The 57671-nt window shown below is 36.5% G+C and carries 49 protein-coding genes and 4 tRNA genes (2 of these 53 only partly in view); 24 read left to right on the top strand and 29 right to left on the bottom strand.

Annotated elements, in window-relative coordinates; all coding sequences use genetic code 11:
• The 4 genes in view from KYG33_RS16695 to KYG33_RS16710 are tightly spaced (at most 28 nt apart) and all read left to right on the top strand, a layout consistent with a single transcriptional unit that may run on beyond the window.
• Window positions 1-1736: the 3' portion of a TonB-dependent receptor plug domain-containing protein gene (locus KYG33_RS16695; RefSeq protein ID WP_219072100.1), read on the top strand. 298 nt of this gene lie to the left of the window's left edge; only the last 1736 of its 2034 coding nucleotides appear in the window; its start codon lies off the left edge, out of view; it ends in the stop codon at window positions 1734-1736.
• Window positions 1733-2866 (top strand): YncE family protein, encoded by a 1134-nt coding sequence (locus KYG33_RS16700; RefSeq protein WP_180565033.1) that lies wholly within the window; start codon window positions 1733-1735, stop codon window positions 2864-2866. Before KYG33_RS16695 ends, KYG33_RS16700 begins: the two co-directional genes overlap by 4 nt.
• Before the next feature lie 14 nt (window positions 2867-2880).
• Complete coding sequence (locus tag KYG33_RS16705; RefSeq protein WP_219072101.1) at window positions 2881-4074, top strand: cell surface protein; 1194 nt, start codon at window positions 2881-2883, stop codon at window positions 4072-4074.
• A 28-nt stretch (window positions 4075-4102) separates the two neighbouring features.
• Window positions 4103-6361 (top strand): DUF5074 domain-containing protein, encoded by a 2259-nt coding sequence (locus tag KYG33_RS16710; RefSeq protein ID WP_219072102.1) that lies wholly within the window; start codon window positions 4103-4105, stop codon window positions 6359-6361.
• 169 nt (window positions 6362-6530) lie between these two features.
• Here KYG33_RS16710 and KYG33_RS16715 read toward each other — a convergent pair whose 3' ends face one another.
• From KYG33_RS16715 to KYG33_RS16755, 9 genes are all read right to left on the bottom strand, one after another.
• Entirely contained in the window at window positions 6531-7319 is a 789-nt protein-coding gene (locus KYG33_RS16715) for a T9SS type A sorting domain-containing protein (protein ID WP_077413559.1), read from the bottom strand.
• A 220-nt stretch (window positions 7320-7539) separates the two neighbouring features.
• Complete coding sequence (locus tag KYG33_RS16720; RefSeq protein WP_219072103.1) at window positions 7540-8313, bottom strand: T9SS type A sorting domain-containing protein; 774 nt, start codon at window positions 8311-8313, stop codon at window positions 7540-7542.
• Between the two features lie 337 nt (window positions 8314-8650).
• Window positions 8651-8722 (bottom strand) — tRNA-Glu (locus tag KYG33_RS16725).
• Between the two features lie 66 nt (window positions 8723-8788).
• Window positions 8789-8860, bottom strand: a tRNA-Glu gene (locus KYG33_RS16730).
• Window positions 8861-8942: 82 nt separating this feature from the next.
• A tRNA-Glu gene (locus KYG33_RS16735) sits at window positions 8943-9014 on the bottom strand.
• 10 nt (window positions 9015-9024) lie between these two features.
• The gene (gene rpsT, locus KYG33_RS16740; RefSeq protein WP_002983073.1) at window positions 9025-9279 is read right to left on the bottom strand and encodes a 30S ribosomal protein S20; all 255 of its coding nucleotides are present in this window, start codon (window positions 9277-9279) and stop codon (window positions 9025-9027) included.
• Window positions 9280-9345: 66 nt separating this feature from the next.
• A complete protein-coding gene (locus KYG33_RS16745; protein WP_047380487.1) occupies window positions 9346-9666 on the bottom strand; it encodes a hypothetical protein in 321 nt (106 codons plus the stop codon).
• Window positions 9667-10040: 374 nt separating this feature from the next.
• Window positions 10041-10112, bottom strand: a tRNA-Glu gene (locus KYG33_RS16750).
• 59 nt (window positions 10113-10171) lie between these two features.
• Window positions 10172-11458 (bottom strand): N-acetylmuramoyl-L-alanine amidase, encoded by a 1287-nt coding sequence (locus KYG33_RS16755; protein WP_175627180.1) that lies wholly within the window; start codon window positions 11456-11458, stop codon window positions 10172-10174.
• Between the two features lie 53 nt (window positions 11459-11511).
• Between KYG33_RS16755 and KYG33_RS16760 the strand changes: the two genes are divergently transcribed.
• The 3 genes from KYG33_RS16760 (at window position 11512) to KYG33_RS16770 (ending at window position 15066) form a co-directional block, all read left to right on the top strand.
• Window positions 11512-14097 carry a putative LPS assembly protein LptD gene (locus KYG33_RS16760; RefSeq protein ID WP_077413561.1) on the top strand — a complete coding sequence of 862 codons (2586 nt, stop codon included), beginning with the start codon at window positions 11512-11514 and terminating at the stop codon, window positions 14095-14097.
• Window positions 14098-14230: 133 nt separating this feature from the next.
• A complete protein-coding gene (locus tag KYG33_RS16765; RefSeq protein ID WP_034694591.1) occupies window positions 14231-14611 on the top strand; it encodes a RidA family protein in 381 nt (126 codons plus the stop codon).
• Complete coding sequence (locus tag KYG33_RS16770) at window positions 14611-15066, top strand: hypothetical protein (RefSeq protein WP_047376540.1); 456 nt, start codon at window positions 14611-14613, stop codon at window positions 15064-15066. Before KYG33_RS16765 ends, KYG33_RS16770 begins: the two co-directional genes overlap by 1 nt.
• Window positions 15067-15134: 68 nt before the next feature.
• On the opposite strand, the gene KYG33_RS16775 is transcribed toward KYG33_RS16770, so the two are convergent.
• A complete protein-coding gene (locus KYG33_RS16775) occupies window positions 15135-16670 on the bottom strand; it encodes a trypsin-like peptidase domain-containing protein (RefSeq protein WP_180565036.1) in 1536 nt (511 codons plus the stop codon).
• 363 nt (window positions 16671-17033) lie between these two features.
• Between KYG33_RS16775 and KYG33_RS16780 the strand changes: the two genes are divergently transcribed.
• Both KYG33_RS16780 and KYG33_RS16785 read left to right on the top strand, forming a co-directional pair.
• Window positions 17034-18395, top strand: a complete 1362-nt coding sequence (locus tag KYG33_RS16780) for a rhodanese-related sulfurtransferase (RefSeq protein WP_077413563.1) — start codon at window positions 17034-17036, stop codon at window positions 18393-18395.
• A 71-nt stretch (window positions 18396-18466) separates the two neighbouring features.
• A complete protein-coding gene (locus KYG33_RS16785; protein WP_219072104.1) occupies window positions 18467-19042 on the top strand; it encodes a 5-formyltetrahydrofolate cyclo-ligase in 576 nt (191 codons plus the stop codon).
• Here KYG33_RS16785 and KYG33_RS16790 read toward each other — a convergent pair.
• Both KYG33_RS16790 and KYG33_RS16795 read right to left on the bottom strand, forming a co-directional pair.
• The gene (locus tag KYG33_RS16790; RefSeq protein ID WP_219072105.1) at window positions 18991-19572 is read right to left on the bottom strand and encodes a hypothetical protein; all 582 of its coding nucleotides are present in this window, start codon (window positions 19570-19572) and stop codon (window positions 18991-18993) included. The two genes, KYG33_RS16785 and KYG33_RS16790, sit on opposite strands and share 52 nt — an antisense overlap.
• The gene (locus KYG33_RS16795; protein ID WP_077413566.1) at window positions 19556-20737 is read right to left on the bottom strand and encodes a hypothetical protein; all 1182 of its coding nucleotides are present in this window, start codon (window positions 20735-20737) and stop codon (window positions 19556-19558) included. Before KYG33_RS16795 ends, KYG33_RS16790 begins: the two co-directional genes overlap by 17 nt.
• A gap of 183 nt (window positions 20738-20920) precedes the next feature.
• Here KYG33_RS16795 and KYG33_RS16800 point away from each other — a divergent pair, with 183 nt between their 5' ends.
• Complete coding sequence (locus KYG33_RS16800) at window positions 20921-21262, top strand: hypothetical protein (protein WP_047380511.1); 342 nt, start codon at window positions 20921-20923, stop codon at window positions 21260-21262.
• A 128-nt stretch (window positions 21263-21390) separates the two neighbouring features.
• On the opposite strand, the gene KYG33_RS16805 is transcribed toward KYG33_RS16800, so the two are convergent.
• The 4 genes from KYG33_RS16805 to rmuC form a co-directional block, all read right to left on the bottom strand.
• Window positions 21391-22158, bottom strand: coding sequence for a TrmH family RNA methyltransferase (locus KYG33_RS16805; protein WP_077413567.1), 768 nt, complete (start codon window positions 22156-22158; stop codon window positions 21391-21393).
• A gap of 20 nt (window positions 22159-22178) precedes the next feature.
• Window positions 22179-22970, bottom strand: a complete 792-nt coding sequence (locus KYG33_RS16810; RefSeq protein ID WP_077413568.1) for a CPBP family intramembrane glutamic endopeptidase — start codon at window positions 22968-22970, stop codon at window positions 22179-22181.
• A 91-nt stretch (window positions 22971-23061) separates the two neighbouring features.
• Window positions 23062-23901, bottom strand: coding sequence for a LytTR family DNA-binding domain-containing protein (locus KYG33_RS16815; RefSeq protein ID WP_180565038.1), 840 nt, complete (start codon window positions 23899-23901; stop codon window positions 23062-23064).
• 5 nt (window positions 23902-23906) lie between these two features.
• A complete protein-coding gene (gene rmuC / locus KYG33_RS16820) occupies window positions 23907-25412 on the bottom strand; it encodes a DNA recombination protein RmuC (protein ID WP_180565039.1) in 1506 nt (501 codons plus the stop codon).
• 183 nt (window positions 25413-25595) lie between these two features.
• On the opposite strand from rmuC, the gene KYG33_RS16825 reads away from it, so the two are divergent.
• The 5 genes from KYG33_RS16825 (at window position 25596) to KYG33_RS16845 (ending at window position 33263) form a co-directional block, all read left to right on the top strand.
• Window positions 25596-26270 (top strand): response regulator transcription factor, encoded by a 675-nt coding sequence (locus KYG33_RS16825; RefSeq protein ID WP_077413690.1) that lies wholly within the window; start codon window positions 25596-25598, stop codon window positions 26268-26270.
• A 2-nt stretch (window positions 26271-26272) separates the two neighbouring features.
• Complete coding sequence (locus tag KYG33_RS16830; protein WP_219072106.1) at window positions 26273-27634, top strand: sensor histidine kinase; 1362 nt, start codon at window positions 26273-26275, stop codon at window positions 27632-27634.
• 137 nt (window positions 27635-27771) lie between these two features.
• Window positions 27772-29046 (top strand): TolC family protein, encoded by a 1275-nt coding sequence (locus tag KYG33_RS16835; protein WP_180565041.1) that lies wholly within the window; start codon window positions 27772-27774, stop codon window positions 29044-29046.
• A gap of 3 nt (window positions 29047-29049) precedes the next feature.
• Window positions 29050-30165: an efflux RND transporter periplasmic adaptor subunit gene (locus tag KYG33_RS16840; protein ID WP_077413573.1), complete on the top strand. Its 1116-nt coding sequence runs from the start codon at window positions 29050-29052 to the stop codon at window positions 30163-30165.
• Window positions 30165-33263, top strand: a complete 3099-nt coding sequence (locus tag KYG33_RS16845) for an efflux RND transporter permease subunit (protein WP_077413574.1) — start codon at window positions 30165-30167, stop codon at window positions 33261-33263. Before KYG33_RS16840 ends, KYG33_RS16845 begins: the two co-directional genes overlap by 1 nt.
• 61 nt (window positions 33264-33324) lie before the next feature.
• Here KYG33_RS16845 and KYG33_RS16850 read toward each other — a convergent pair whose 3' ends face one another.
• Window positions 33325-34080, bottom strand: a complete 756-nt coding sequence (locus KYG33_RS16850; RefSeq protein ID WP_077413575.1) for a DUF5995 family protein — start codon at window positions 34078-34080, stop codon at window positions 33325-33327.
• Window positions 34081-34222: 142 nt separating this feature from the next.
• Here KYG33_RS16850 and KYG33_RS16855 point away from each other — a divergent pair, with 142 nt between their 5' ends.
• A complete protein-coding gene (locus KYG33_RS16855) occupies window positions 34223-35623 on the top strand; it encodes an MAC/perforin domain-containing protein (RefSeq protein ID WP_077413576.1) in 1401 nt (466 codons plus the stop codon).
• Window positions 35624-35687: 64 nt separating this feature from the next.
• Here KYG33_RS16855 and KYG33_RS16860 read toward each other — a convergent pair whose 3' ends face one another.
• The 5 genes from KYG33_RS16860 to KYG33_RS16880 all read right to left on the bottom strand — a co-directional run bounded on the left by KYG33_RS16860 (window position 35688) and on the right by KYG33_RS16880 (window position 39713).
• Window positions 35688-35921, bottom strand: coding sequence for a hypothetical protein (locus KYG33_RS16860; RefSeq protein WP_077413577.1), 234 nt, complete (start codon window positions 35919-35921; stop codon window positions 35688-35690).
• 235 nt (window positions 35922-36156) lie between these two features.
• On the bottom strand, window positions 36157-37131 hold the full coding sequence (locus tag KYG33_RS16865; protein ID WP_180565043.1) for a DUF6624 domain-containing protein: 975 nt from the start codon (window positions 37129-37131) through the stop codon (window positions 36157-36159).
• A 233-nt stretch (window positions 37132-37364) separates the two neighbouring features.
• A complete protein-coding gene (locus KYG33_RS16870; protein ID WP_219072107.1) occupies window positions 37365-37835 on the bottom strand; it encodes a YciI family protein in 471 nt (156 codons plus the stop codon).
• A gap of 127 nt (window positions 37836-37962) precedes the next feature.
• A complete protein-coding gene (pncB, locus tag KYG33_RS16875) occupies window positions 37963-39141 on the bottom strand; it encodes a nicotinate phosphoribosyltransferase (protein ID WP_077413579.1) in 1179 nt (392 codons plus the stop codon).
• A 95-nt stretch (window positions 39142-39236) separates the two neighbouring features.
• Window positions 39237-39713 (bottom strand): Dps family protein, encoded by a 477-nt coding sequence (locus tag KYG33_RS16880; protein WP_077413580.1) that lies wholly within the window; start codon window positions 39711-39713, stop codon window positions 39237-39239.
• Window positions 39714-40169: 456 nt separating this feature from the next.
• Here KYG33_RS16880 and rpsL point away from each other — a divergent pair, with 456 nt between their 5' ends.
• The 8 genes from rpsL to KYG33_RS16920 all read left to right on the top strand — a co-directional run bounded on the left by rpsL (window position 40170) and on the right by KYG33_RS16920 (window position 48786).
• The gene (rpsL, locus tag KYG33_RS16885; RefSeq protein ID WP_002983146.1) at window positions 40170-40583 is read left to right on the top strand and encodes a 30S ribosomal protein S12; all 414 of its coding nucleotides are present in this window, start codon (window positions 40170-40172) and stop codon (window positions 40581-40583) included.
• Window positions 40584-40606: 23 nt separating this feature from the next.
• The gene (gene rpsG, locus KYG33_RS16890) at window positions 40607-41083 is read left to right on the top strand and encodes a 30S ribosomal protein S7 (protein WP_034694654.1); all 477 of its coding nucleotides are present in this window, start codon (window positions 40607-40609) and stop codon (window positions 41081-41083) included.
• Between the two features lie 6 nt (window positions 41084-41089).
• Window positions 41090-43207 carry an elongation factor G gene (gene fusA, locus KYG33_RS16895; RefSeq protein WP_077413581.1) on the top strand — a complete coding sequence of 706 codons (2118 nt, stop codon included), beginning with the start codon at window positions 41090-41092 and terminating at the stop codon, window positions 43205-43207.
• Between the two features lie 16 nt (window positions 43208-43223).
• Window positions 43224-43529, top strand: a complete 306-nt coding sequence (gene rpsJ, locus KYG33_RS16900) for a 30S ribosomal protein S10 (protein WP_002661363.1) — start codon at window positions 43224-43226, stop codon at window positions 43527-43529.
• A gap of 305 nt (window positions 43530-43834) precedes the next feature.
• Window positions 43835-46090: a TonB-dependent siderophore receptor gene (locus KYG33_RS16905; protein WP_077413582.1), complete on the top strand. Its 2256-nt coding sequence runs from the start codon at window positions 43835-43837 to the stop codon at window positions 46088-46090.
• Between the two features lie 18 nt (window positions 46091-46108).
• On the top strand, window positions 46109-46726 hold the full coding sequence (locus KYG33_RS16910; RefSeq protein WP_077413583.1) for a hypothetical protein: 618 nt from the start codon (window positions 46109-46111) through the stop codon (window positions 46724-46726).
• Window positions 46727-46996: 270 nt separating this feature from the next.
• A complete protein-coding gene (locus KYG33_RS16915; protein ID WP_219072108.1) occupies window positions 46997-48193 on the top strand; it encodes a PepSY-associated TM helix domain-containing protein in 1197 nt (398 codons plus the stop codon).
• Window positions 48194-48285: 92 nt separating this feature from the next.
• Window positions 48286-48786, top strand: a complete 501-nt coding sequence (locus KYG33_RS16920; RefSeq protein WP_077413585.1) for a low affinity iron permease family protein — start codon at window positions 48286-48288, stop codon at window positions 48784-48786.
• A 97-nt stretch (window positions 48787-48883) separates the two neighbouring features.
• On the opposite strand, the gene KYG33_RS16925 is transcribed toward KYG33_RS16920, so the two are convergent.
• From KYG33_RS16925 to KYG33_RS16955, 7 genes are all read right to left on the bottom strand, one after another.
• The gene (locus KYG33_RS16925) at window positions 48884-51613 is read right to left on the bottom strand and encodes a hypothetical protein (RefSeq protein WP_077413586.1); all 2730 of its coding nucleotides are present in this window, start codon (window positions 51611-51613) and stop codon (window positions 48884-48886) included.
• A gap of 80 nt (window positions 51614-51693) precedes the next feature.
• On the bottom strand, window positions 51694-52671 hold the full coding sequence (locus tag KYG33_RS16930) for a hypothetical protein (RefSeq protein WP_180565046.1): 978 nt from the start codon (window positions 52669-52671) through the stop codon (window positions 51694-51696).
• A gap of 174 nt (window positions 52672-52845) precedes the next feature.
• Window positions 52846-53268 carry a hypothetical protein gene (locus tag KYG33_RS16935; RefSeq protein ID WP_180565047.1) on the bottom strand — a complete coding sequence of 141 codons (423 nt, stop codon included), beginning with the start codon at window positions 53266-53268 and terminating at the stop codon, window positions 52846-52848.
• Between the two features lie 177 nt (window positions 53269-53445).
• Window positions 53446-54219: a hypothetical protein gene (locus KYG33_RS16940; protein ID WP_411267051.1), complete on the bottom strand. Its 774-nt coding sequence runs from the start codon at window positions 54217-54219 to the stop codon at window positions 53446-53448.
• A gap of 43 nt (window positions 54220-54262) precedes the next feature.
• Window positions 54263-54994 carry an MIP/aquaporin family protein gene (locus KYG33_RS16945; protein ID WP_077413590.1) on the bottom strand — a complete coding sequence of 244 codons (732 nt, stop codon included), beginning with the start codon at window positions 54992-54994 and terminating at the stop codon, window positions 54263-54265.
• 23 nt (window positions 54995-55017) lie between these two features.
• Window positions 55018-56514, bottom strand: coding sequence for a glycerol kinase GlpK (gene glpK, locus KYG33_RS16950; protein WP_077413591.1), 1497 nt, complete (start codon window positions 56512-56514; stop codon window positions 55018-55020).
• A 10-nt stretch (window positions 56515-56524) separates the two neighbouring features.
• A protein-coding gene (locus tag KYG33_RS16955; protein ID WP_219072110.1) for a glycerol-3-phosphate dehydrogenase/oxidase crosses the window boundary here: on the bottom strand, window positions 56525-57671 show its 3' portion. Its footprint extends 452 nt past the window's final position; 1147 of the gene's 1599 nt are visible here — the last part of the coding sequence; the start codon falls outside the window, past its right edge; its stop codon occupies window positions 56525-56527.

Raw genomic sequence — 57671 nt, forward strand, 5'->3', positions numbered from 1 at the left:
GCCTCGGAAGTCAGCATGTAGGCGTTTTCTATGATGGAATTCAACTGGGAAATGCACAGAACGGACTGGTAGATCTGGGAAGATATTCTTTGGATGATCTGGAAGAAATATCATTGTATAACGGGCAGAAAAGCGAGATTTTTCAGCCGGCAAAAGATTTCGGTTCTTCGGGATCTATCTATTTACAGCCTAAAACGCCTGTATTTAAAGGAATAAAGAAAACCAATCTTGTGATAAGAGCAAAAAGTGCCTCCATAGACCTTTTTAATCCGTCATTCCGATTGGAACAGAAAATTTCAGACAGAACTTCTGCCAGCTTCAGTGGAGAATTTCTGCAAAGTGATGGGATTTACAGATTTCGGTATGCCAAGAAATATCCTGATGGACAGCAGGCTTATGATACAATTGCAAAGAGGCAGGACTCAGATATCAAAGCGAAACGTTTTGAAACTTCGTTAAACGGAACTTTAAATAACGGAAGCTGGAATGTAAGAGGCTATGGTTATATTTCAGACCGTGGAATGCCGGCTCCTATTGTGAATGGCCGTTTTGGAGGAAGAGGAGCAAGACTTTCTGATGAAAATTATTTCGTGCAGGCCAATCTTCGGAAAAAACTGTTTCCCAGATTTGAAACTCAGCTGAAAGCAAAGTTTGCCTACGATTACACTCATTTTATGGATACTGTTCGCTCGCAGTCTATTATTCATACCGATAACACCTATATCCAACGAGAGCTCTATCTTTCCTCATCCAATATCTATTCTATCACATCCAATTGGGATGTCAGTCTGAGCGGGGATTTTCAGTACAATAATCTGGATGCCAATCTGGATAACTTTTCTTATCCTACACGTTACACTACATTGGTTGCATTGGCAACAACGTATCAGTGGAACAGATTCAAGATCCTGGGCAGCCTTTTAGGAACTTTTACTTTTGAAGAAGTAAGAAAAAATAAAAGACCCGGAGACAGCAGAGAATGGACCCCAGCTGTATTTATGAGCTACCAGCCTGAAATAATTCCTGAACTTACTTTAAGAGCTTTCTATAAAAGGATTTTCCGACTGCCAACCTTCAATGATCTGTATTACACTAATATCGGAAATACTTACCTGAAGCCGGAATTTACCAATCAGTATGATGTAGGATTTACGTATCAGAAGAATTATAAAAACCGATTCTTTACATCCTTTTATGCTAAAGTAGACGGTTATTACAACAAAGTACAGGATAAGATTGTTGCAGCCCCTAACGGAAGTATGTTCCGCTGGCTGATGATGAACCTTGGACGGGTTGAAATCATAGGTGCTGACGTGAATGTTCAGGCAGAAATGCAGTTAGGAAAAGTAAAACTGAGACCCTTGCTTTCCTACACTTACCAAAGTGCAAGAGATATGACAGATCCGGAGGATACATTCTACCGAAATCAGATTCCTTACACACCATGGCATAGTGGCTCCTTCACCCTGATGGCGGACTATAAAGACTGGAGTTTCAATTACAGTGCGATGTATGTAGGAGAAAGGTATGATGTGAACCAGGACAACATTCAATACAATTATGTACAGCCTTGGTATACCCATGATCTGTCTGTTCAGAAAAAATTCAACTGGGCGAATCATCAATTTAAAGTAAGCCTTGAGATGAATAATATTTTCAACCAATATTATGATGTAGTGATCAATTATCCGATGCCGGGCAGAAACTTTAAACTTATTCTAAACTTTACCTTATGAGAAAACTAAACTTTTACTTTTTATTTCTTGTCTTAGCTTTTCTTAGTTCATGCCGTACGGATGATATTATTGTCCGCCAGGAAGTGGTAGAGGGACTTCCATCAGAAAATACAGCAATCAAAGGTTTCTACATGCTGAATGAAGGAAATATGGGAAGCAACAAATGTACCTTGGACTTTTTTGATTATACCAAAGGAACCTATTACAGGAACATCTACGCGGAGATTAATCCGAATGTTGTGAAAGAACTGGGAGATGTTGGAAATGATATTAAGATCTACGGAAGCAAGCTGTATATTGTTGTCAATGTTTCCAACAAGATTGAAGTGTTGGATGCCAAAACAGCCAAACGTATTACTTCTATTCCATTACAGAACTGCCGTTATTTAACCTTTAAAGGAGGGAAAGCTTATGCCAGCAGCTATGCAGGTCCGGTAGCGGTTAATCCAAAAGCACCCAAAGGAAAAATTGTGGAAATTGATACAGTTTCTCTTTCCATCCAGCGTGAAGTGGTAGTAGGGTATCAACCGGAAGAAATGGAAATTGTAGGGAATAAATTATTTGTGGCCAATTCCGGAGGATACAAAGCTCCTGATTACGACAATACCGTTTCTGTAATAGACCTGAACACTTTTACTGAAATCCAAAAATTAAATGTTGCGATTAATCTTCACCACATTAAAAAAGATAATTACGGTGATCTGTACGTGAGTTCAAGAGGAGATTATTATAACGTTCCTTCCAGCCTATACCTTATAGATGCAGCAACAGGAATTGTTAAAAAAGATTTCCACCTCGCAGTGAGTGAAATGACAATCGTTAATGATAAACTCTATTTCTACGGAAATGAATTCAATTACAACACACACAGCTATAAGAAGAGCTTTGGGATCATTGATGTAAAAACAGAACAAATTATTGCCAACAGCATTTTTGACAAAGAATACGAAACTGCGATTAAAACACCTTACGGAATTGCTGTAAACCCAATCACAGAAGATATCTATATGACAGATGCCAGAAATTATGTTTCTATGGGATTTGTCTATTGCTTTGATAAAAACGGACATTTTAAATGGAAAACAGAAGGCGGAAATATCCCTGCCCACTTTACCTTTTTATACAAATAACCAAACTTTAAGAAATGAAGAGAAATACCTTTACTTATTTAAAAATCGGAGTTTTATCATGTTTCCTGGCAGGTGTAATAGCCTGTAAGCACGATGATGAAGAGGAGTTTACCTTTAACGGTCTTGATGATTCTTATTCCATTGAACGTTTAAAGGTTTTGAGTATTCCAACCAATGCTTCAGGATCGGTTACGTGGAGTATCAATGATTCTATTATCTCTCAAAATTCAGAACTTGAATTTATCAGCCCAACAGCAGATGCTTATCCGCTGACTTTAAAAATTAATAACAAAGGAAACGAACAGGTTTATCATTCTAAAATCATTGTTACCAAAGAGAAAACACCTTACAGTAAATATATTGCTAAAGTATTGGAATTCCGTCCTGCTGTAGGACAGTTCATGAATGAAATTCCGGAATATATGCCTGGAAATACCGCTGCAAATATGCTTCAGAAAGCAAACGAATCGTTGGTGGGAGGTAATTCTACCATGATCAGTCTGGGCGGATATGGCGGATATGTGGTTTTCGGTTTTGATCATACCATTCCGAATTTGAACGGAAGAGATTTTAAAGTGTTAGGAAATGCATTCTTTGGAAATGATGCCAGTGATCAACGTTCAGGATCATGTGAGCCGGGAATTATTATGGTAGCCTACGACAGAAACAAAAACGGAAAACCTGATAATGATGAATGGTATGAAATTGCAGGCAGCGAATATTTTAAAAACGCAACAGTAAAAGAGTACAGTATAACGTACCATAAACCTGATGAAAATAAAACACCTGTAGCCGGAACCGAATTCTGGCAGACCGATGTAGAATATATCAAGTGGAATGATAATCTGGGGAATCAAGGTTTTAAAACAAAAAATACGTTCCATGTACAAAGCTATTATCCTTTATGGTTTACCGATAGTTCTTACGGCTTTTCGGGAACAAGACTGGCAAACAATTTTTACGATCAGAATGGTGACGGATCGTATTGGGTAGGAAAGTCATATGATTTCGGATACGCTGATAATGCTCCGAATAATGACGAAGCTTCCAATATTGATATTTCATGGGCTGTAGACAGAAACGGAAAATATGTGAAACTTCCCGGGGTAGATTTTATGAAAATATATACAGGAGTCAATCAGGAAGCTGGCTGGCTGGGAGAAGTTTCTACAGAAGTGGCAGGAGCCTACGATTTACATTTCAAATAATAATTCAATCTATTTAAATTAATAAAAAATGAAAAAGTTTTACCTTTTTATGATGCTTTTTCTGTTTGCATGTCTATCAAATGCACAGATAAAAGTTCAGGGCGTACCCAGAAATGATATTTCGGGGATCAGCAAGCTTAATACCACCACAATCAGTTTTTCTGATATTCAGTATTGGGTAGGATCAGGAGCTAACCAAGCTGCTTTTGTAGTGCAGTGGAACGACAGTAAAAACCCTGACGCTATGGTTTGGGGATTCAAATGGGACGGGAATGCTACAGGTGAAGATATGCTTAAAGCTATTGCTAAAGCAGATCACAGACTTTACACATTGCTGTATCAGGGAACACAATTTGGGTCAGCAGTAGGAGGAATAGGTTTTGACATAAACGGTCAAGGTACCAATGCACTGATCAAAAGCGGAAATGCCACTTATCCGTTATATCCGGTGAATGGTTTCGTTAATACAACAGCTTATGATTTTGACAGCTATACTATCGTAGATGCTGCCAACGATCACTGGCAGTCCGGATGGACGGTTAACGGGTATTGGTCTTATTGGGTAAAAAACCCTGCAGATGCTGATTTCGGATATTCCAGCGTAGGAGCTTCTTCACGTGTATTAGAAAACGGCTCATGGGATGTCTGGAACTTTAACGTAGGCTTTAATTCTACCCCAATTTCATCTACGCTTACCCCTGTTTCTCCTTATGTAGCATCCAATAACTTTACCAACGGATATTTCATGGTGAACGAAGAATGGTTTGGTCATACCAACGGTTCTGTGAACTTTATTGACAATAACGGTCAGATCAATTACCGTGTGTACAGTAATGCAAACAACAACCAGGCTTTCGGTGCAACTACACAATATGGAACCATCTATGGAGACAAATTCTATTTTGTATCAAAACAGGCTGCCGATGGAGGAGATACTCAATATACTCCGGGAGGAAGACTTGTTGTAGCTAATGCACAGACTATGCAGAAAATTGCCGGGTTTAATAACATTGGAGGCGGTGATGGAAGGTCATTTGTAGGAGTAAATGAGCACAAAGGATATATTGGTACTTCTACCGGAATTGTTCTTTTCAACATTGATAATTTACAGGTAGGTTCTTTAATTGCCGGAACTGGCGGCAGCGGACAGATTGGAAATATGATCCGTACTTCACAATATGTATTCGCAGTGAAGCAGGGAGTAGGAATTTTAGTAATTAATCCTAATACAGATACGGTAGTGAGTACCATTGCCGGAGGTTTCTATTCTGTTGCTCAGGCTAAAGACGGAAGCGTATGGGGAATTCAGGATCAGAAGCTGATCAGCATCAATCCCACTACTTTTGCCACACAGGTTTACAATATCCCAACAACGAAGTATATTGGAGATTGGGGAGCATGGAATGCTGGTAAATTTTCAGCAAGTAATAAAGAAAATGCCTTATACTGGATCAATTCAATCAGCAGCTGGAGTTCAGGAACACAGATTGTAAGATTTGACGTTACAACGAAAACATTTAACGAAAACTTTGCCGCAATTCCAGGGCAGACAGGACAATTTAAGCAGATTCCTTACGGTGCGGCTCTTCGTGTAAATCCTGTTACCGGTGAACTTGTTCTGAACACAACAGAAAGCGGATACGGAGCACACTATCAGAAAAACTGGATCCATACTTATAATATGGCCGGAGCTCTTATCAGTACAAAAACTTTGAATGATTACTATTGGTTCCCGGCATTAACGGTATTTACCAATAACTCAGCTCCTGTTGTGAGTAACGTTTTACCTTCACAGGTTACAGCAGGAAATACTACTGCGATTGATTTGAAATCAATAGTTTCTGATGCAGACAATATGACTGTTTCAGTTGTGAAGTCTATCAAATCAAACAGTAATCCTACAGTAGTTTCTGCAGTAATTAATGATAATGATGAGGTGGTTTTAACACCACTTGTTGCAGGTACATCTGATATCGTGATCAGGTTTAACTCAAATGGTAAGTTAGTAGAAAAAACACTCACAGTAAACAGTACGACTTCAACTTTGGCAACTGCTGAGGTGAAGAAACTTGAATTTGGTATTTATCCGAATCCGGTTACTGATATTCTTACCATCAAAACACAGGAGAAAATCCAGAATGTTTCTATGTATGATGCTTCAGGAAGAATGGTTAATGCGCAGCTGAACAACGGACAAATCAATGTAAGCGCGCTTCCAAAAGGTATTTATATTTTGAAAGCCATTACAGATAAAGCGGTATATCAGCAAAAAGTAATTAAAAACTAATACTATTTTAGATAGCAAGTCTTGTTAATATAACCCTGGCCAGTTTTGGTCAGGGTTTATTAATGAAGTGATAGAGATTTTTTTATCATGAAAAATAGTAACACATTATTCCTAATAAAAAACCCGGCAAACTTGAAAAGCCTGCCGGGTTTGATCTGTTGTGGATATTTTATTTGATGATTACCTTTTTAGAGTAAGTTTTTCCTTCTTTCGTAGTAAGGTTCATGATGTATACTCCTTGTGGCTGCTTTGTTTCAAATGTATTTGATGTTAGCTTGGAACGGAATACTTCTTTTCCTGAAGTATTGGTAAGACTAACCTCCGAACCTTGTGTAGAAATATTTTTGTCAAGAGTAAACTGTCCATTCTGACTGTGAGCCATGAAATTGATGAACGGATCTTTGTACTGATATCCATAGTATACTCTAAGCTCACCACCAATATTCAGTAATCCTGAATTCACATTGATTTTGATACGGTCAAAAGGAATGTTCATGGTAAGTTCAATCTCACCTTTGCTTGGGTCTCCAGCTCCAAGGTTGAGCAGGCTGGTACTAAGATTTTGGCGATCGTTGTTGGAAACATCTCCATTGAATGTCTCAATTGATACACCTCCCAATACCTGAGCAGATAGTGGAGTACCATTTGAACCAATTCCAATGACAAGCTTATTGGTGTTATTGGCGATATTGGTCGTTGGGAAGATCAATGTCTGTTCCGTTCTCGCCAAAAGGCCTACTGAAACCTGGATAGTAGAGTAGTCAGTTTCGTTACTTCCTACTGCATTTTGAGGATTCAATACTCCGCAGCCTAAGCATACTCCCAATACCTGGTTGGTTTGGCTGCTTACATAGGTTTTCACAATCTGTGCAAAAGACATTGTGCTTGTTAAAAATAGGAATGATGCCAAAACTGCAGCTTTCATGGTGCGTTGGCCAAGTAATAAATAAGTTTTCATATGTAGAAAAATTTTGGGTTTTAGTTTCGTGTAAATTTATAAATAAAATGATTATGTTGCTTATTTTATTTCATATTTATGTGATTTGTTAATAATTTATTGATATTTATAATTATGAATTTATTTTTACTTAATAATTTGTTTTTGTATTTCGCTGAAAATGAATGCAAAAAAATACGGTAGTTAAAAGTCTACCGCATGTATCATATCGCTTATTTTATTATTTAATTAAAATTTTTCTGGAATATGTTTTTCCTTCTTTAGTCTGCACATTCATTATATAAACTCCTTCAGGCTGTCTCGGTTCAAAAGTGTTTGATTGTAATGTAGAACGAAATACTTCTTTACCAGAAGTGTTGAATAATGTGACTTCTGAGCCTTCTGCCGGAACATTTCCTCCAAGTGTAACCTGTCCGTTTTGACTGTGGGCCATAATGCTGATCAATGGATCCTGATAAGCATAATAAATTCGGAATCCGCCGCCAAGACTCAGTACACCTCCCGTTAAGCCTATTCTTATTCCGTCATAAGGTTTTGCCGGCTTGAATTCTACTGTTCCTCTGTTTGGTATTGCTCCCAGTTTAAGAAGACTTACATCTATCGTTCTGCGGTCCTCATTAGAAGTGCCTCCATTCATAGTTTCAAGAGTTACTCCACTTAATAACTGTACAGATAATGGAATGTTGTCTGTACCAATTCCTACAACCAGTCTTGTGTCTGATCTTAGGTCAGGAAAAATCAGTGTTTGTTGAATTCCACCCAACAAAGCTGTTCCCAATACCATTGTTGAATAGTCATCTTCGTTATACCCAACTGCATTCAAAGGATTCTCGATGTGACATCCCAGGCAGGCTACACCAAATACACCTGAGCTTTGAGCGTGTGCATAAATTCTGTTTTGTGCAAAAGATAATGTGCTGGTTGAAAATAGAAATAAAGCCATTAATCCGGCCTTAAAAGAGAATCGGTTTCCCAGAAGTAAATTAATTTTCATGTTATTTATTTTTATTGTGAATAGTTTTAGCCAAATTTAAGGATTAATAGACCAAGTAAAAAATAATATTTCCATTATTGGTGATGTTTTTAATGAAATTTAATATGGTCTTGTTATCGGATGACAAAGACTATTGATTCTTTGGATTGTATAAGAGGAAGATGCAAAAATTGAAGAGTATCTTTTGTTGGGTATAATTCAATGGAGGATTCCCAAAATGATAGGGTAGTGTGGTAATTTAGGAGATCCGGTGATTAAATAAGTAAGATACTGCCGGGTAAAGATGGTCCGAATGTATGTATAAAACAAAAAAAGGACTTTCGAAAAAATCCTTTTGTAGCCCGTAGGGGAATCGAACCCCTCTTACCAGAATGAAAATCTGAGGTCCTAACCGATAGACGAACGGGCCCTCTATCTTCCATTACCGAAATAATGTGTTAGTTTTTGTTTTTATAAGTATCAACTCTTAATCTTGTAGCCCGTAGGGGAATCGAACCCCTCTTACCAGAATGAAAATCTGAGGTCCTAACCGATAGACGAACGGGCCGGTTAGATTTATTTTATATATAGCTTTTCTACTGTGATCTTTATAAAACCACCGTTATTACAGTGGTTTTATAAGATGTAAGTAGCCCGTAGGGGAATCGAACCCCTCTTACCAGAATGAAAATCTGAGGTCCTAACCGATAGACGAACGGGCCAGCTATATTTTTACGCTAATTTATTAACGTGCTTTGTCAATTTGCTTTTCAAGTTAGCCGCTTTGTTCTTGTGGATAATATTTTTCTTAGCTAATTTATCCAATAAAGCGATAACTTTTGGCAGTTGTTCTGTAGCAGCAGCTTTGTTCTCTTCATTTCTTAAAGCTTTTAAAGCTGTTCTAGCAGTCTTGTGGTAATATCTGTTACGAAGTCTTCTAGTTTCGTTTTGTCTGATTCTCTTTAGTGCTGATTTATGATTTGCCATATCGTTTAAATGTGAGTGCAAAACTATAAACTTTTTTTAAAACTACCAAATTTATTTTCAAAAATTTTAATTTTCTTCTGAAAGGTACTTTCTTAGTTTATTTATTGCTTGTTCTATTTTTAAATTTTCTTGTTCTTTTTCTAATTTTTTGATCGTATTTCCCAGCATGATCAATGCATTGTTCCATTCTCCAGTGGTGTTGGTGAAAGTGAGTCCATCAATTGTTACTTCAAAAGCAACCCTCTCTCCAGTCCTGTAAAGTCTGAAACTGATTTTATCATCTCTGCCTGTAATCCCGTCTTCATTGATTTGTAAATCGTAACTTTTTGGGTTAGAGTGGATTTTCTTAAAAAGCAATTTCGCTTCTTGTATTTTTAAATCCGGCATGATATAAAATTTGGTAGCCTGTAGTGAACTACAAACAATGATTTATAAATAATATTTTTCATCAATGCGACCATATTTGTGCGACCAATTATGGTTAAATTTTTGCAAATATAATGCTTTTGTGACATATAACATAAATGGAATGAATTTTTACAGTAAAAGTAAAGACTCTATATTATAATGATATTAATTTTCAGGTTGTTAGAATATTGCAATTCCTAATAAATTTTGCCAGAACATTGTAAAAATCTGGAGAATATTAATTTTAAAAAGAGTTCTCATAAAATATTCAAGCTGGTTTTGAAAGTAAAATACAGTATAAAATAAGCCATAAAAAAACCTTTAACGGATCCGTTAAAGGTTTGTAAGTTTAGTAGCCTATAGGGGAATCGAACCCCTGTTGCAAGAATGAAAATCTTGAGTCCTGACCACTAGACGAATAGGCCAAATTTTGAGGTTGCAAAAGTAATCATTAACTTTTTAACTTCAAAATTATTTTTTTTAATTATTTATAGACTTTCTGTATCACCGTGTTTTTGATACCTTTAGCTTCAAGCTCCTTTTGAAGTTTTGCTGCATCTTCCAACGTGTATACTTTTCCATAAGTGTAATAAAAAACGCCATTGTCTTTCTCTCTTTCCACATCTTTCAGGTTCTGAAGAATGTAAGAATTTCCATTCAGTTTATCACCCGAATATACTTCTATGGTGTAGTATCCCATATTAATCCTTTGATTAGGCATAAATCCTACTGCAAAAGCATTTCTAAAACCTGCATCCTTGGCTGTTTTAAGATTAATATCTTTTACAGAGGCCATATTGGTTACAGCATAGTAATACTTGTACTGTCCGTTTTCTTTAAGAGTAAGAATATAGTTCAGGCCTTTCAGAGCCGGATCATTTTCATTGTATTTCGTAGGAGAACTCATGAGTAGAATTCTGAAATCATTTTTCAAAGGAACTTCTGCAGGTTTTTCAGGCTCTGGTTTTCTGACTGCAATAGAACCTCCCGATTTTCTGTCAACTGCTTTTTTATAATCAATAATAGCATTGTAAATACTTTCTGCAATTTCAGTCTGCCCCTTATCCGAAGCAATATAATGGCTTTCCTCAGGATGGTTGATGAAGCCTGTTTCTATCAGTACAGATGGCATGGCATTCATACGGAGAACGTGAAGGTTCTTTTGGAAAACACCTCTTGAGGAACGCTTGTCTTTATTTACAAAGTTATCCTCTACCAATCCTCCCAAAAGAAGACTGGACTCCAGATATTTGTTCTGCTGAAGTTTTAAGGCAATTAATGACTCCGGAGAGTCAGGATTATAAGATCCGAAGGTCTGCTTATCTTTTTCATCCAGGAAGATCACGTCATTTTCCCTTTTGGCTACCTCAAGATTTTCGTTATTCTGGTTAGGTCCCTGTACATATGTTTCTGTACCATAAGCTGTAGGTCTTTGGGAGGAATTACAGTGGATAGATACAAAAAGATCTGCTTTGCTCCTGTTGGCCAGATTGGTTCTGTCAGATAGAGAAGGATACTCGTCAATTTTACGGGTATATATAACTTTGAAATCTCTGTTTTTCTCTAACATTGAGCCTACTTTTAACGTAATGGCAAGTGTAATGTCTTTTTCAGCGACTCTTCCAATATCGGAATAGGTCCTGTTGGCCCCATGATCACTTCCTCCGTGTCCCGCATCCAGAACGATAGTAAACTTCTTCTGAGAGAAAATAAAGTTGCTGGTCAGGATAAGGAGAAATGATAAAATTATTTTAAAATTTTGTTTGTGCATCTTACAGTTATAAAAATTATATTAATTTTGGGCCTTAATTATATATAATAAAATTGGCCAAAACCGTCCTCAAAAATATATTACAAATTTTAATTATCCTAATTTTTAACAATTTTTTAGCACAGAAAACTCCTGAAAAATTGCCTAAAAATGCGGTTAATGATACTATTTCCAAAAAGGATACCATAGTTGTAAAAAAAGAAACTTTGGATGATGTTCTTCGCACAAAAGCTGATGATCAGAGAAGAGATGTCCCTAAGAAGATGACTTTTCTGAACAAAAATGCGCAGGTGAAGTATCAGGATATGCAGATTGATGCAGACTATATTTCCATAGATGATAATAAAAATCTGATCTACGCCAGAGGAAAACAAGATTCTTTAGGAAAAATTATTGAACCTGTAATTACAACACAGGCCGGGAAAAAATACGAAACCAACGAATTCAGCTATAACACAAAAACCAAACAGGCAATTGCTTTCAATGCAAGAACAGAAGAAAGTGAAGGGGTAATTATAGCGCAGAAGACCAAAAAATATAACGACTCCGTATTCGCGATGAGAAAAGCGGATTATACCACGGATGATTATTTCATTAAGAAAAAAGATACCGCCGCGGATTATTTTATGAGAGCTTACAATATTAAGCTGATTAAAACCAAAACCAAATCCCAGATCGTTACCGGGCCTATCCAGATGTTTATTGAGCAGGTTCCTACACCTCTTTACCTTCCTTTTGCTATTTTACCGTTTTCAGATAAAAGGGCAGCAGGTATCCTGATTCCGAGTTTCGGGGAAAGGGAAGATGTAGGGTTTTTCCTTAACGGAATAGGGTATTACCAGCCAATTGGGGAACACTTTGACGTGAAGATTCTTGCTGATATTTATACCAAAGGAAGCTGGAATTTACGGCCTCAGGTAAATTATCAGAAGAAGTACCGTTATTCCGGAAACTTTACAGCGGATGTTGGAACCATGGTAAGAGGTATTAAAGGTTTAGATGATTATACAAAGAACAGTACTTATAGAATAAACTGGACGCACTCCCAGGATTCTAAAGCCAATCCTTTTCTTACATTCAGTGCTTCTGTGGATATCGTAAGTACAAAGTTTTATAATAATCCTCTTAACAACAACTATATTTTCAACCAGAATGTATTGAATACCCAGCAGAACTCTACGGTAACCCTTACCAAAAGATTTCTGAAACTTCCGGCAACAATTACAGGAACGGCTTCTTATTCACAAAACTTTGCAACGGGATTGGCAGACCTTCGTCTTCCACAGATGAACGTAGCGATTAACCAGTTTTATCTGTTTAAATCAAGAACGGGAATAAGACAGGGACTTCTTGAAAATATTACAGTGAATACAGGTTTCAACCTTACCAATTTCGTTAATACTCAGGAGAACGAACTGTTTAAAAAAGAAATGTGGGACAAAATGCAGACAGGTCTTAAAAACAATATTGCATTGGCTACCAATACCACAGTGGCAAAATATTTCACTTTCAGTTTAAGTGCGAATATCGACAATGCATTGACTACAAAAACATTGAACAGATTCTATGATCCGGTAAAGAATGTAACAGTAGATGAGATCAATAAGAACTTTACAGGATATTCTACATTCTCTACTTCTGCCAGTCTTCAGACCACCCTTTTCGGGATGATGAAATTTAAAAAAGGGTCTGCAGTAGAAGCAGTAAGACATATGATGACTCCAAGTGTAAGCTTCACCTATTCTCCGGATTTTTCAAGTCCTAATTTCGGATATTATAAAAATTATTACAATGCAACCGGAGCGTTGACTCCTTATTCTATTTTCGAAAAAGGGATCATAGGAAGCCCGTCAAGTGGAATGCAGGGTGCTTTAGGTTTCAATATCGGTAACAATATCGAGATGAAAGTAAAGTCTAAGAGTGATTCCACAGGAGTGAAAAAAATCAAGATATTTGAATCTTTAAACCTTTCAGGAAGCTATAATTTCGCTGCTAATGACCACCCTTGGTCTGTATTCTCAATCAACGGACAGTCTTCATTCTTCAATAATAAACTTACGGTAAATACCAGTCTTGCGCTGGAGCCTTATAAAATAGATTTCTCTTCTGGTCAGGATTCAGGGGTAAGAACAGAACAGTTCGGGCACTTCAGTGTACAGGGATTCAATGTTCAGTTATCTTATCCTTTAAGCAGTGAGATTTTTGGAGAGAAAACAGATTATGCTAAAAAATATTCTTCAAAAGGAGAGATCCGAAATGAAAATTATTATTTTGATGATGATCATTACGCCCATTTTGATCAGGCATGGACTTTAAACATCAGTGCTAATTATGCCTACTCAAAAGGACTGAGCAGATTTGCCAACAAAATTGCGTCCATAGGATTAGACGGGAGCCTTAAGTTGACTCCTTTCTGGAATATTACAGGAAGTACGCATTATGATATGGTAACAAAAGAATTGGCGTATACAAGAATTGGTTTCTCAAGAGATCAGCGAAGTTTTACCATCAATTTCAACTGGGTGCCTTTCGGACAGTATAAAGTGTATGACTTCTTTATTGGTATAAAAGCCAATATCTTAAGTGACGCACTGAAGTACAAAGACAGAAGCTTTACCCAGCCTAATGCACCTTTCTAATATCAGATTGGCATTTGAGAATATAAATTTTATATTTGCAATCAAAATAAACTCTAATGAAATCACTGCTGACAGGATTTTCTTACTGGCAAAAGTGATGGCATATGACCTTAGAAAAAAATAAATATCCGCTATGAAACAAATAATCAACACAGTTAATGCACCTGCAGCTATCGGTCCTTATTCACAAGCTAATATGGCAAACGGAGTTTTGTATATCTCCGGACAGATTCCTGTAGATCCTGCAACTGGTAAATTGGTAGAAGGAATTGAAAAAGAAACACACCAGGTAATGAAAAACCTTGAGGCAATTCTTACTGAAGCCGGAATGACTTTCAAAAACGTTGTAAAAGCTACCATCTTCCTTAAGAGCATGGATGATTTTGCTGTAATGAATGATATCTATGCTTCTTACTTAGATTCAGAAAGCTATCCTGCCCGTGAAACAGTACAGGTTTCTTGCCTGCCTAAAAATGTGGATATCGAAATTTCTATGATCGCACATCAGGATTAATGAATTTTATAAGAAATACAATTGCGGTTCTGGTAGGTCTTGGCATTGCAGGGCTTATTATTACTCTTGGTATAAGGGTTTTTCCGCAATGGGTTACTTTTGAGGCTTTTGCTCCGTTTGAGCACTGGCAGAGGTTTCTTTTCAGTATGAAAGATGATCAGGCGTTTTTTGGCTTCCTGTTGTTTATTTCCGGATTGGGAACTACTATTGGGGGCGTTGCAACAGCCATCATCGTTAAATATGCTAAAGTAGCTTATGCTATTCTGATTGGTTTTATTATGCTCTTTATTGCTATGCTGGATGTGATTATATTTCCTTACCATCCTACATTTTATAAGATCTCTATTTTCCTTACTTTTTTTCCGTTTTCCTGGATTGGAGGTAAGATTGTAGAAGTTATTTATGAGCGGAACAAGCAGAAAAGAATTGCTGAAAAAATGAATAAGCCTAAATAAATAATAAAAAACGCTGCAGATCTCTGCAGCGTTTTTTGTTGATATGAAAAACTAATTTTGTCTTCTGATTAAGGCATTTTGAATCCTCTCTGGTAATTTCTTCCGTAGTCGTCCATATATTTTATTTGTATAGTTCCTGTGAACTTATTCAATAAACTTTCCACATCTTTCTGTGAATTTACAGGTTTACCATTGATTTCTGTAATGATATAACCGTCTACAATTCCTGCTTTGGCCATTTCGCTTCCTTCTAAAACGTTTTTAGCAATCACTCCGCTAGTTAAGCCGTAATATGCTTTCGTTCTTTCGTCAATGCTTTGGAATTCAGCTCCGATTTTTTCAGTTACGCTAAGATCTGCTTTTGTTCTCGTGGAAGTACCTCCTTTCTGGTCTCTAAGCGTTACAGTAGCCGTACCGTCTTTACCATTTCTGGAATAGGTTACCTGAACTTTATCACCAGGACGCTTGCTTCCGATTGACATTGAAAGATCAGCAAAGTCTGTGATATCGTAGTTGTCTACTTTGGTAATAATATCTCCTTTTTTCAATCCTGCATCTTCAGCACCACTATTGTCACCAAATCCTGTAATATAAATTCCTGAACCTACTTTCAGACTCGTTTTAAACTGTTTGTTGTATGAAGTTACCAATTGGTCATTGGAAAGGTCCAGAGACTGAACGCCCAGGAATCCTCTCTGTACAATTCCGAATTTCTTGATATCCTCAACAATTTTTCTGGCTAAGTTAGAAGGAACAGCAAATCCGTATCCCTGATAATATCCTGTAGTAGACTGGATCGCAGAGTTGATTCCGATAAGCTCCCCGTTAGTATTCACCAAAGCTCCTCCTGAGTTACCCGGGTTGATTGCAGCATCCGTTTGAATGAAACTCTCAATAGGATTAGTTGCTTTTCCCTGGCCTCCTAAAATTCCGATACCTCTTCCTTTTGCAGAAACAATACCTGCTGTTACCGTAGAATTTAATCCAAGTGGATTTCCTACTGCAAGTACCCATTGTCCTACGTCAATATTATCAGAATTTGCAAAATTTAAGTAAGGAAGACCTTTTTCTTCAATCTTTAGTAGTGAGATATCCGTATTTGGGTCAGTTCCTACCAGAGTTGCGATATATGATTTTTTATTGCTTAATACTACTTCCAGCTTATTGGCACCTGCTACCACGTGATTATTGGAGATGATGTACCCATCCGGAGAGATGATGACACCTGAACCCATTCCTGATGGCATATTGTCCGGGGTCTGTTGCTGCTTCTGTCTCTGCTGGCCCTGGCCTCTTCCCCCGAAAGGGTCTCCGAAGAAAAAGTCGAACAAGTCTTGTTCTGAAGCTCTGCTTGCTGTTCTGCTTTGGTAATTTTTGATGGTAACTACAGCCGGAACGGTTGTTTTGGCTGCCTTTACAAAATCGTCACCTACTGCCCCCGTATTCATTCCTGCGAATGAGGTGTTAGGTGCTGACGTTGTGAAGTAAGATTGATCTCCATTGTTGGAGCTGTGTCCTAAATATTGTATGGCTCCAACGGTAGTAGCTCCGGAAATAACTCCTACTACTGCAAATGGTAATAGTTTTTTTAAAGTACTCTTCATTGTATATCTTTCTTGTTTATTAATTAATTTCTATTTTATGTTTTTGAGTAAACAAATTTAATGTTAAATAAGTAAGCAATTAGTATGCTATGTTTCAATTTTAACTAAAATTTAACGGCTATTATGTCATTTTATGTCTTATGTCATAATTGTTAATGTCAAGGTTAACAAAACTTAAAAAAATATTAAAGAAAAAATGTCAGTTTGTAGGGTGTAAAATACATTCTGTTTTCCATTATTTATTACTAATTATTCAATGCTGGCCGCTCATTATTCATTACCTGTGATTTGTGTCATAAAGATACTTAATTCAAAAATGATTATCTTTGCAAAAATTTTATTCTCACTTAAAACGTTTATAGCATGCAACTGTATAACACCTTAAGCGCAGAAGAAAGAGCTCAACTTATTGATGAAGCCGGTAAAGACCGTCTTACTTTGTCTTTCTATGCGTATGCCAAAATTGAAGATCCCAAAAAATTTCGCGACGAATTATTTATAGCCTGGAATGCCCTTGATGCACTTGGCCGTATTTATGTAGCAAAAGAAGGAATTAATGCTCAGATGAGTGTTCCTGCAGATCAGTTTGAGGCTTTTCGAAATACGCTTGAAGTTTATGATTTTATGAAAGGAATCCGTTTAAACGTCGCTGTTGATCAGGATAACTATTCTTTTTTAAAATTGACAATTAAGGTTAGAAATAAAATTGTTGCTGACGGTTTGAACGACGAAACTTTTGATGTTACCAATAAAGGAATTCACTTAAAAGCACAGGAGTTCAATAATTTACTTGAAGATCCTAATACAATCGTTGTAGACTTCAGAAATCACTATGAAAGTGAAGTAGGACACTTTGAAGGAGCTATTACTCCGGATGTGGAAAACTTCAGAGAAAGCTTACCGATTATCAATGAACAGTTACAGGATTTTAAAGAAGATAAAAACCTTTTGATGTACTGTACCGGAGGTATCCGTTGCGAAAAAGCCAGTGCTTACTTCAAACATCAGGGCTTTAAAAATGTCTACCAATTGGAAGGAGGAATCATTGAGTATACCCGCCAGATTAAAGAAGAAGGAATAGAGAGTAAATTTATAGGTAAAAACTTTGTATTTGACCACCGTTTAGGGGAAAGAATTACAGATGATATTATTTCACAGTGCCACCAGTGTGGAAAACCTTGTGATAACCATACCAACTGTGCTAATGATGCATGCCACCTTCTTTTTATCCAGTGTGATGAGTGTAAAGCAATAATGGAGAACTGCTGTTCTACAGAATGTCTGGATACTATACATCTGTCTTGGGACGAACAGGTGAAGCTAAGAAAAGGATTACAGGTTGGAAATAAAGTATTCAGAAAAGGGAAGTCTGATGCCTTGAAATTTAAAAATTCAGGTGATTTATCTGATAAACCTTTAGCAAAAGCAGAAACAAAGAATATACGCCAAAAAATTGCGGTTAAAAAAGAACTGATTGGAAAGGCAGAGCATTATTTCTCAAAATCAAAAATTGCACAGTTCTTAATTGAACATAAAGATTTGTCAGTTGGAGATAAAGTATTAATTTCAGGTCCAACAACTGGAGAACAGGAAATTACTATTACTGAAATTTATGCAAATGGAGGTCCTTGTGAAATAGCAAAAATTGGAGATCAGATCACTTTCGAACTTCCATTCAGAGTTCGTTTATCTGATAAACTGTACAGAATTGTGCAAAACGCATAGTCAGGAATAAACGATAAAGCTGTGAAAGCTTGTCCGGTAAAAATTATTTCAGTTCTAAAAACTTAATAATTATGCTAAAAGCTGAGCTTAGAAAAAAATATACCCAAAAAAGAAAAGCCTTGTCTCCTGATGAGGTTTTCTTGTTATCTGAAAAGATTTTTGAAAATTTTATTGATCACTTCAATCCTCAGGAAGGGGAAAAAGTACATGTTTTCATCCCAATTCCTGCAAGAAAAGAAATTGATACCCAAATCTTCATTCAGTATTTTTTGGCGAAGAATATACGTGTTTATGTTCCTAAAATTGTGGGTGATAGGCTTATTAGTATTGAAATCTTTGAAAATACTGTTTTTGAAACCAACAGCTGGGGTATTTCGGAGCCTGTTTCCAATGAAGATTCAGGTGAAAATAATTTTCAATATGTGATTACACCATTGCTGTACTGTGACAAAAATGGAAATAGAGTAGGATATGGGAAAGGTTTTTATGATGGATTATTCCAGCATATATCAGCATATACAAAAAAAATCGGAGTCAATTATTTTGACCCCGATGAATATGTGGATGATGTCTGGGAAAATGATCTTCCTGTAGACTATTTAGTTACTCCTACTGAAGTACTGTCTTTCTTAATCGGTGGGGAATAGAAATCTAAAAAGTAGAATTTAAACTCCTTTTTGAGCTTGGAAGTAGACAGCAGTATATATTGTGCATTTTTTTCAAAGCTTCCCAGAGATCTGTTTTTATTATCAAAATATTCCACATTAAACTTGGCATAGTCCAGTGTGTCTTTTTTATAGAATTCTTTATAAACATTCAGGTTGCTCACCTTTGCTGTTTTTACTTTCATGCTATCCAGTTCTTTCAGTAATCTTTTAAATGTCAAAGAATCCGGTTTATGGAAATAACTTTCCATTTGTGAATAAATAACGGTATCTATTTCTGTATTTCTGTTTCCGGACAGATAAAGAGTAGAAAGGTCAAAAAGTTCCTGAACTTTCTGTTTGGTAATAGAATTGATCGCCTGCATGCTGTCCATCTGTACTGCAGGATAACTCTTTTCATTGTTGCTGTTTCGTAGCTTATCGAGGTCGCTTACCTCTGAGGTTTTATTATTACAAGCAATAAATAATGTCAGAAGTACGGTGAAAATTAAAAAATTACTTATTCTTTTCATTTGTGGTAGCAATTTTAAATTTGATGGATACAATTTTACCTTTGTTATCCTTTTTCATTTCTATTACATTCAGATTTTTCAGTGAAGTTGTAGGAGTAGTGACCAGAGTGATGTATTTCTGTTTATCCAGTCTTTCTATTCCATAGGTGTCATTGTCATATACCTGATAAATTACAGCATTGCTGCTGATCAGGTTTTCCAGCTGATTTCTTTTCTGCTTGATAAGGGCAACCTGTTCATCCGGATTTCCTCCTTTGATGTCTTTTATCGAGAAATAGTACACGGCCATCTTGTAATCGTCCGGCTTTAGTTCTATTTTTTCCTCTTCAGGTGCATTCTCAAGGTTTCTGTTGACTTCCAGAGGCTCGTAGAAAGGAGCGCTGATACGCATTTTTAAATTTTTATCCTTAGTAGAATAATAAAAACACTCACCAGGTTTTATTTTATACATCAATGGAGATTCGTTTTCCTTCACCACCATTATTTCTAAAGTGTTGATTACAGAAACTCCTCTATCTTTATCGATAAAACAATATTTATAAGTTTTCGAAAAAAGAACATCTTTAAATCCCAAAAGACCGGTGATCGTAATTAAAACGGAAGTAACGAATGCCCAGGCGTTCTTTTTGAAGAAATTTTTCTTAGGTGGAACGGATGAAATTTCAATTTTCTGAGCGGTATTGTTATTTTGGTTAACTTGCTGGTTATCAGTATTTGATTTTTGTAAATCAATGTTTTCTTGGGTGGTGTTTTCGGTTTTTCTAGGCTGAAATTCAGTTTTTGGAATATCAGGAGCTGTAGAAACTGTTTTTTCAAGTTCACTAAGATCTTCTTCTTCAGAATTTTCATTTTCCTGTAGCAATTCACCCGCAAAAAGATGCAGCTTTTTGAACTCATACCAAGAGTCGTAACCTGCATAAATACTCAATAAATTGAGCATGTCTATCCTTGGTAATTTAGTAACCGGTGAACTTTTGAAATAGGTGTAAAATGACTTTTCACTGATGTTCCCTTTCGCTTTTTTACGCAGGTCTTCCTGAAAATATATAATATCAATACCCTTCCACTTGGATATATCATCCTGCGAAGGGGTATGTTCTTTTAAGTATTGACCCTGAACATCCTTTTTTAGCTGCTCAAAGTGTAATAGATCTAAATCTGTCAATTTTTCAAAAAATAATTAAATTGTTGATTATCAGCTATGTTTTTTTGTAAAACTATTTTACAAAGGTATTACAATTATTTTTCATAAACAAATTTTCTAACTGCTATACCTTTGTCTTGTTCAAATAACAGAACAGAAGAAAATTTTATAAAACAATATTAACAAAATTAAATTTAATTTATTATGAAAAAGTCATTATTCGTAGCTGCTATCGCTGCAATCTCTCTAGTTGCTTGTAAAAAAACTGAAGCTACTTCTACTGAAGGAACAACTGATTCTGCTGCTGCTACTGTAGCTGATTCTGCTGCTGTAGTTTCTGACTCTGCTGCTAAAGTTGTTGATTCTGCTGCAACTACTGCTGTAGAAGCTACTAAAGATGCTGCTGCTGCTACAACTGCTGCTGGTGCTGAAGTTGCTAAAGATGCTGCTAAAGGAGCTGGAGAAGCTGCTAAAGGAGCTGCTGATGCTGCTAAAGGAGCTGCTGACGCTGCTAAAGATGCTGCAAAAGACGCTGCTAAGAAATAATTCTAGCATACGCTTAACAATAAAAGAACCGTTTCACTCAGTGAGACGGTTTTTTTATGCTTAGTCTTTGCCGAGCCCAAGGCGAAGCAACCTCATTGAAAATAAAGCCCAGCTTTATCAGACGGTATTTATCCTTTCTTTTGTTTTAAAGATTCATAGCAGGTAATAGCTACTGCATTACTCAGATTTAAAGAATCAATACTTCCGGCCATAGGAATCAGTGTGTTTTTTCCTTTTCCAATCCAGAAATCACTCAATCCGGAATGTTCAGTACCGAATAATACGGCAGAACGCTGTCTGAAATCTCTCTTATAAAGGTCTTCAGCACTTTCATCCATAAGGGTAGTGTAAATATTGAAGCTGTTTTTTTGCAGAAATTCCAATGTTTCTTCATTTTCAGCCTGATATACTTCCATTCCAAAAAGACAGCCCACACTGGATCTGATCACATTAGGATTGTAGAAATCAGTTTTCCCGTCAGCAACAATCAGTGCATCTACTCCAAACGCTTCACAACTTCTTAAAATAGCGCCAAGGTTTCCTGGTTTTTCTACTCCTTCAACAATAATTACCGTAGAATTTTCTTTAGGAACAAATGATGAAAGAGGAGTTTCCTTTGCGTGGTAGATCCCGATAATTCCTTCAGAACTTCCTCTGTAAGCTATTTTTTCATATAATTTTTCACTTACATGATGGATTTTTCCCTCTGGAAGGCTTCCTTTAAAGATATTTTCACAGATAAAGAATTCCAGTGGTTCAAAATGATACTGCATAGCTCTTTCATTTTCCTGCTGGCCCTCTACTACAAAAACTTTTGATTTTTTACGAAACCTGTTGTCAGTAAGGAGCTTAGTGACATTTTTTATTTTTTCGTTTTGAAAACTTTCTATCAACATTCCGCAAAATTATGCAAAATTTATGATTGAACTTCTCTGGTTTTGATAAAAAGGTTTTTCCACGTGATCTCAAAGGGGAGTTTATTTTTTCTTTTTGCATAAATAACAATGACCGTTATAGCAACAATAGAAACTAATTTATATAGATTTCCATAAAAATTACCGGAAACATTTTCCGAAACAGTAAAGATTTCCCAGTACAGATTCATCAGGAAATGCAGAAATATAGCTGTCCATAGATTATATTCAGATTCAAAATACACCCAGGCAAAGAATAAAGATCCAAGAAATGTAATCGCGAATATTTCCATAAGTTCTGTTATATTCTGGCTCTGGTATAAATGTACCTGTGCAAACAGTAAAGATCCGAATAAGGCTGATGATAAAAAACCAAGTCTGGTAAACCGGTATATTGTGCCTATAAGAAAAGCCCGGAAGATGATTTCTTCAAAAAATGCTGAAGATAATGTATTGATAAACAGGGTTTCAAAATATATTTTATTAACTGCTTTAAAGTGAATCATATATCCAATAAGCATGGGGAGAGTTCCTGTAAAAGCTAATGTAAATCCTTTGAAAATGGGTTTGTTTAAAGAAAGAAGATCCAAAATATTTCTTTTGGGTAACAGAATTTTTAAAGTGATGATCAAAGGAATTAAAGTTATCAGATAAGCGGTTACATGTGCTACGGCTTTGCTGTGGCTTAGGTTTTTTGAAAATGTCTGAATGCTTTTAAAAAAGAAAGCATCAAAGAAATAATAGGCTGTAAATCCCAGAATAAAGATTAAAAAGAAGCGGATATTCTTACTCATGTTAGTTAAATTTTGAGCAAAAATGTGGTTTTAAATCTATGCTTTCAAGCTAATGTGATGAATAGCAAAGAATAGTGACGAATGACAAGATTTATGGATTCTGCTGCTGTAGTTGAGGAATAATTGAAGGAATAAAACTTCTTGAAACCGGGATTTCAAAATCAATTTCCGGGAGAATTAATTTATATCCCTGAGCATTTCCTTTAAGATTTTTGACCTTTGTAAGATTGACAATATAAGAACGGTGGCATTTTTTGACAGAACCGTTTTCGATTTGTTGTAGAGCACTGGATAAACTGATTCTGACCAACACTTTTTTTAAAATATTATTCTCTAAAAAGTAAAACGTACAATAGTTTTCCATTGACTGAACGCATAGGAAATTGCTTTCGCTGATGATAAGTTCTGAATTCTGTGCGGATATTTTCAATAGATTTTGCTGTAATTCCGGAATAGAAACCGGAAGGTGTTGAGAAATATTCCGGGCTGTATTTTCGTGAAGATTCTTTAAATAGATATATCGCGATAAAATATATATGATAGAAATTGGAATGCCAACGGCCAGAGAATAAAGGAACATATAAAAATAATTGCCCAAATCAAGTTTTACATGACTCAGAAATAATGAATTGTAAAAGTAGGATAGAATTGATCCAACGAATAGAATGAAAATTATTTTTAAAAGCTCTGCACCCATATTCCAGTTGCTAAAACGGGAAGTCATAAGATTGGCAATAAAAAATGCTGTTCCAAAAATAATGCAATAGGGGAAAAGTAGTAAAAACTTGTAGGGATGCAGAAAGTTTTCTGTACCAAAAGGCTGAAAAATAATCAGAAACAGGTATACAGAAACTCCTGCTCCCAAAGAAGAAACGAAAATTTCTTTGAAGGATTCGGATTTTGGGTAAGGATATGATGCAAACGAAAACATATCATTTAGCTTTCTGATGGTTCAATAAGGTTACTATTGTCTATAAGACTTTGAGGCAGATCTTTTTTATTTTTAATTCCTAATGACTTCAGCTTTTGAGTTTGAATCACAAGGTTGTCATTTCCGGTATGAAGCTGTTTGTAAGCATCATTGTATACATTTTTAGCCTGATCTAGGTTTCTGCCTACTTTTTCCAGATTATCCACAAAACCTACAAATTTATCATAAAGTCTGGCTCCGCGTTCTGCAATTTCTACGGAATTTCGGTTTTGATATTCACGTTTCCAAAGATCAGCAATCAGTTTAAGGGAAGTAATCAGGTTACTTGGATTAAGCAAAAGAATTCTTCTTTCATAGGCATAGTTCCAAAGGTTCTGATCTGCCTGCATGGCTGCAATATAAGCGGGTTCACTAGGAATAAACATCATCACGAAATCCAGTGATTTTCCGTAATCATCATATGCTTTCTGGCTTAGCTGTGTGATATGGTTTTTGATAGATCCAAGGTGTTGGCTAAGTTTTATAGCGTAAACATCAGCGTCGGTTTCATCTACCAATTCTGTAAAAGCAGTTAAAGATACTTTAGAATCAATGATGACATTTCTTTCATCCGGATATTTTACAACGGCATCAGGACGCATTTTCTTTCCTGAGAATTCTGAGAATAAAGCTTTATTGTCTTCATCCCGTAATTCATGTTCCAGAAAATATTCTCTTCCTTTTACCAATCCAGATTTTTCAAGGATACTTTCAAGAATCATTTCGCCCCAATTTCCCTGGGTTTTACTTTCCCCTTTCAGTGCACGGGTCAGTTTTTTGGCATCTTCGGAAATCTGCTGGTTCAGTTCTGCCAGTTCTTTCACTTTTTCAGCAAGGGAGAAGCGTTCTTTATTTTCCTTTTCATAGGCTTCGTTGACTTTGTTTTTTAAATCAGCAATTTTTTCCTGAAAAGGCTCAAGGATATTTTTTAAGTTATTTTGATTTAAAGTGGTAAACTTTTCTGTCTTTTCTTCTAAAATTTTATTGGCAAGGTTTTCAAACTGAAGTTTGGAGTCTTCCTGGATCTTAATAATTTCTTCTTTCTGGGTATCAAGCGATTGTTGAAGACCTTCATTTTTTGCAGAAAGTTCAGAATTTTTAGCAAAAAGAGTCTGCTTTTCAAGAATGTGGGTTTCTATCTGAGAATTCTGTCTTTGATTGATTTGCTTTAATTCCTGGAACTGAATGTTTAAAGAAGAATATTCGGCGGAGATTTTAGAAAATTCATTTTTCAGGTCATCCAGAAGATCCTGTTGCTGCATATTGGCTTCTTTCTCTTTGCTGATATTCTGATGAAGTTCCTGAATCTTCAGGTTTGAATTTTCAAGATCAGACTGCGTTTTTATAGATAAGGTGTTCAGCGAGTCATAAGAGCTTCTTGAAACCATTGACGATTTCAGTGCAAAATATAATATAACCGCGCCAAGTACACCACCGGCAATCAACCCAATAATTAAGTATATCATCTCCATCTTCCAAAATTATGAAAAAAGGCCGGAAGCTGTATGGACAATAATAGTTGTTTGTTCTACTATTTTTAAAGAGAAATAAAATGATTAGCTATTGTTTGATAGATGTTCATTACTTCACTCTTCTTTCTTCCCACTTTCTTTCTTAATAAGAATACCTATATTTATAGGAAATTTCAGAGAATTATGAATATTTTGTTGGTAGAAGATGATCAAAGAATCAGCAATTTCCTGATTAAAGGCCTTTCTGAGGCTGGGTACAATCTCACTCTTGCAGATTCCGGGGAAAAAGCGCGTGAACTTCTTCATACCTATGATTTTGATCTTATTTTAATGGACATCATGCTTCCAGGATTGGATGGGATGCAGCTTACACAAATTATTAGATTTAAAGGAAACTATACTCCGATTCTTGTTTTAAGTGCATTGAACAGCCCGGATGATAAGATCAAAATGCTGGATATGGGCGCTGATGATTATTTATCGAAACCTTTTCATTTCGAAGAACTGATTTCAAGAATTAAAGCTTTAACCAGAAGGAATAAACTAAGCTATCAGAAAGAAGATCAATATTTGTCATGTGGAAATATCGTCATTGATACAGATCTTCACAAAGTAACACAGAACGATAAGGAAATAGAATTTTCGCCTACAGAATACAAGCTTTTTACTTTCCTGATGGAGAATAAAAATAAGGTGCTGAGCAGAACCCAGATTTTACATAAGGTATGGGGAATTGATTTTGATAATACAACGAATGTGGTAGATGTTTATATTTCCTATGTCCGTAACAAGATTGATGAAACAGAACAAAAAATTATTCATACAGTAAAAGGAACAGGATATTTGATCAAAGACTGAAAATGACTCTCAGAAACAGATTTACCCTTATTTCAAGCCTTTCATTCGGCATTGTTTCTATCATCACATCTGCGGTGATATTTTTTGCCTATTATGACAGTACTAAAATTTTTTATTTTGAAAAGCTTAGAAATACAGCTCTTATTTCTGCCATTTATTATCTTGAAAAAGATGAGCTTCCAAAAGATAGACATGCCCAAATAAAAAAAGAATACAATCATCTTATCCAGAATAACAGGGTGGCGGTCTACAATCAGAATAACGAAGTTACTTTTGGCCATAATGTGAACGATAAGAATATAAAGCTTTCCGATTTGCAGGCTGTACGGAATAATAAAGGAGTACAGTTTATGTCTGATAATCAATTCTACTATGGGATTTTTTATCCGGACAATCAGGGAGACTTTGTTGTTTTTGTAAAATCATCAAACGATTCTTTTCAATCACAGATATTGAGACTTGCTATTATTATGCTTTCTGTATTGGTTATTGGTTTGCTGGCAATTTATTTTCTGAGCCGGTATCTTTCAAAAGTGGTTTATAAACCTATTTCCAATGTTGTAGAGCGTATTAATAAAGTAGATTATAATAATATTTCTACGGCAATTACTTCTATGAATACTAATGATGAGATTGAAGATCTTATAAAATCATATAATAAACTATTTGGTAGAATTGCGGAAAATGTTCTCTTACAGCAGAACTTTATCAATTACGTTTCTCACGAATTTAAAACTCCTTTGGCTGCAATCTCCGGAAATCTGGAAGTCTTTGCCCAAAAAGACAGAACTCCGGAAGAGTATAGAGAAGTAGCGAAAGAATCATTGGAAAACGTATACGAGATTGAAAATATTCTCAACAATCTTTTGCTGATGTCCGGAATGACCAAACTTGAAGCCTCTCATCAACAAATGAGAGTGGATGAACTGATCTGGAAAATCTACGAGAAATTAGAACCGAAAGGAAAAGAAAACAATTCATCCATTAAAATACAGCTTCAGGTCGCAAAACCTGCTTTGCTGGAATTTCCGGGAAACGAAACTCTACTATATTTAGCACTGTATAATATCGTTGAAAATGCAATCAAGTATTCCTATGATAAACCGGTAGTGGTTGTATTATCAGAGAAAAATAATCAGTTATATATTGAGGTAAGAGATGAAGGGAGAGGAATTCCGTCAGATGATCTTATGAAAATAGCTGAGACCTTCTACAGAGGTAGAAATGTAGATACCGTAAAAGGCAGTGGAATTGGTTTATCCCTTTCGAAAAGTATCTTCGACCACCATCATATTGCAATGAAAATTGATTCTGTTGTCAATAAAGGCACATCGGTTACTCTTATATTTCCCGCTCACTCATAATCGTGGTATTTGTGAAATTATCCGTGTTTTAGAAAAGTTCTAATCAAACTCTAATGTTGAACTAACCGTATTTTAATTCTGTTTAAAATTCCCTCTAATATTAGACAAATAGCTTTGTAGTCTTAAAATAAGAGACCTTGAAGAAGCTATTTTTTACACTATTTTATATTCATTGTTTCAGTTTCTTTTCAGCACAGATTTCAGATACTCTGAAAATTGGAAGAAAGGAAGCTGAGACTATTTTTCTGGCTAAAAACCTCGACCTTATTGCACAGAAGCTTGAAATTTCACAAGCCGAAGCAAGAGCTGTTCAGGCTAAATACTGGCCTAATCCCAAATTAAGTATCAGCGAAGTGAATCTATGGAGAACCTATGATATTGAAGAACAGCCTGCGCTTATCGGAAACTGGGGAAAAAATACTCAGATTTCTGCTGAGATAGAACAGGTGATTCAGACTGCGGGTAAAAGACGGAAAAATATTGAACTGCAGAAAATAGAAGTGGAAGGAGAGAAGTACGAACTGCAGGAAGTGTTGCGTGAGCTTAAGAAAACACTCAGAAATACCATCACCGAAATTCTTTACAATCAGGAACAGCAGAAAATCTATCAGGGACAGATTGCTTCTATTGAGAAATTAACAAAATCCTATAACAATCAATTAACTCTTGGGAATATCAGTAAAGCTGAATATGTCCGTCTGAAAGCACAGGAAATTGAATTCAAGAAAAAACTGATTTCATTAAAACAGGAAATCGAAGAGCAGCAGGTAGAGCTGAAGGCTTTATTGATGCTGCCTTCTCAAACGTATCTGGTGATTTCAGATTCATTTGTGATGCCTGAAAAGCAACTTTCAGAACTGGAGGTGGCCCAATGGATGGAAAAAGCGAAAGAAAACCGTCCTGACATCATGATTTCAAAAAATAAGGAGAAACACGCCGCCAAAAATCTCGAAATTCAAAATGCTATGAAAACGCCGGATGTTGCTGTTTCTGTTGGATACGACCGTGGCGGAAATATTATGAAAGACTTTATAGGATTGGGTGTTTCTATGGATCTGCCCATTTTCGACCGTAACAAAGGGAATATTCAGGAAGCGAGGCTTGAAATTGAGAAAAGTAAACTTGAGACCCGCAAGAATATGCTGAGATCAGAGAATGAAATTGTCTCTGTTTTTAGAAACTATATCCGTACACAAAAGGTTTCAGAAGAGATCGATGAAAATTATGAATCCATATTGGATGGATTACTGGTAAGCCATGAGAAAAATTTCAGACTGAGAAATATCAGCATGTTGGAGTATATGGATTTTCTGGATACCTACATAGGGAACAAAATGATCATACTGGATACCAAAAAAGAACTTAATCAATACTACGAAAACCTGCAGTATGTTGTAGGACAAGACTTATAAGATATGAACAAAAATATTACCAAATACATTGCTGCGGCTTACCTGTCTGCCTTCATTATTTTTACAGGCTGTGCCGGAAAAGAAGAAAATAAAGAAGCTGAAAAAAGGTACTGCATCAGTAAAGAGCTGAAAAAAGGTATTAAACTCGTTAAAGCAGAAATGCTTCCTATAGAAGAAAGTATTACGCTCACCGGAGAAGTGGAGAGTAACTCGGATAAAACGGTTCCTTTTGTAAGTCTTGTAGACGGAGTAGTGATAGATACTTATTTTTCCCTTGGAGATTATGTAAAAAAAGGACAAACTCTGGCCAGTATAAAAAGTACAGCTGTCAACGAAATGCAGGATGATACCCAAACATTACAGGCTCAGCTTGCAGTAGCGAAAAGAAAGCTGTCTTCTGTAGAGGCCATGTATAAAGATGATATTGCTTCTCAGAAAGATTTACAGGAAGCAAAATCAGAAGTGGCCATCTTACAATCCAATATTTCCAAGACACAGAAAAATATGCAGCTTTATTCCGCAGGAGGAAATACCATTCAGATAAAAGCACCTGCGGATGGATATGTTATTTCAAAGAATGTTTCCAAAGGAATGCCGGTTACAACAGGAGGAGATCAGCTTTTTACGATTTCGAATCTGGATAAAGTGTGGGTAATGGCCAACGTGTATGCAACCAATATGAGACATGTTTATGTAGATCAGCCGGTAGTGGTAAAGACTCTTGCTTATCCGGACGACAGTTTCTCCGGAAAGATTGATAATATCTCTCAGGTTTTCAATGAAAACGAAAGGGTACTCAAGGCTAAAATCATTATGGATAATAATGGAATGAAGCTAAGACCGGGAATGTCTGCGGATGTTGTGTTACCAGTGAATTTACAAAACAAAAGTGCATTGGCTATTCCTGCGAAAGCTTTAATCTTTGATAATAACCAAAGCTATGTTGTGGTTTACAAAAAAGACTGTGAGCTAGAAATAAGACCGGTTGCGGAGATTGCTTCCAATAGCCAGTATATCTATGTAGAAGGCAATTTAAAACCAGGTGAAAATATTATTGCTTCCAACGGACTGCTGATTTATGAAAACCTGAAAAACCAATTAAATAATTCCACGAAGTAATGCGAAAATTTGTACAGAATATTGTATCCTTCTCTTTAAAAAACTCATTGATTGTTCTTTTGGGAACTTTTCTTTTGCTGGCCGGAGGAATCTATTCCTATATGCATACTCCTATTGAAGCATTTCCGGATGTTACCAATACCAGAGTAAGAGTTATTACCCAGTGGCCTGGAAGAAGTGCTGAAGAAATAGAAAAATTTGTCACACTTCCTATTTCCAAAGAAATGAATGCGATTCCGAACAAAACTTCGGTGCGTTCTATTTCCTTATTTGGATTGTCTGTGGTGACGGTTATTTTTGATGATCATGTCAATGATTTTTATGCCCAGCAATATGCTTCCAATAAACTCGGAAATGTAGAGCTTCCCACTGGAGCAGAATACAGCATTGAACCTCCCTCTGGTGCTACAGGTGAAATTTACAGATATATTATCAAAAGCAAACTTCCCATCAAAGAAGTGACAGCCATTCAGGACTGGGTGGTGGAAAGAGAATTACTGGCAGTTCCCGGTGTTGCTGATGTGGTAAGCTTTGGTGGAGAAGAAAAAACATATGAAATAAAAATTAATCCTACGGAATTACACAATTATGATCTTTCCCCCCTGGATGTGTATGAAGCGGTTTCCAAGAGTAATATTAATGTAGGAGGAGATGTAGTGGCAAAAGGAGATCAGGCTTATGTAGTGCGGGGGATTGGTCTTTTAGAGAAAAAAGAAGATATTGAGAATATTCAGATCGAAGTAAAAGGATCTACGCCCATTCTGGTAAAGCATGTGGCTGAAGTGAAAATTTCAGCAAAGCCAAGATTAGGTCAGGTAGGATATAACAAAGAAAATGATGTTGTAGAAGGAATTGTGATCATGCTTAGAGGTGAAAACCCAAGTGAAGTTATTGCAAGACTGAAAGACAGGATAGAAGAACTGAATGGGGGAGAACTTCCCGGTGATGTTCAGATTGTTCCGATCATTGACCGTACAGAATTGGTAAATACGACAGTTCATACCGTTTCCAAAAACCTTATTGAAGGAGTTATTCTGGTTTCTATCATCGTATTTATATTCCTTTACAACTGGAGAACAACCTTTATTGTAGCATCAGTAATTCCTTTGGCTTTCTTATTTGCCATTATTATGTTGAAAATTCAGGGATTGCCTGCCAACCTGATTTCCATGGGAGCTTTGGACTTCGGACTTCTGCTGGAAGGAACGCTCGTCATTGTTGAACATGTCTTTGTTGCTCTCGAACTTAAAGCTAAGAAGATAGGACTGAAGAGATTCAATAAAATTTCAAAACTTGGTATTATTAAGAAAAGTGCAGGAAGTGTAGCAAGTTATATTTTCTTCGCCCTATTGATTCTTATTGTTGCTCTGATGCCGATCTTCTCTTTCCAGAAAGTGGAAGGAAAAATGTTCTCTCCATTAGCATTTACATTGGGATATGCATTATTGGGATCTTTGATTTTAAGCTTGACTTATGTTCCGGCAATGTGTAAGCTTTTGTTAACGAAAAATATTGAAGAGAAAGAAAACTTTATCTCAAGATTCTTCAGAGTGAATATCTATAGAATTTACGAATTCAGCGACCGTTATAAAAAAGGATTCATCATTGGATTTGTTGCTTTACTTGCTGTCTGTGGATGGAGATTCTCCAATTATGGATCTGAATTTTTACCCAAGCTGAATGAAGGCGCAATCTATGTAAGAGCAACGCTTCCAAACAGTGTCAATCTGGATGAATCGGTACGGCTAACGAAAGAGATGAAAGGAATTCTTATGAAATATGATGAAGTGAAATTTGTCATGACCCAAACAGGCCGCCCGAACGATGGTACTGATCCCACAGGTTTCTTTAATATCGAATTTAATATTCAGCTAAAACCGGAGAATGAATGGAAGAAAAAAATATCCAAAGAAGAACTTCTTGAAGAAATGAGAGTTTCCCTTGAAAAATATCCGGGAATCAATTTCGGATTCAGCCAGCCTATTCAGGATAATGTGGAAGAATATGTAGCAGGAGTAAAAGCTCCGCTGGTAATTAAGATTTTCGGGAATGATCTTTTTGAACTTGAAAATTATGCCAATAAAGTTGCAAACTCTATCAGAACAGTTCCGGGAATATCTGATGTCAATGTTTTTAAAAATATTGGATTACCGGAATTGAGAATACAGCTTCATGATTCCAAAATGGCAAAATATGGAGTTTCCACAGCAGATGCGCAGGCCGTGATTGAAATGACAATCGGAGGACAGGCCGCTACCAAGTTTTATGAAGAAGAAAGAATGTTTGACGTAATGCTTAGGTTTGAAAAAGATTACAGGGATACGCCGGAAAAAATGGGAAATATTCTCATCCCGACTCAGGATAATAAGAAAGTACCGTTGAAAGAAATTGCAACAATTGATTATCATACCGGACCGTCATTTATTTACCGTGAAGGAAACAGCAGATATATCGGAGTTGGATTCAATATTGAAGGTCGTGACCTTGGAAGTACCATTAAAGAAGCCAAAGCTAAAGTAGATAAAGAAGTAAAACTTCCGAAAAATCATAAAATGACCTGGGCAGGAGAATTTGAAAGCAAAGAAAGAGCAGCAAAACAGCTGGCAATGGTAGTACCGATTTCTTTAGTTCTTATTCTGATGTTATTGTATTTCAACTTTGGGAACGTAAAAGATACGCTGATTTCTTCCATTACACTGGCATTTGCATTTATAGGAGGATTTTTATCCCTTTGGTTTACGGGAACCATCTTCGGAATTTCAGCGGGAATTGGTTTTATCATTCTTTTCGGAGTAGCAACCATAGATGGTATCGTTCTGATCGGCGTGATGAAAGAAAATCTGCAAAACAGGTTGTCTCTCAAAGAATCTATCGCAGAGGGAGTGAAAAGCAGAATCCGTCCGGTAGTAATGATCGCTCTGATGGGATCTATGGGACTTCTTCCGGCAGCAATGTCAAACGGGATGGGTTCCGAAATTCAGAAACCTTTAGCCATTATGATTGTTGGAGGACTGATTGTCTGTATGCTGCTGTCATTTACAATACTGCCAATTATTTTCCATTATGCTTATCGTAAAAAGCATAAGGAAGCAATATAGTTTCTTTTATTTTGTTCATTATGAGGCCGGAATCCGTGAGGAAGATCCCGGCCTTTTTTAGTTAAGAATTCTTTGTAGATTCTAAGATCTCAATATTTTTTACCACATCACTGCTTTCACATTTTTTAAATTCTTTTAAAAGGGAAGGAGTGAGGATCTTCGGGTTCAGAATTTGTGTAGCGACTTTAGCCGCCGCATAATCTACAATGCCGATCACAGATACTCTTAAGAAATTCGGAGTGTTGGATGCAATGACTGCCGTTGCCCAGGAAGTATCTCTTGCTTTGGAAATGGCAAAATCAAGTACAGCATTATCTTTCCCATTGGATAGTTTATCAATAAGATCTACAGGATAACAGATTTTGTTTAAAGAGTCCTGAACATTCTGATTAATGGAAGCAATGACATTATTAATATTTTCAAAATCTTTTTTCAAAGGATTTATCTTCCGGTAAGGCATTATGGAAGCTGCAGAAATACCAAGATCCAGATTGATGTGTGCATTCATTCCCAAAAATATATGCTGTAGAATCAACAGGTTTTTATTCTTGCTGGCTTCAAAGGCAATATACCATGAGTTGGTACATTTTTCTCCTTTGCTGTAGCTTTCCCATGCCTGAAGATATCTCTGTGCAAAAGCAAGGTCCAGTAATGTCATTCTGGGGTTGTCTTCAAATTTTTTCTGTTGAATACCTTTCAGAACCTGTGCGGTCATGATTCGATAGGTACAGGCGAAATATCCTGCAGGGCTATTATTTTCCTTGCACCAGATAATGATTTCATCCAGCTTTTTAAGAACTTCCTCAATAGTTTTCATGATGTTTTTTTGTTTAAAGATATCGAGAAATACATTATTACAGTATAATTGACCTATTGTTTTAATTAATTCCCTTATTTATGATTTATATCATTCTGGCTTTGGATGCAAAGAATTAAGTTTGCAGACTTAAAATAAAAATATGAAAAAACTAAGTTTCTTTTTTGCCAGTATTATATTACTGTTTGCAGCTTCTTGCTCTACTGATGAGCTTGAAAATCCTAACCTAAATGAAAACTCAAAAAAAAATTCAGGGAGAAATTTCGCTAAAAGCGCTGGTGATGGTATCTATGATGTCTTAGGGTATGGTTATAATGCCACTGGGGAATATGCTAATTCTAACTCGTCAGGATATCAGGTGATTGATATTGAGAGATTTAAAAATGAACAGGCGGGTAGATTGATCACTGATAATGTATTTTCTCAGGAATATCTTGAAGAATATGGGGAAAACGCAGAAGCTTATTCAAAAATGGTCTCTACAAAAGTGGGAGCTTCAGCTGGGTTCTCTTTATTTAAAAAACTTATTTCGGTTACTTTTAGTTCTGCGGTTAGCAACACTACTACTAATAAATTTGATGCTAAATATATTTATGGTAGTTATAATCTTTTAATTAAACAAAGAAGATTTAGATTTAATGCTACCCCTGTCTTATTATCTGATTATTTGACACCGGAGTTTTCTAGCGATTTACAGTCCAATAGCCCTGCGCAAATTGTAAACGATTATGGAACCCACGTTGCAATTGATATTTATACAGGGGCTAAGTTAGATGTTATGTTTCAATCTGAAACCACTAATCAAAGCCGTGAAAAAGCAGCCAGAGTTGGAGTTAAAGTTGGAGTAAAGAGTATTTTTGATGCCAATGTTGATAATGACATAGATACTTCAGAATCAAGTAAAAACTTTTCTAGAAAATTATCCTTTAAAACCAGAGGGGGAGATCCATCGAAGAGTTTGGTGGGAGAGCTAAACCTTGACCAGGCAAATCCTAAAATTAATATTTCCAGCTGGCAGAACAGTTCCACACCAACTAATGCTGTGTTGGTAGAATTTGGGAGTAATGGTTTGATACCTCTTTATGAATTGGTTAAAGATCCTGTGAAGAAAGCTCAATTAAAATCTTATATAGATCAATATTTAATTGATAATCAGGTGAGGCTGGATTATACAAATACTGCAAATCTTGTGAATGGTAATTTTGTTAGAAATCCTGCTACCAACCAGATATTTTTTATGTTTGAAAATAAACTGAGATATATCCAGAGCCCTATGACACTTTATGGATTATTTAATATTACGAGTGGTGAAATCGCTACTGTGAGTCCAAGTAATTTGTCAACAGTAGAACGTGGGGCTGATTTAACACCTGATAATGATCTTAAACAGGATAATTTTACCAATAAGATATATATGAGAGAAGGTAATATCTTAAGATATATTCCAAATATTGGTATTTATAATAAATATAGATTTAATAATAATGCGGTTAAAAAAATAAATGGTACAAATGGCTATATAATCGGTAGCGATATTTTTTAATTAAAATTATAATTGTAAAAAAGAGACTGTCTTTGTGACAGTCTCTTTTTATTTATTGTTCAGATTATGGAGTGATTATAATCGGATCCGGAAAAGGTTCAAGAACCAGTGGTTTGCACATTGCTGCCGGTTGACAGGTTCCTCCCATGCATATAAAATTCGTCATTGTGGTGGTGCCGTCAGGACATCTGATCATGCCTTCACCGTGGCATCCTCCGGGACATTCTGCCGGATAAAGAGTTCCTCCAAATACATCTTTCAAATCTGTTCTTAAAAGTTTTGTTAAGTTCTTTTTCATGGTTTAATTTTTTTTGTTTAGTAAATTAATTTATTCTTAACACTCTTATAATTAAATAAGTAGGGTTAAAAATATTAAACTAAAATAGTAAATTAATCTATGATAATTGAATTAATTTATGATAAATGTTAAAATGAAGGTTAGATTTTTCTAAAATGGCAAATAAGTTTAAAATAGAAGAATGTCAATTAGATTTGAAATCTAGCTATGAATAGTATTGTGATGTTATTTCTGTTTATTTGTACTTTGTTTTTGCCTCCAGTTTAGGTAAGTCTTTTTTATATTGTTCAGGATCCCATTTCATTTGCCAATTCTTTATATACTCAGCCAATGGAGGAAGTCCAACATCTGCGCGTCTTTTATCTACATTTTCAGGATCTTCTAGTGGGGATACATAATATACTTGTGTTTCAGGATCACGTCCGATCTGGCTGCCATAAATTTGTCTTTTACCTTGTCTCAGGGCCACCCTGTCTTCGAGAAGGGCCAAACTGCTGCTTTGTGCTTTACCATTTTTTACAGCATCTCTCATCATGGGTAAATACTTTTCCTGTGTTGCCTGATCTGCATGTTGGATAACAAGAAATAATGTAACGCTTCCCTGTCCGCCCACAACATCAGGACCCACCCAGCCATATTTATCAAGAATGGCTTTTACCTCAATAAGATTTAGTGAATCTTTTTTATTGATAAGCTGCCAGTGCTCGTCCATTTCTTTTGAGTTTCCACCGTATTTTTTTTCAATACCATCGATTTGTTTTCTGTACTTTTGGTCTTCATTATAAATGTCACCAAGCTTTGCGACCAAGGGTTTATTCAAATTTGCTTCTGCTTTCTCCTGATTCTGTTTGATTTTTTCGATGAGAGGCTTCCATCGTTTATCACTATGTAAAGAGCTAAGGTCTGTATCCGTTGTTATATGGTTATAATTACTGAATTTTACTGCAATCCTTTCAAGTTGGGAAAATGCACTGTCTGGCCCTGATGCCATTGCCCAAGAGCATGCTGCATTGTACCTGTCATTTAGAGATGCTTTCCAGCCGTTAGATTTAAATGCTTCAGAATAGTTGCTGGCAGAGTTTTTGAAATCCTTGGCATGGTAAAGTGATTCAGCCGTTTTTACTTTATCGGTGTATTCTTTGGGAACAGTTTGCCCGAAGAGTAGTTTTGTTGATGCTAAAAACAGCAAAACGAATAGTCTTATTTTCATGGGTATTATTTTTTTTGAGTTTGGTGGTATCTGGTTCTGTTGGAAGAAGTATTGAAATAGTTATTTTTTTCCACTCATCTTTAATGATTTTTACATCCTCACTTTCTTCTTTGCTAAAGCCTTTCTTTTTTTCTTAGTGTGCGATGTTTTTCTTTTGAATAATCAGTCTTTTTACAAAAATGTGAATTTAAATTTAATTCTTCAAGATTTTCAATGTGCTTTTTAAGATAATATCACGGGTTTTCTTTTGAAACTTCATCATGATGTTTAAGATACAATGGTAGAGCAGCAGATCCATACCAAGGAAAGATTTCATAACTGAAAACTCCAGCCTGAACTGCAGGGTCTGTTTTTACCCATTCCTCAGCTTCTTCCTTTGACTTGGTGTTGAAGATAAACATACCACGGTAGTTTTCTTTATTCCTTTCAAGGAAAGGACCGGCAACTACAATTTTGCCCTCATCTGCCAGTTTCCCGATATTGGCCATATGACCTTTCATGAGTTCGCTCATTTTGGCTTTGTCTTCAATTTTAGTATCGCCAGTTGTCAGCATGACAATCGTATAAGGTTTCATCCCGTATTTATCAGCTCCCAGTGATGTGGCCAATTCCTGATTGTACTTAAGTTTTTCTGCTTTCTTTTCCTGTGCAAAAGATAATGCTGATATGAGGAGGCATGCAGTTAGTAATGTTCTTGATTTCATCTTGTTTTATTTTGATAAATATAATAAAAACCTTAAAGATTTCTGAGAGCTGAATTTCAAAAATGATATGATACAAAAAAACCTCGATGGTTACGAGGTTATATCTAATAGTTCTGATGAAGTTATATTAATCTTTTATTCTTAAAAACTCTTTAGCCAATTCAATCATCTTAGGATCGCCTGTGTATTTACCATGTTCATCAGAAAGCTTTACTGTTGGAATCCATTCTTTGTTAGGAGCCTGTACACCGATGAGCTTCATCACGATGTTCATTGGTTTCAATCCAACATCATTCGTAAGGTTGGTCCCAATTCCGAATGAGATACCAATTTTCCCTCTGCAGTAATTGGTGATTTCCTCTACTTTTTCAAGATTTAATGCATCTGAAAAAATAATGTATTTAAACATAGGATTAATGCCATTTCTTTGATAATGGGCAATGGTTTTATCTGCAAATTCTAATGCATCCCCGCTGTCGTGGCGTACACCGTCAAAAAGTTTTGCGAATTTTTTGTCAAACTGCTGGAAGAAAACATCTGTGGTATATGTATCAGACAAGGCAACTCCAAGATCACCTCTGTAAACATCTACCCAATGTTCCAAAGCCATTTCATTGGCCATTTTGAATCCATATTCAGCAGCATGGAACATAAACCATTCATGGGCATGGGTTCCGATGGGTTTTACACCATACTTCATAGCAAAATGAACGTTTGAACTTCCGATGAAAGTTGATTCTCTTTTTTGAGTTAATGCTTCCATCACCAGGTTCTGTACCTTATAAGAATGTCTTCTTCTTGTTCCAAATTCTGCAAAGGTTACTCCAAGTCTGCCTAATGAGTCTGCTTTTTCTATCGTTTTGCTCATCACCACTTCATTGGAATCTCTTTCCATATGGTTCATTTCATAATGCAGCTCACTGATCAAGGCCAGTAAAGGAACTTCCCAGAGAATTGTTCTGTACCAAAGCCCTTCTACAACAACGGAAAGGTCTCCTCCTTCCTGATGTATTTTCACTTCAGAAGGATCATAATGGTATCCTTCCAGGAAATCCAGATAAGGAAGATCAATATAAGGACATGTTCTTGCCATGAACTTTTTCTCGTCTTTCGTAAGTTTCAGTTCAGCCATTTTATTAACGGCTTCCCTTAACGCAACATCAAATCCTTCCGGAAAGTGGTGTTTTCCCCTGTTGATAAATTCATATTTTACAATAGAACTTGGGAATAGTTTTACCACTGCATTCTGCATGGTTATTTTATAAAAATCATTATCTAGGATAGAGTTCAGTCTTACGTCGTTCATAATATGTGTAATTTTAACGCAAATATAAAAATAAAAAATAAAATCGCCTAAATGTAAGGCGATTTTTTTGAAATATTTCAATACATTTTATGGAGTTATTTTCCAAGATAAGAATTGTACATCCAAACTTCTTTCTCCTGTTCAGTAATATAATCGCTCATTTGCGAATTGGTACCTTCATCTCCTGCTTCATCCGTAATATCTAAAAGTTCTCTCTGCAGATCAATGACTACTTTGAAAGAACTTAGAATCTGCTCAACACTTTTGATGCCATCAGTTACTTCTTTGCTTTCTTTAATGGTTGATACCTTTAGATAATCTGAGTAATTGTGTGCAGGAGTAGCTCCCAATGTCAGGATTCTTTCTGCAATTTCATCAATCTTTAAAACAAGACTGTTGTACAGTTCCTCAAATTTTGGATGAAGGGTAAAAAACTGTTCTCCTTTGATGTTCCAGTGAGAACCTCTTGTATTCTGATAAAATACAGAATAATTGGCTAACAGTACATTTAATTTTTCTGAGATTTTTTTACAATCGGCTTCTTTAAGGCCAATGATACTAGCATTTTTCATATGTATATATTTATTTTTTTAAGATTAGATACAATCACCGGTTTCAGTTGAGTATACTGTAAGCTCCATTAAGGTGATAGATGTGTTTATCATTTTGTATACTCCAAATTTACGAAATATCATGCCGAACTCCCTTGAATATTAATAGATGATAACTATACGAAAGTTTTTTAAAATAGTTTGGATACATCAGATGAGGTGTTCCGGGTTTTGTTTTAAATGAAGAATTGTATGGTTATCTTTATAACATAAATTTCATAATTATTTAATACTCATTTTTTCAGCTGAGAAATTTATATTTTCTGTTCCTTTTCCTTATGTATATTATGGTTCTCTGATTGTCATGGAGAAACATGTTCAATTTCTGATGTAAGTATTTGATTTTAATTTTTATATAAGTGTTTGCAGATTAAAAAAATATTACTATTTTTGCACCCTAAAATAAAAAGCAATTAAATGCCTACTATTCAACAATTAGTAAGAAAAGGAAGAGCCACGCTTGCCAAGAAGAGCAAATCGGCTGCCCTTGATTCTTGTCCACAAAGACGTGGTGTATGTACGAGAGTATATACAACTACACCTAAGAAACCTAACTCTGCACTTAGAAAAGTAGCAAGGGTAAGACTTTCTAACGGTAAAGAAGTGAATGCCTATATCCCGGGCGAAGGACATAATCTACAGGAGCACTCGATAGTATTGGTTAGAGGCGGAAGGGTGAAAGACCTACCGGGAGTACGTTACCACATCGTAAGAGGTGCATTAGACACAGCTGGTGTAAATGGAAGAACTCAGAGAAGATCTAAGTACGGAGCTAAGAGACCTAAACCAGGACAAGCAGCTGCTGCTCCTGCAAAAGGAAAGAAAAAATAATCATTAAATAAGGTACAAAAGCAATGAGAAAGACAAAAGCGAAAAAAAGACCGTTGTTACCAGATCCGAAATTTAATGATCAATTGGTAACGAGATTCGTAAACAACTTAATGCTTGACGGTAAGAAGTCAATCGCATTCAAAATTTTCTATGATGCATTAGAGATCGTAGAAACTAAAAAAGGAGATAACGAAAAAACTGCACTTGAAATCTGGAAAGATGCACTTACAAATGTAATGCCTCACGTAGAAGTACGTTCTAGAAGAGTAGGTGGAGCTAACTTCCAAATCCCTATGCCAATCAGAGCTGATAGAAAAATTTCTATGGCAATGAAATGGTTAATCAAATATTCTAAAGCTAGAAATGATAAGTCTATGGCTTTGAAATTAGCTAATGAAGTTGTAGCAGCTTCTAGAGAAGAAGGTGCAGCTTTCAAAAAGAAATCTGATACTCACAAAATGGCGGAAGCTAACAAGGCTTTCTCACACTTCAAATTCTAATCTGAAATGGGAAGAGATCTTAAATTTACAAGAAATATTGGTATTGCCGCTCACATTGATGCTGGTAAGACAACCACTACAGAAAGAATTCTATTCTATACAGGGGTTAACCACAAAATTGGTGAAGTTCACGATGGTGCTTCTACAATGGACTGGATGGAGCAGGAAGCAGAAAGAGGTATTACTATTACTTCTGCAGCTACCACTTGTTCTTGGAACTTTCCAACGGATCAAGGAAAAGCTTTACCTGAAACTAAGCCTTACCACTTCAACATCATTGATACACCGGGACACGTTGACTTCACTGTAGAAGTAAACAGATCTTTAAGAGTATTGGATGGATTGGTATTCTTATTCTCTGCAGTAGACGGAGTAGAGCCTCAGTCTGAAACAAACTGGAGACTTGCTGACAACTACAAAGTTGCGAGAATGGGATTCGTAAACAAAATGGACAGACAAGGTGCTGACTTCCTTAACGTGGTAAACCAGGTTAAAGATATGTTAGGATCTAACGCCGTTCCAATCGTTTTACCAATCGGTGCTGAAGAAGATTTCAAAGGTGTTGTTGACTTAATTAAAAACAGAGCTATCATCTGGGATGAAGCAGGACAAGGAGCTACTTTCGAAGTAGTGCCAATCCCTGAAGACATGAAAGCTGAAGTTCTAGAATATAGAGAGAAATTAGTAGAAGCTGTTGCTGACTACGATGAGACTTTGATGGAGAAATTCTTCGAAGATCCAGATTCAATCTCTGAAGACGAAATCAACGAAGCTCTTAGAAAAGCTACTATCGATTTATCTATTATCCCAATGACTTGTGGTTCTTCATTCAAGAATAAAGGAGTACAGTTTATGTTGGATGCGGTATGTAAATACCTTCCTTCTCCATTGGATAAAGATGATATTAAAGGTACTGATCCAAGAACTGACGCTGAAATCACAAGAAAACCATCTGTAGATGAGCCTTTCTCTGCATTAGCATTTAAGATTGCTACTGACCCGTTTGTGGGAAGACTAGCATTCTTCAGAGCATACTCTGGAAGACTGGATGCAGGTTCTTATATCTTGAACACTCGTTCAGGTGATAAAGAAAGAATCTCTAGAATCTATCAGATGCACGCTAACAAGCAAAACCCAGTAGAATATATTGAAGCTGGTGATATTGGTGCAGCGGTAGGATTCAAATCTATCAAAACTGGTGATACTATGTGTGACGAGAAAAACCCAATCGTTCTTGAATCGATGGTTTTCCCTGATCCGGTAATTGGTATCGCTGTTGAGCCTAAAACTAAAGCTGACCAGGATAAAATGGGTAACGCTTTAGCTAAATTGGCTGAAGAAGATCCTACGTTTACGGTTAGAACTGACGAAGCTTCTGGACAAACGATTATCTCTGGTATGGGTGAGCTTCACTTAGATATCATTGTTGACCGTATGAAGAGAGAATTCAAAGTTGAAGTTAACCAAGGACAGCCTCAGGTAGAATACAAAGAAAACTTAACAAAAGTTGCTCAACACAGAGAAGTTTACAAAAAACAATCTGGTGGTAAAGGTAAATTTGCTGATATTGTATTTGAATTAGGACCTGCTGAAGAAGGTAAAATTGGTTTAGAATTCATCAATGAGATCAAAGGTGGTAACGTTCCTAGAGAATTTGTTCCTGCAATTGAAAAAGGCTTTAAAGCTGCAATGAAGAACGGTCCTTTGGCTGGTTTCGAAGTTGAAGGTATTAAAGTTGTTCTTAAAGACGGATCTTTCCACGCGGTGGATTCTGATGCTCTTTCATTTGAAATGGCTGCTAAATTAGGATTTAAAGAAGCGGGACGTGCTGCTAAGCCAGTAATTATGGAGCCTATTATGAAACTGGAAGTTGTAACTCCGGAAGAATATATGGGTAACATCATTGGTGACCTTAACAAAAGAAGAGGTACAATCAGTGGTCAGGAAGAGAAAAACGGTGCTGTTGTAATCAAGGGTTCTGTTCCACTTTCTGAAATGTTTGGATATGTTACTACTCTAAGAACACTTTCATCAGGAAGAGCTACTTCTTCTATGGAATTAGAGAAGTACCAAGCTACTCCACAAAACGTTGCTGAAGAAATCATAGCTAAAGCAAAAGGTTAATTTTTAAATTAAAGAAATGTCACAAAGAATCAGAATAAAACTAAAATCTTACGATTACAACTTGGTAGACAAGTCTGCTGAGAAAATCGTAAAAACGGTAAAGGCTACTGGTGCTGTTGTAAACGGTCCAATTCCATTGCCAACGAATAAGAGAATCTTCACAGTGTTGAGATCTCCGCACGTAAACAAAAAAGCAAGAGAGCAGTTCCAATTATCAGCTCACAAGAGACTAATGGATATCTACTCTTCTTCTTCTAAAACTGTTGATGCTCTAATGAAATTAGAACTTCCTTCAGGTGTAGACGTTGAAATTAAAGTGTGATAAATGCATACTTTGCAATGATTATACAAACCGTTCCTTTTTAGGAGCGGTTTTTTTTTGAATTGATCTGAAAAGCATATTGGATACATTATCAAATCTGTTTTTTTTGAATTATACTTTCTATACTCATAAAAAGTGTTAAGGAGATTAACCTTAACGATAGAGTAGTTCTGTTTAGGGATTTTAAAGAGTCCCTTCGAAGGATTAATGATCTGATATTAATAGTTCTTTTTCAGGTGACATATGTCACTCTTGTTTATTTATTTAGAATTAATAAAAATAATAATTTTGCCAAAAATTATCAGATGAATAAAGTAGTATCCTTTTCTCTGCTGCTATTGGGTGGAGTTCTGGCCAATGCGCAGAAAGTAAATGATTCAGTTAAACACAAGAAAATTGAAGAAGTAGAACTGTTTGGTGAAAAAAAGAAACAACCACAAGGGTTGGACGCAATTACCAGATTGCCATTGAAAACCAGAGATCAGATTCAAAGTATTTCTGTGATTTCCCATAAAGCAATTGAAGAATTAGGAGCGCTTACAGTCACTGATGTTGCGAAAAACGTTCCGGGGGTAACCCTATTTTCAAGCTATGGCGGAGGAAACGAAAGTATGTCAATCAGAGGATATCGTGGAGTTCCTGTACTGAAAAACGGAGTTCAGCTGGATTCAGATTTCCGTACCGCAGGGATGATCACTGATATGCAGGGTGTAGAAAGTATTCAGGTTATCAAAGGATCTGCTGCTATTGGTCAGGGAATAGGAAATGGTTTGGGATCTGCAGGAGGTGTGATTAATGTTGTAACAAAAAGACCTCAGTTTATTGATCAGACTAATGTAGGATTCCGTTATGGAAGCTGGGATTTTTACAGACCTACAGTAGACTTCCAAAGAGTATTGGATCCTCAGGGAAAAGTAGCTTTGAGGTTCAATGGAGCGTACCAAAATAATAATTCATTCAGAAGCCATGTACAGGGAGAAAGGATTTATGTAAACCCATCTGTCGCTTTCCGTCCGGATGATAAAACATTAATCAATGTGGAAATGGATTATCTTCATGATAAAAGAACACCGGACAGAGGAACAATAAACCTTGCTCCAGGAACTATTGAAGCATTATATCACATGCCAAAAGGAAAGTTTTTAGGATATACATCTGATTATTCAAAAACTGAAGCCTACAACTTTGCGACTACAATCGTACGTAACATTACGGACAAATTAAAAGTGAGAGCAGCTTTCGTGAATTCCGTAAGTAATACAGATTCTGAAGCTTCATCCGTGTCATTGCCTGCTGGTGAAACCAACTACAATATCAGACAGCGTACTATAGGAAAATCACAGGGAGAAGATATCAACAAAGTATTACAGTTAGACTTCATTGGAGAGCAGATAAAGACCGGATTTATTAAACACACATTCCAGGTTGGTTTTGACTGGAGAGAAACAGAAACCTCTTCTACAACCTTTGAAGCATACAAAAACTCAATTGCACCCGGGAATTTAATTACTGCACGTAATACAAAAATCGGAAATACAACCTATGCGGCTAATCCACTTGATATTGTTGACGTAGTGAACGGAAATATCCCGAACCAACTTCCGGTAAATGTCATTTATAAAAATCTGGGAAGATCAAACGCAGTATTGACACCAAGTATCGGTGCAATGGCTCAGGATGTGATGACGATTGGAAAATATGTAAAAGCTCATTTGGGACTTCGTTACAGCAGGCTCAATGGTTCTGCCAATGAATCTGTAGATACATGGAACCCTAATTTCGGATTGATTGTTTCTCCACTTCCAAATGTTAATGTATTTGGATCGTATACTACAACCACATCTTTAAGATCTTCTAATAATTTCCTTTTAGATGGTGGAAGAGTAGGCCCGTCAATGACTAAACAATGGGAAGCTGGTATTAAATCAGATTGGTTTAATGAGCGTTTAAGATTTAATGTAACGGTATTTGATATTAAAACAGATCATCTTTCCTTCACTATTCTTGACGAAAATTATAACCCTGTTGTGATTGACAAACAAACAATGTATGGCCTTGCAGGAAACCTTAGAAGAAAAGGAGTGGAAGTAGAGCTTATCGGAAGAATTCTGCCAAACCTTCAGGTAATGTCCGGATGGGCATATCTGGATGCTCAGTATCAGGACAGTCCTGCTTACATGAACGGATCTGCACCAATGAACGCTCCTAAGCATACTGCAAACGGATGGCTGAATTATAAATTCAATAAAGGTACTTTATCAGGACTTGATGTAGGGGCGGGAATTTATTATGTAGGAAAAAGACCGGTTGACGAATGGACTCAGAAAACATTTACAGCAGGTCACCTGAACAGTGTGAAGCCTGGAGACAAACCTTTCGATATGCCGGAATATACTACCGTAGATGCCCAGGCAGGATATACACTGAAAAATGGAATGGGAATAAGAGTATTCTTTAATAACATTTTTGATAGCGTAGGATACAGCTCTTATTTCAGAGGAGGATATATCGATCAGATTCAGCCAAGAAACTTTGCTGTACAGGTAAACTATAAATTCTAATCAACAAAATTATTCATTATGAAAAGTATCAAAACTATATTCTTAGCATTGGCTCTTGGCGCAGCAGCTGTGTCATGTTCCGGAGACAAAAAGAAAGGAATAGATTATAATCAGTTTAAAACAGAAGTGAAACTTACTCCTGAACAGGAAAAGAGCTTTAACGAGATCACTGCAAAATATCAGCAGCTTCAGGAGCAGAATTTTCAGGCAGCAAAAGCTCAGGGTGGTAATATGGACCGCGTAGCTTTAGGAATAAAGAATGAAGAACTGAGAGCGCAGCAGTCTATTGAAATGGCTACCGTTTTAGATGGTCCTCAGATGGAAAAGTTCAATAAGTTTGTAGATGAAAATTCCAGAAAAAGACCAAGATATGACAATGTATTGTTAGAAAGAATCAAAACGGAAGCACAGCTTTCCGAAGAAGAGTTCAAAGTAGTAAATGCTGCGAATGATGCCTTTGAAAAAGCATTCAATGATGCGCACGATGTATATCATGGGAACAACGATCTGGCAAAAGAATACTGGGAGAAATTTGATACCCAGAGAAAAGCTGCTATTCAGAAAGCACTAAGTCCTGAACACTATACTAAATTTGAAGAAATCGTAAAAGAAGTTCAGTTCAAAGGAAGAAAATAAACGACATTGATACCAGTGAGGGCTGGAAGCAGGAAGAAGGAGATGGATATGATATTGGGCTAAAAGTTCTTACTACTTTTAAGAAAACGTATTCAATTTGGTGAATGTAGATTAAAGTTTGGTCAGTAATCTTTTAGACTAAATAACTTCCATCAAAAGCTTCATGCTTCCTTTCCCGAATTTGTATTAACTTTTTTTAATTTATTCATATCAATTTTAATTTAAAACATTAAGACGGTACAACTGTCTTAATGTTTTTGCTGTTAAATAATGAGAGTATTACTTAAAAGCCTTTACAGGAAAAGAAGAAAAAACGAATCGGTTACAAAATACCTGATGTGGATCATTCATCTCTGGCTGGGACTTTTATCAAGCAGTATTGTTTTTATCATGTGTCTTACCGGATGCCTCTATGCATTCAAAAATCAGATTACCGATTTTAGCAACAGAGATAAAGTTTACATAAGTCCGGGTTCAGAAAAAGCGATGAATCTTGATCTGATCCAGGTGGAATTATTAAAACATAGTAAAGAACTTACTTCTCTGATGATTCCCAATGATAAAGGGAAAAGTTATGTGGTCGGTTACCGTGAAAATAATTTGGATAAAAGTACTTACTACAACCAATATACAGGAGAAGTTCTTGGACAGCCCAATGTTGACTCCGGTAGATTCTTTGAAGTTGTTCTGGATCTTCATAGAAATCTGATGATGGGAAATGTAGGAAGACAGATTGTAGGAGCTTCAGTTCTTATGTTCTGTATTCTGCTGATTTCAGGATTTATTCTTTGGCTCCCGAAGAAACTGAAGTTTTTGAAACAGGGACTCACTGTCATGTTCAAAGCAAAATTTCAAAGGGTCAATTATGATCTGCACAATACACTGGGGTTTTATACATTTCTCATGCTTTTCTTTATTGCTGTTACCGGATTGTATGTGACGTATCCGTGGGTAAAGAATACTCTCATCATAAGCCTGGGAGGATCGTCAATAGATAATATTTCAAAAGAAAAAGACAGTGGAGATGATGCTTTCGGGGGACTTCTGGAAGATATGCTTCAGAAACAGGACGAAAAGAAAAACCTGAAAGACGCTACTTCCGCTTCTGTGGATAATATTTTAAAGCTGGCAGACCGTCATCTTCCTTACAATGCTGTTACAAGTATAGAGCTCCCCAATAAAGAAAATCCGCGGTATGTTGTTATCAAAACCAACAGAGAAAACTTCCTTGGAATGATGTTCCCGGACGAAGTAACATTTGATAAAACGGGAGTTTTCAAAACAAAAGAACTGTTTTCTGACAAACCTTTGAACAAACAGTTTACATCTTTAGCAAAACCTTTACATACGGGAGAAATCATGGGATTGCCAAGTATTATTCTCTACTTTATAGTTTCTCTTATCGGTTGTTCGCTGCCGGTGACAGGGTTTATGATCTGGTGGCATAGATTCAGAAAAATGAAATAAAAACAACCCAAAATATTTAGATACCTCATATTCTTAGCCTTTTCATGATTTCGGATTAATTTTTATACATTTAGTATATAAAAACAGAAGCTATGAGTCATAAAGGTCATCATTTTTTTGAACAATTTTCAAACTGGGCTGTAAAATTTACCGGAAGTCCATCTGCTTTTATCGGGGCCTTCCTTATCGTAGTAATATGGGCAGTTACAGGTCCTTTTTTTAACTATTCAGAAACCTGGCAGCTGGTAATCAATACCGGAACTACGATCATTACCTTTCTGATGGTTTTCCTCATTCAGAAAGCCCAGAATAAAGATTCAAAAGCCATACAGATCAAACTGAACGAAATTATAGCCGCTCACGAAAAGGCAAGCAACAGAATTGTAGATATTGAAGATCTTACGGAAGCAGAACTTGACCAGCTTCATCTTTATTACGAGAACCTGGCTCAGTTTGCTAAGGAAGATACTGATATTCATATGTCTCATTCTATTGATGCCGCAAAGAGAAATCAGAACTATAAACACGATTTTTTCAGAGAGAAGCATGAAGAATGGTTACAGAAGCAAGAACAAAAAAAGGAATCTAAATGATTCCTTTTTTTGTCTGATAAATAATAAGCTTGTCTTGAACTCCATCTAAAATATGTAATCTTCATTTTATACAAACTTCTATACATTCTCTTTAGAATCATCGTTTCATAAAATAGCTGAAATAACTACAGCTTCCCATCAGGCTTTTAGCAGCTTCGGTCTCAGAATACTGAGTTTTTAACTGAGCAAAATAGGTTCTGTACTTCTGATTTTTAAGATTGTCCATTTCCTTTTGGCGGGCGTCTTCTTTTTCGGACCACTTCGGATCAGAATAATCAAAATCTTTTGGAGCTTTTGCTTCGTACTGATAATATTTACCCTGTTCGGCACTTGCCATCTGGAATAAGATTCTTGCTTTTTCTTCTTTATTGTTGGAAAGCTTAAGTGCCTTTTGATAATAGTTGATCGACAGATCAAAATTATCAGGTTCAATATAAGAAGTGTCCAGGAAGTTCTTATAATAATACTTGTAAGGATTCTTTCTGTCTGTATTCCAGAAGTCATATTTGCCTCCGTTGCTGTTGTCAATATCCATTACAAACAACTCGCGGTAATATCCTAAAATAGAGGTGTTGTACAATAGATTTCCGATAAGCTGGTTAGCTTTTGCGGCTTTTTCATCCGTTCCGTTTCCTATCTTTTTAAGCTGAATCAATACATCAGCTAATTCAAGTTTGTCCATGTTGGTTTTAATGAAAGGAAAATCAGTATAGCTCTCAGCTTTCATACTTTCTGCATCAGGACTTCCGAAACTTTCCCAAACATTATGCCCGAATACAAGATTTGATATATTTTTAAATCCATCATACTCTGCAGAAGTATATTGTTTTGGAGTGATCGTTTGGCCATTCTTTTCTGTCCATTCGTAATTCTGTCTTGGAATACCGGCAAAGCTTTTTGCTTTTTCATAATAAGACTTCGCCTTTTCAAAATCGGCAAGCCTCATAGCTCTGTCCCCGTAAATGGTATTGAAGAAAGCATCAATATTACCTACGCTATCCATATTTTTAGCAATGATTTGCTGCTCAAACTGAGTTTTATTTGGCTTTCTATAAAACTCTTCCACACTCTTCACAAGACCAGAGTTAGGATTGTATTGAAGATCCGAAAGCTTATTGTTCATCAGGAATGATTTTCCGTCTTCTCCCTGAAGGAAATAACGGTTTGCCATAACATCCTTTAGGAAATCTGCAGTAGAAGGTGCTTCACCATAATAATCGAAATTATCTGTAGTGGCTGTGTCTTTCTCTACCTTTTTCTCCACAAAATATTCAGCATAATCTTTCATCAGGTGATCCTCATAGGCGGCGTCAATCCTTGGCTGGGAAACAATGTCATTCAGAACTTTCATTCGTTTGATCTCTTCCAGATATTCAGGATTCGTTGTTTTAATATCTTCCAGGATTTCTGTACTTCCTTTGTAATCTTTTTTCAGGAATTTAAGATAAGCATCTGCGATCTGCCAATATTCATCCTTAGACTTCTCTTTCGTTTTGTCAGTGAATTTTTGAAGGTCGTCAAGATAGTCCTTCATCTTATCATCATATCCATAGCCGGAAGTGGTGTAGAATGGAATTCTGTTTGGATTGTCCAGCAATTCGTCATCGCTTTGATCCGTTTTCTTTCCATCAGCAGATTCTTTAGATTTTGAACCTCCGAACAGGTTTTTAAAAAACCTTACAATTTTTTGCCAGAAAGAAATCTTCTCCTCCTTTATTTCAGTTGTAGGAGTGGCTTTAGCATCTTTTGAAGAAGTATTGTTGTCAGCTTTTCCTCTTTGTATATATGGACTATTGGCAGCGTCTGAAGTGTAATAATAAGTAGGGAGATAACTTCTTTCCAGTTCATTGATGCTTCTTGCGGCCATTACCTTCAGGATCTCAGAATCAGGATTGATCTCATACATCTTTTCCATAGTAGGAATCGGATTGTTGAAATCTTCATACCCTAAAAGGAAATAAGCCATATTCTTTTCTTCATTAGTATTGGCTCTTTTCATAATATTGCTGAAAGATGCCGTATCAGAAAGTTTCATAGAAACAAATGCAGATTCCTTGCGGTCTTTGCTGTTCATGAATACCTGAAAGAAATTCCAGTTGGCATCGCTGTTCATTTCCAATCCTCTCTGTGCTCCTGCCAATTGGTCCAGAGACATGAAGTAAACCGTTCCTTTCAGTTTGATTGGAGCAACGTAGGTTTTGAAAGCCTGCATTGCGGAATCATAGTTTCTGGTATAATGATTCAGACGCACCAGCTGGTATCCGTAGCGTTGTTTGATCTCAGGGTTTCTTGCCGCATTGTACAAAGACGTTAACGCAGCAATGGTTTTATTATAATCAAGAGCTGTGGCATTTTTCCTGTTGGCATCTCTGTCATAATAAAATGAATTATCACTTTCAACATAATTGATGCTCATATAAGGTTCCAGATACTTGGCTTCAATCAAATAATCAAGACCTTCCTTATATTTTTGGTAGAATCCTGTTCCTAGCTTTTGTAGAAGTGGATTTGCTGGGCTTCCATTCTTTAAGGCATTCAGGTCGTTCATACTCATCTTATATACCAGATTCTGAGTTTCGGTATAGCTAAGCTGATTGTTAAAGAACTTTTTCCATGTTTCAATATTATCATCAGGAATCAATGATGGATTGTATCCTCCGTAGAACCTGCTCGAATAGTTGTGCAGAAAAGGAAGGTATGCTTTATCCTTAATAATGCTTTGCGTAAAAAGGTTGAAGTAATCATAATCAGGATCTGACCATGCACAGGCGTCAGATTTTGTATAGAAAAGTGATACAACCGCAAGTGAAAGAATATACTTTTTCATAGGGTTTGTGGTTTTTTTTAAATTTTGTGTAATAGTTTATGGTTTGGTCTTGACAGATGTGTGCCTCTATCTCTGAGAGATTAAAATTTCCGATCTGACACAAATTTACTATCTAATTGATAATAAATAATATTAAAATGCGGGATTTTTTTCTGTAAAAAAGAGATAACCTCTTCAAGCTGTTCTTCAGAGATTTCTTCTGCTTTTATTTTGAAGCCTTTGTTTAAATAACTTCCAAAATAGAATCCGTCCTTCAAAACCTGAATTTCATGATCGGATATCTTTTTGAAATTTGAATTTTCAAGATCTCTTTTGGATAAAGCATTGATCAGTTTATGTTTACCTAAATGATTGGTGACAATTCCCCAGGAATAGATAGGAAGGGCTACTTCAATTTTTTTGATAGGGTAGTCTTCCATTTTTGAAAGATAGCTTTTTAGGATGTTGATGTCCAGAATCGAGTTCTTGTCAGAATTTTCCAGTGGTGATGAAGTGGAGTAGCACATCAGATATACTTTTTCTACAGGAGGAATTCCGGTCTGCTTTTTATCTTTTACCTGGTGAAGACGAAGCGTGCAGGTAATTTCCTTTCCGGAGATCTTTTTGAGTTCTTTCAGAAATTTAAAATAATCATTTCGTGTTCCGGCTGTCCAGTCACAGTCGATCTGAATTTCATTATTGGTTCTCAGATGATACTCTTCCGTTTTCTTTAGAATCAAAAGATGAATACTTTCCGCTAGAAACCTTACCTCTTCTGTGGAAATACCCAATAAAGTCTGATTGGTAATGAAAACGGTGGGAACAATCTGTTTATCCGTCTGAAAACTCTTGTCTTTTGTAATAACAGCTACCGGCTGGAATTTTCCGTTCACTTTATCTACATCAAAAAATCTGGTGTACAAGTAAGGAACGGTTGCCTGATCTAATGTTTTCTTTTCTTCGTGATCCAGTTTCAGATGGGTTTTCCAGTAATAGAATGTGTAAGGATAATTTTCTCTCTTATTGCATGATACTACAAGAAAGAGAAGAAATACGAATAGAATTTTAAAATGTCTCATTGATACAAATCACTCTTGAAGCCACAATTCATTGTAGCTATATGTTTCTTCAAAAATAAAGATATTTAAACAAAGTATAAACCGTAAAATCCCGGTGATTAATCTGATGGGATTGCTTTTCACAACAAGAAAGCCGCCCCGGATGGAGCGACTCTCTCTATATATACTATTTTACTACTTGTAAAGTTCACTTTCACACTTACAGGTTTCTTTATCAATGCTCTCTCTGGAAGAACAGCATCCATCAAGATGTAGAATATTTCCCCTTTCATCGGTAAGATAAATCTTGTCTTTGTCGAATTTCATCAAAAATGTCTCGTCATATTCTTTGAAAACTACTTTCATGACTTTATTTGAAGCATATTTTCCGGCATTGATTTCCTCTGTTGTTTCTTTTCCGTCTGCCTGATTCACCTGAACATATCCAAAATGAACATCACCATTTGCTTTTATATCCAGATAATAGTGGGGAGTACCGGTACCGCTGTATCCTTTCATGATATCAAAACTTCTGTGTCCGGTAAAAGGAAGCTTTACTTGCTGAGCCAATGTAAAAATACTGATACACAGAATGAGTAAACTGAAAATCTTTTTCATTCTTTTTTTTTCAAAAGTAAATATATTTAAGTAAAATATTCTCCGTAAAAACCCGGTTATTGGTGGGATTTTCACCCTATTTTAAATTCTTTTAATCATTCTCTTTCTTAGGAAGAACGACGTCACAAAAAACCACTTCAAAAGAAGTGGCTTTTCTGTAATTTAGTTAAATTCAGATTAAAAAACGGTTGCTGCAAGCTGAATCCTTGCATACTTGTTAGACGGATTCCACATAGCCATCATGGATACAGGAAGACTGTAGTGATCTGTGATCTTAACCACTTTCCCTGCTTTCACCCCTACATTTACAATATCGAAGCTGTTTTTGCCATTACCATACAAAAAGGTTTTGTCATTAAGGGCAAATCCGGCTCCTATAAAAGCATCCAGGTTTACTTTCTGACCACTGATGACAGGATAACTTGCCTGAACATACGTAGAATATCTGTTTTTTTTATAACTTCCGTCAGCTTCCAGAATGACTTCTCCTGCATTGGCTCCTCCATACAGCATAATGTCAGCTTCAATATTGATTGGAAAAGAAGGCCCGAAAGTATAATTTGTTCTTAAATCAATAATATGGGCGGTTCTTCTCTGTGAATAGCTGAAGATATCATCGGCAGCCACTGCAGTGTTGATATTTCTGGAGTTATAAAGATCCCATAATCCAATATAAAAACGTCCGTCAGAATACTGAACATAGTAGTTGATCTCTTTATAATGGGTATTGTCCTTATCGTCCGCTAATGCAGAAGCTCCCCAAATTCCCACTTTCCATTTCTTCTCCGCATCCAGAGCATAGGAAATATTTCCCATCACAACAGGCTTGTCTGTAATAATAAGCCCTCTCCATAAGTGATTGTTCTGAATGTTGGCTGTAAAATCAAGCCTTCCTTCTTTGGTTTCCTTGGTTTCACTATTTTCCTGTGAAAATAACCTTCCTGTGCCCATAGCAAGAAGAAAGATTCCCTTTAAGATTTTTTTCATCATTTGTTTATTTTAAAAATCCATATATAACTGCTGCGATAACAGCCCCTGTAATTGGGCCTATAACAGGAATCCAGGCATATCCCCAATCACTGCTCCCTTTTACAGGTAAGATGGCATGCATGATTCTTGGGGCAAGGTCTCTTGCCGGGTTTATGGCATATCCTGTTGTTCCTCCTAGCGATAAACCAATTGCCCACACCACAAATGTAACAGGAATGGCCCCAATAGAGCCTAGTCCAACTTTAGCGGTTGGATCTGCCTGTAAAGAAATGCTGGGGCCTGCAAAATAAAAAACACAGAATACCAGTACAAATGTTCCGATAATTTCACTAATCAGGTTAGAGGATGTTTTTCTGATAGCCGGACCAGTACTGAAGCAGGCTAATTTAGCTCCTTCATCTTCCGTGATCGCAAAATGATCTTTGTGGAACAACCACACCAAAAATGCACCCAGCATTCCTCCAATCATTTGAGCTGCGATATAAGACGGAACGAGATCCCAGGAAAATTTTCCTGCAATGGCCAGTCCAATGGTTACAGCTGGATTCAGATGGGCACCACTTATTGGCCCTGCAACGGTTACTCCCACAAAAACGGCCAATGCCCATGCGGTAGTAATAACGATCCACCCGGAATTATTTCCTTTCGTATCTTTTAAGACAACATTGGCTACAACGCCGTTGCCTAACAATATAAGAAGCATCGTCCCGATAACTTCTGCGATAAATGGGGTCATATAAGTTTTTTTTTGTGAGTGAATTAATCTTCTATCCAGCTTTGAGCACTTTTTACAGCTTTCTTCCAGAAGTGGGTCATTTTATCCACTTGTTCTCTGTCCAGTTGAGGGTAGAAGTCCTTGTCTACAATCCATTGTTCCTGGATTTCGTCTATACTTTTCCAGTATCCTACTGCAAGACCGGCAAGATAGGCTGCGCCTAGTGCTGTAGTTTCCAAGGTTTTTGGACGTGTTATTTTAACCGCGAATAAATCAGACTGTATCTGCATCAAAAGATCACTCGCTGATGCGCCTCCGTCTACTCTTAGCTCAAGACTCTCTCTTCCTGAATCAGCTTCCATAGCTTTTACAATTTCATAAACCTGAAATGCAATTCCTTCCAATGTAGCTCTTGCGATATGGGCATCGGTAGTACCACGGGTGATTCCTACAATCGTTCCACGGGCATATTGATCCCAATAAGGAGCGCCAAGACCCGTTAATGCAGGAACGAAATATACACCGCCATTATCTTCTACCGAAGCAGCCAGTTCGTTCACCTGATCTGAAGAATGAATGATTTTAAGACCGTCTCTTAACCATTGAATGGCTGCACCTCCTACAAATACACTTCCTTCTAATGCATAGTTCACTTCTCCATTGATTTTCCAGGCTACTGTTGTAAGAAGATTGTTTTTAGAAGAAACCGCTTCAGCTCCTGTATTCATTAATAAGAAACAGCCTGTTCCGTACGTGTTTTTTACCATTCCCGGAGTGGTACACATCTGCCCGAATAAAGCAGCCTGCTGATCACCCGCAATTCCGGCAATCGGGATTTTAGTAGAGAACAGAGTAGTGGCGGTTTCACCATATACTTCACTGCTTTGTTTTACTTCAGGAAGAATAGCTTTCGGAATGTTGAATAATTCTAATAAATCATTATCCCATTCTAAAGTATGAATATTCAGAAGCATTGTTCTGCTGGCATTGGAAACGTCCGTGATAAACATTTTTCCGCGGGTAAGTTTCCAGACAAGCCAGGTGTCAACGGTTCCGAAACATAATTTTCCTTCTTCAGCCTTTTGTCTTGCTCCTTCTGTATTATCGAGAATCCATTTTAGTTTAGTCGCTGAAAAGTAAGCATCCAGAACAAGTCCTGTTTTTTCTTTGACCATTTCTGCATGACCTTGTTCTTTCAGTTCATCACAGTATTTTGAGGTTCTGCGGTCCTGCCATACAATAGCATTGTAGATGGGGTCACCGGTTTCTTTATCCCATACTATGGTTGTTTCACGTTGATTTGTAATACCGATAGCGGCAACTTCCAGACCGGAGATTCCGGCTTTTGCTATAACTTCTGCTGCTACGGAGATCTGTGAAGACCATATTTCATTCGGATCGTGCTCTACCCAGCCCGGGGTAGGAAATATCTGTTCGAAATCTTTTTGCGATACATATTTGATTTCTCCACTGTGGTTGAAGAGAATCGCTCTGGAGGACGTTGTCCCCTGGTCTAGAGCGAGAATTAGTTTTTCATTCATGTATATAATGCTAATTTAGGTTGATAACTTTAGGTGAATAAGGTGTTAATAAATACCCTCTTGCTAATTCAATAAATTCATTTTCCTGCTGCTGGGCCCATTCTTCAGAATATCCTTTTTCCTCAGCAATAATTCTTGCTATGTTATGAGCACTGTCTATAGCGGCTCTTGCGTCAAGGAACAGTAAACGAACTCTTCTTGCCAGGATGTCCTCAATAGTTTCTGCCATCTCCGTTCTTACAGCCCATACGATTTCTGCGACAGTAAAAGGATGATCTGGGTGAATCTTTTGAGCATATCGGGGATTGCTTTCCTGCAGTGCTTTTATAGAAGGAATATCAGATCCGTAAACGTACAGGTGATTCGTTCTGTCTACCTGTTCTGGTTTCACATTTCCATGGATGGAAAGATGTTCGGTTTTAGATGGGCTATTTCCCAACTTGTGAACTTTCATTGCTTCATCTACGGTATCTTCTGCCATTTTACGGTAGGTAGTCCATTTTCCTCCGATGATAGAAACCAATCCTGTTTCTGAAGTAATAACTTTATGGCTTCGGGAAACTTCTTTTGTGCTTTTGCTTCCGTCTTTAGGAGCGGCAAGAGGACGAAGTCCGGCGAAAACTGATTTTACGTCTTCACGAGTCGGTTTTTTAGCTAAATATTGTCTGGCAGTATTTAAAACAAAGTTAATTTCTTCTTCCAGTGCGCGGGGTTCAAAGCTTTCATCTTTTAAAAGAGTGTCTGTAGTTCCTACTAAGGCTCTGTCATGCCATGGAACAACAAATAAAACCCTGCCGTCTGAAGTTTTAGGAATCATGATCGCATCATCACTTTTCAGGAAGGACTTATCTAATACAAGGTGAATTCCCTGGCTTGGTACTACAAGTTTACCATGCTTAGGATTGTTCATATTAAGGATGTCATTCGTAAAGACACCAGTTGCGTTGATGACCCCCTTACCATGAATCTGATATTGCTGCTTAGAAAACTGGTCTTCTGCAACGACACCAATTACTTTATCGGAAGCATCTTTTAGAAGATTAATAACTTTTACATAATTGACTGCACTTCCGCCTTTTTCAATGATGGTTTGGGTAAGGTTAATCGCAAGTCTGGCATCGTCAAATTGTCCGTCCTGGTAAACAACCCCACTCATC

Source organism: Chryseobacterium sp. D764, assembly GCF_019317325.1.
Classification (GTDB): Bacteria; Bacteroidota; Bacteroidia; order Flavobacteriales; family Weeksellaceae; genus Chryseobacterium.

Excerpts from the sequence above, each read along its gene's own strand:
- KYG33_RS16700 (WP_180565033.1), top strand. The coding sequence starts at position 1,733 with ATGAGAAAACTAAACTTTTACTTTTTATTTCTTGTCTTAGCTTTTCTT.
- KYG33_RS16705 (WP_219072101.1), top strand. The coding sequence starts at position 2,881 with ATGAAGAGAAATACCTTTACTTATTTAAAAATCGGAGTTTTATCATGT.
- KYG33_RS16710 (WP_219072102.1), top strand. The coding sequence starts at position 4,103 with ATGAAAAAGTTTTACCTTTTTATGATGCTTTTTCTGTTTGCATGTCTA.
- KYG33_RS16715 (WP_077413559.1), bottom strand. The coding sequence starts at position 7,319 with ATGAAAACTTATTTATTACTTGGCCAACGCACCATGAAAGCTGCAGTT.
- KYG33_RS16720 (WP_219072103.1), bottom strand. The coding sequence starts at position 8,313 with ATGAAAATTAATTTACTTCTGGGAAACCGATTCTCTTTTAAGGCCGGA.
- rpsT (WP_002983073.1), bottom strand. The coding sequence starts at position 9,279 with ATGGCAAATCATAAATCAGCACTAAAGAGAATCAGACAAAACGAAACT.
- KYG33_RS16745 (WP_047380487.1), bottom strand. The coding sequence starts at position 9,666 with ATGCCGGATTTAAAAATACAAGAAGCGAAATTGCTTTTTAAGAAAATC.
- KYG33_RS16755 (WP_175627180.1), bottom strand. The coding sequence starts at position 11,458 with ATGCACAAACAAAATTTTAAAATAATTTTATCATTTCTCCTTATCCTG.
- KYG33_RS16765 (WP_034694591.1), top strand. The coding sequence starts at position 14,231 with ATGAAACAAATAATCAACACAGTTAATGCACCTGCAGCTATCGGTCCT.
- KYG33_RS16770 (WP_047376540.1), top strand. The coding sequence starts at position 14,611 with ATGAATTTTATAAGAAATACAATTGCGGTTCTGGTAGGTCTTGGCATT.
- KYG33_RS16775 (WP_180565036.1), bottom strand. The coding sequence starts at position 16,670 with ATGAAGAGTACTTTAAAAAAACTATTACCATTTGCAGTAGTAGGAGTT.
- KYG33_RS16780 (WP_077413563.1), top strand. The coding sequence starts at position 17,034 with ATGCAACTGTATAACACCTTAAGCGCAGAAGAAAGAGCTCAACTTATT.
- KYG33_RS16785 (WP_219072104.1), top strand. The coding sequence starts at position 18,467 with ATGCTAAAAGCTGAGCTTAGAAAAAAATATACCCAAAAAAGAAAAGCC.
- KYG33_RS16790 (WP_219072105.1), bottom strand. The coding sequence starts at position 19,572 with ATGAAAAGAATAAGTAATTTTTTAATTTTCACCGTACTTCTGACATTA.
- KYG33_RS16800 (WP_047380511.1), top strand. The coding sequence starts at position 20,921 with ATGAAAAAGTCATTATTCGTAGCTGCTATCGCTGCAATCTCTCTAGTT.
- KYG33_RS16805 (WP_077413567.1), bottom strand. The coding sequence starts at position 22,158 with ATGTTGATAGAAAGTTTTCAAAACGAAAAAATAAAAAATGTCACTAAG.
- KYG33_RS16810 (WP_077413568.1), bottom strand. The coding sequence starts at position 22,970 with ATGAGTAAGAATATCCGCTTCTTTTTAATCTTTATTCTGGGATTTACA.
- KYG33_RS16815 (WP_180565038.1), bottom strand. The coding sequence starts at position 23,901 with ATGTTTTCGTTTGCATCATATCCTTACCCAAAATCCGAATCCTTCAAA.
- rmuC (WP_180565039.1), bottom strand. The coding sequence starts at position 25,412 with ATGGAGATGATATACTTAATTATTGGGTTGATTGCCGGTGGTGTACTT.
- KYG33_RS16825 (WP_077413690.1), top strand. The coding sequence starts at position 25,596 with ATGAATATTTTGTTGGTAGAAGATGATCAAAGAATCAGCAATTTCCTG.
- KYG33_RS16830 (WP_219072106.1), top strand. The coding sequence starts at position 26,273 with ATGACTCTCAGAAACAGATTTACCCTTATTTCAAGCCTTTCATTCGGC.
- KYG33_RS16840 (WP_077413573.1), top strand. The coding sequence starts at position 29,050 with ATGAACAAAAATATTACCAAATACATTGCTGCGGCTTACCTGTCTGCC.
- KYG33_RS16845 (WP_077413574.1), top strand. The coding sequence starts at position 30,165 with ATGCGAAAATTTGTACAGAATATTGTATCCTTCTCTTTAAAAAACTCA.
- KYG33_RS16850 (WP_077413575.1), bottom strand. The coding sequence starts at position 34,080 with ATGAAAACTATTGAGGAAGTTCTTAAAAAGCTGGATGAAATCATTATC.
- KYG33_RS16855 (WP_077413576.1), top strand. The coding sequence starts at position 34,223 with ATGAAAAAACTAAGTTTCTTTTTTGCCAGTATTATATTACTGTTTGCA.
- KYG33_RS16860 (WP_077413577.1), bottom strand. The coding sequence starts at position 35,921 with ATGAAAAAGAACTTAACAAAACTTTTAAGAACAGATTTGAAAGATGTA.
- KYG33_RS16865 (WP_180565043.1), bottom strand. The coding sequence starts at position 37,131 with ATGAAAATAAGACTATTCGTTTTGCTGTTTTTAGCATCAACAAAACTA.
- KYG33_RS16870 (WP_219072107.1), bottom strand. The coding sequence starts at position 37,835 with ATGAAATCAAGAACATTACTAACTGCATGCCTCCTCATATCAGCATTA.
- pncB (WP_077413579.1), bottom strand. The coding sequence starts at position 39,141 with ATGAACGACGTAAGACTGAACTCTATCCTAGATAATGATTTTTATAAA.
- KYG33_RS16880 (WP_077413580.1), bottom strand. The coding sequence starts at position 39,713 with ATGAAAAATGCTAGTATCATTGGCCTTAAAGAAGCCGATTGTAAAAAA.
- rpsL (WP_002983146.1), top strand. The coding sequence starts at position 40,170 with ATGCCTACTATTCAACAATTAGTAAGAAAAGGAAGAGCCACGCTTGCC.
- rpsG (WP_034694654.1), top strand. The coding sequence starts at position 40,607 with ATGAGAAAGACAAAAGCGAAAAAAAGACCGTTGTTACCAGATCCGAAA.
- fusA (WP_077413581.1), top strand. The coding sequence starts at position 41,090 with ATGGGAAGAGATCTTAAATTTACAAGAAATATTGGTATTGCCGCTCAC.
- rpsJ (WP_002661363.1), top strand. The coding sequence starts at position 43,224 with ATGTCACAAAGAATCAGAATAAAACTAAAATCTTACGATTACAACTTG.
- KYG33_RS16905 (WP_077413582.1), top strand. The coding sequence starts at position 43,835 with ATGAATAAAGTAGTATCCTTTTCTCTGCTGCTATTGGGTGGAGTTCTG.
- KYG33_RS16910 (WP_077413583.1), top strand. The coding sequence starts at position 46,109 with ATGAAAAGTATCAAAACTATATTCTTAGCATTGGCTCTTGGCGCAGCA.
- KYG33_RS16915 (WP_219072108.1), top strand. The coding sequence starts at position 46,997 with ATGAGAGTATTACTTAAAAGCCTTTACAGGAAAAGAAGAAAAAACGAA.
- KYG33_RS16920 (WP_077413585.1), top strand. The coding sequence starts at position 48,286 with ATGAGTCATAAAGGTCATCATTTTTTTGAACAATTTTCAAACTGGGCT.
- KYG33_RS16925 (WP_077413586.1), bottom strand. The coding sequence starts at position 51,613 with ATGAAAAAGTATATTCTTTCACTTGCGGTTGTATCACTTTTCTATACA.
- KYG33_RS16930 (WP_180565046.1), bottom strand. The coding sequence starts at position 52,671 with ATGAGACATTTTAAAATTCTATTCGTATTTCTTCTCTTTCTTGTAGTA.
- KYG33_RS16935 (WP_180565047.1), bottom strand. The coding sequence starts at position 53,268 with ATGAAAAAGATTTTCAGTTTACTCATTCTGTGTATCAGTATTTTTACA.
- KYG33_RS16940 (WP_411267051.1), bottom strand. The coding sequence starts at position 54,219 with ATGGGCACAGGAAGGTTATTTTCACAGGAAAATAGTGAAACCAAGGAA.
- KYG33_RS16945 (WP_077413590.1), bottom strand. The coding sequence starts at position 54,994 with ATGACCCCATTTATCGCAGAAGTTATCGGGACGATGCTTCTTATATTG.
- glpK (WP_077413591.1), bottom strand. The coding sequence starts at position 56,514 with ATGAATGAAAAACTAATTCTCGCTCTAGACCAGGGGACAACGTCCTCC.